Origin of the sequence: Psychrobacter immobilis (assembly GCF_904846175.1) — a bacterium.
In the GTDB taxonomy this organism is placed as follows: Bacteria; Pseudomonadota; Gammaproteobacteria; order Pseudomonadales; family Moraxellaceae; genus Psychrobacter; species Psychrobacter immobilis_E.
The window spans coordinates 1-57,671 of sequence record NZ_CAJGZM010000010.1 but is presented as its reverse complement, the minus strand read 5'-3'; the positions used below and the strand labels follow the sequence as shown (position 1 = coordinate 57,671).

47 protein-coding genes are annotated in these 57,671 nt (G+C 42.8%); 35 read left to right on the top strand and 12 right to left on the bottom strand.

Translation table 11 applies throughout. From position 1 onward, the window contains the following. Positions 1-11: 11 nt before the first annotated feature. From JMW39_RS11460 to JMW39_RS11445, 4 genes are all read right to left on the bottom strand, one after another. A complete protein-coding gene (locus JMW39_RS11460) occupies positions 12-1,754 on the bottom strand; it encodes a phosphomannomutase (RefSeq protein ID WP_201546592.1) in 1,743 nt (580 codons plus the stop codon). A gap of 109 nt (positions 1,755-1,863) precedes the next feature. Next, on the bottom strand, positions 1,864-2,328 hold the full coding sequence (gene dut / locus JMW39_RS11455; protein ID WP_201546591.1) for a dUTP diphosphatase: 465 nt from the start codon (positions 2,326-2,328) through the stop codon (positions 1,864-1,866). Positions 2,329-2,474: 146 nt separating this feature from the next. Next, positions 2,475-3,878 carry a magnesium transporter gene (mgtE, locus tag JMW39_RS11450; protein WP_201546590.1) on the bottom strand — a complete coding sequence of 468 codons (1,404 nt, stop codon included), beginning with the start codon at positions 3,876-3,878 and terminating at the stop codon, positions 2,475-2,477. Positions 3,879-3,992: 114 nt separating this feature from the next. After that, complete coding sequence (locus tag JMW39_RS11445; RefSeq protein WP_201546589.1) at positions 3,993-6,026, bottom strand: UvrD-helicase domain-containing protein; 2,034 nt, start codon at positions 6,024-6,026, stop codon at positions 3,993-3,995. 947 nt (positions 6,027-6,973) lie between these two features. On the opposite strand from JMW39_RS11445, the gene ndhC reads away from it, so the two are divergent. From ndhC to JMW39_RS11375, 14 genes are all read left to right on the top strand, one after another. Continuing rightward, positions 6,974-7,600, top strand: coding sequence for an NADH-quinone oxidoreductase subunit A (gene ndhC, locus JMW39_RS11440; protein ID WP_201546588.1), 627 nt, complete (start codon positions 6,974-6,976; stop codon positions 7,598-7,600). Between the two features lie 124 nt (positions 7,601-7,724). Next, complete coding sequence (locus JMW39_RS11435) at positions 7,725-8,393, top strand: NuoB/complex I 20 kDa subunit family protein (RefSeq protein WP_201546587.1); 669 nt, start codon at positions 7,725-7,727, stop codon at positions 8,391-8,393. A gap of 158 nt (positions 8,394-8,551) precedes the next feature. Then, on the top strand, positions 8,552-10,327 hold the full coding sequence (gene nuoC / locus JMW39_RS11430) for an NADH-quinone oxidoreductase subunit C/D (RefSeq protein WP_201546586.1): 1,776 nt from the start codon (positions 8,552-8,554) through the stop codon (positions 10,325-10,327). A 175-nt stretch (positions 10,328-10,502) separates the two neighbouring features. Next, positions 10,503-11,012, top strand: a complete 510-nt coding sequence (gene nuoE / locus JMW39_RS11425; RefSeq protein WP_201546585.1) for an NADH-quinone oxidoreductase subunit NuoE — start codon at positions 10,503-10,505, stop codon at positions 11,010-11,012. Then, the gene (nuoF, locus tag JMW39_RS11420) at positions 11,009-12,433 is read left to right on the top strand and encodes an NADH-quinone oxidoreductase subunit NuoF (protein WP_201546584.1); all 1,425 of its coding nucleotides are present in this window, start codon (positions 11,009-11,011) and stop codon (positions 12,431-12,433) included. Before nuoE ends, nuoF begins: the two co-directional genes overlap by 4 nt. 10 nt (positions 12,434-12,443) lie before the next feature. Then, positions 12,444-15,551 carry an NADH-quinone oxidoreductase subunit NuoG gene (gene nuoG / locus JMW39_RS11415; protein WP_201546583.1) on the top strand — a complete coding sequence of 1,036 codons (3,108 nt, stop codon included), beginning with the start codon at positions 12,444-12,446 and terminating at the stop codon, positions 15,549-15,551. Between the two features lie 49 nt (positions 15,552-15,600). Further along, complete coding sequence (gene nuoH / locus JMW39_RS11410; RefSeq protein ID WP_201546612.1) at positions 15,601-16,596, top strand: NADH-quinone oxidoreductase subunit NuoH; 996 nt, start codon at positions 15,601-15,603, stop codon at positions 16,594-16,596. A 54-nt stretch (positions 16,597-16,650) separates the two neighbouring features. Further along, positions 16,651-17,199, top strand: coding sequence for an NADH-quinone oxidoreductase subunit NuoI (gene nuoI / locus JMW39_RS11405; RefSeq protein WP_201546582.1), 549 nt, complete (start codon positions 16,651-16,653; stop codon positions 17,197-17,199). Next, positions 17,196-17,927, top strand: a complete 732-nt coding sequence (gene nuoJ / locus JMW39_RS11400) for an NADH-quinone oxidoreductase subunit J (protein WP_201546581.1) — start codon at positions 17,196-17,198, stop codon at positions 17,925-17,927. The genes nuoI and nuoJ overlap by 4 nt, the downstream gene beginning before the upstream one ends. A gap of 98 nt (positions 17,928-18,025) precedes the next feature. Continuing rightward, complete coding sequence (nuoK, locus tag JMW39_RS11395; RefSeq protein WP_045445153.1) at positions 18,026-18,334, top strand: NADH-quinone oxidoreductase subunit NuoK; 309 nt, start codon at positions 18,026-18,028, stop codon at positions 18,332-18,334. Positions 18,335-18,338: 4 nt separating this feature from the next. Further along, a complete protein-coding gene (gene nuoL, locus JMW39_RS11390) occupies positions 18,339-20,213 on the top strand; it encodes an NADH-quinone oxidoreductase subunit L (protein ID WP_201546580.1) in 1,875 nt (624 codons plus the stop codon). Between the two features lies 1 nt (position 20,214). Continuing rightward, positions 20,215-21,840, top strand: coding sequence for an NADH-quinone oxidoreductase subunit M (gene nuoM, locus JMW39_RS11385; protein WP_201546579.1), 1,626 nt, complete (start codon positions 20,215-20,217; stop codon positions 21,838-21,840). A 3-nt stretch (positions 21,841-21,843) separates the two neighbouring features. Next, positions 21,844-23,322, top strand: a complete 1,479-nt coding sequence (locus JMW39_RS11380) for an NADH-quinone oxidoreductase subunit N (protein WP_201546578.1) — start codon at positions 21,844-21,846, stop codon at positions 23,320-23,322. Positions 23,323-23,518: 196 nt separating this feature from the next. Then, the gene (locus tag JMW39_RS11375) at positions 23,519-24,385 is read left to right on the top strand and encodes a ferredoxin--NADP reductase (protein ID WP_201546577.1); all 867 of its coding nucleotides are present in this window, start codon (positions 23,519-23,521) and stop codon (positions 24,383-24,385) included. Between the two features lie 133 nt (positions 24,386-24,518). Here the strand turns inward: JMW39_RS11375 and JMW39_RS11370 are convergent, their stop codons facing one another. Beyond that, complete coding sequence (locus tag JMW39_RS11370; RefSeq protein ID WP_413786237.1) at positions 24,519-25,289, bottom strand: hypothetical protein; 771 nt, start codon at positions 25,287-25,289, stop codon at positions 24,519-24,521. 374 nt (positions 25,290-25,663) lie between these two features. Between JMW39_RS11370 and JMW39_RS11365 the strand changes: the two genes are divergently transcribed. After that, a complete protein-coding gene (locus JMW39_RS11365) occupies positions 25,664-26,551 on the top strand; it encodes an energy transducer TonB (protein ID WP_201546576.1) in 888 nt (295 codons plus the stop codon). A gap of 103 nt (positions 26,552-26,654) precedes the next feature. Then, positions 26,655-27,530 carry a mechanosensitive ion channel family protein gene (locus JMW39_RS11360; RefSeq protein ID WP_201546575.1) on the top strand — a complete coding sequence of 292 codons (876 nt, stop codon included), beginning with the start codon at positions 26,655-26,657 and terminating at the stop codon, positions 27,528-27,530. A gap of 7 nt (positions 27,531-27,537) precedes the next feature. On the opposite strand, the gene ybeY is transcribed toward JMW39_RS11360, so the two are convergent. After that, entirely contained in the window at positions 27,538-28,182 is a 645-nt protein-coding gene (gene ybeY / locus JMW39_RS11355; protein WP_201546574.1) for an rRNA maturation RNase YbeY, read from the bottom strand. 146 nt (positions 28,183-28,328) lie between these two features. Next, entirely contained in the window at positions 28,329-29,420 is a 1,092-nt protein-coding gene (locus JMW39_RS11350; protein ID WP_201546610.1) for a PhoH family protein, read from the bottom strand. A 727-nt stretch (positions 29,421-30,147) separates the two neighbouring features. Between JMW39_RS11350 and JMW39_RS11345 the strand changes: the two genes are divergently transcribed. The 5 genes from JMW39_RS11345 (at position 30,148) to JMW39_RS11325 (ending at position 34,962) form a co-directional block, all read left to right on the top strand. Next, a complete protein-coding gene (locus tag JMW39_RS11345; protein WP_201546609.1) occupies positions 30,148-31,395 on the top strand; it encodes an FAD-dependent monooxygenase in 1,248 nt (415 codons plus the stop codon). Between the two features lie 106 nt (positions 31,396-31,501). Beyond that, positions 31,502-32,785, top strand: a complete 1,284-nt coding sequence (locus JMW39_RS11340) for an FAD-dependent monooxygenase (RefSeq protein WP_201546573.1) — start codon at positions 31,502-31,504, stop codon at positions 32,783-32,785. Positions 32,786-32,823: 38 nt separating this feature from the next. After that, on the top strand, positions 32,824-33,522 hold the full coding sequence (locus JMW39_RS11335; protein WP_201546572.1) for an OmpA family protein: 699 nt from the start codon (positions 32,824-32,826) through the stop codon (positions 33,520-33,522). 128 nt (positions 33,523-33,650) lie between these two features. Further along, a complete protein-coding gene (locus tag JMW39_RS11330) occupies positions 33,651-34,196 on the top strand; it encodes an OmpA family protein (RefSeq protein WP_227679501.1) in 546 nt (181 codons plus the stop codon). 79 nt (positions 34,197-34,275) lie between these two features. After that, positions 34,276-34,962 carry an OmpA family protein gene (locus JMW39_RS11325; RefSeq protein ID WP_201546571.1) on the top strand — a complete coding sequence of 229 codons (687 nt, stop codon included), beginning with the start codon at positions 34,276-34,278 and terminating at the stop codon, positions 34,960-34,962. 36 nt (positions 34,963-34,998) lie between these two features. Here JMW39_RS11325 and JMW39_RS11320 read toward each other — a convergent pair whose 3' ends face one another. The 3 genes from JMW39_RS11320 to nadA all read right to left on the bottom strand — a co-directional run bounded on the left by JMW39_RS11320 (position 34,999) and on the right by nadA (position 39,100). After that, complete coding sequence (locus tag JMW39_RS11320) at positions 34,999-35,910, bottom strand: lysine exporter LysO family protein (protein ID WP_201546570.1); 912 nt, start codon at positions 35,908-35,910, stop codon at positions 34,999-35,001. A gap of 123 nt (positions 35,911-36,033) precedes the next feature. Next, positions 36,034-37,959: an L-aspartate oxidase gene (gene nadB, locus JMW39_RS11315; RefSeq protein WP_201546569.1), complete on the bottom strand. Its 1,926-nt coding sequence runs from the start codon at positions 37,957-37,959 to the stop codon at positions 36,034-36,036. 1 nt (position 37,960) lies between these two features. Further along, positions 37,961-39,100, bottom strand: coding sequence for a quinolinate synthase NadA (gene nadA / locus JMW39_RS11310; protein ID WP_201546568.1), 1,140 nt, complete (start codon positions 39,098-39,100; stop codon positions 37,961-37,963). A gap of 318 nt (positions 39,101-39,418) precedes the next feature. Between nadA and JMW39_RS11305 the strand changes: the two genes are divergently transcribed. From JMW39_RS11305 to JMW39_RS11290, 4 genes are all read left to right on the top strand, one after another. Then, on the top strand, positions 39,419-40,453 hold the full coding sequence (locus JMW39_RS11305) for an NUDIX hydrolase (protein WP_201546567.1): 1,035 nt from the start codon (positions 39,419-39,421) through the stop codon (positions 40,451-40,453). A 204-nt stretch (positions 40,454-40,657) separates the two neighbouring features. Further along, a complete protein-coding gene (gene nadC, locus JMW39_RS11300) occupies positions 40,658-41,518 on the top strand; it encodes a carboxylating nicotinate-nucleotide diphosphorylase (protein WP_201546566.1) in 861 nt (286 codons plus the stop codon). Positions 41,519-41,780: 262 nt separating this feature from the next. Further along, complete coding sequence (locus tag JMW39_RS11295) at positions 41,781-42,422, top strand: MarC family protein (protein ID WP_201546565.1); 642 nt, start codon at positions 41,781-41,783, stop codon at positions 42,420-42,422. Between the two features lie 334 nt (positions 42,423-42,756). Beyond that, positions 42,757-44,139 carry an NAD(P)-binding domain-containing protein gene (locus JMW39_RS11290; RefSeq protein WP_201546564.1) on the top strand — a complete coding sequence of 461 codons (1,383 nt, stop codon included), beginning with the start codon at positions 42,757-42,759 and terminating at the stop codon, positions 44,137-44,139. A 108-nt stretch (positions 44,140-44,247) separates the two neighbouring features. On the opposite strand, the gene JMW39_RS11285 is transcribed toward JMW39_RS11290, so the two are convergent. After that, the gene (locus tag JMW39_RS11285; RefSeq protein ID WP_201546563.1) at positions 44,248-44,850 is read right to left on the bottom strand and encodes a LysE/ArgO family amino acid transporter; all 603 of its coding nucleotides are present in this window, start codon (positions 44,848-44,850) and stop codon (positions 44,248-44,250) included. On the opposite strand from JMW39_RS11285, the gene JMW39_RS11280 reads away from it, so the two are divergent. From JMW39_RS11280 to JMW39_RS11265, 4 genes are all read left to right on the top strand, one after another. After that, positions 44,849-45,001, top strand: coding sequence for a hypothetical protein (locus JMW39_RS11280; RefSeq protein WP_188032906.1), 153 nt, complete (start codon positions 44,849-44,851; stop codon positions 44,999-45,001). The genes JMW39_RS11285 and JMW39_RS11280 overlap by 2 nt on opposite strands. A gap of 19 nt (positions 45,002-45,020) precedes the next feature. Further along, positions 45,021-45,821 carry a hypothetical protein gene (locus tag JMW39_RS11275; protein ID WP_227679500.1) on the top strand — a complete coding sequence of 267 codons (801 nt, stop codon included), beginning with the start codon at positions 45,021-45,023 and terminating at the stop codon, positions 45,819-45,821. Between the two features lie 190 nt (positions 45,822-46,011). Then, positions 46,012-46,689, top strand: a complete 678-nt coding sequence (locus JMW39_RS11270) for a hypothetical protein (protein ID WP_201546562.1) — start codon at positions 46,012-46,014, stop codon at positions 46,687-46,689. A gap of 40 nt (positions 46,690-46,729) precedes the next feature. Then, positions 46,730-47,287, top strand: a complete 558-nt coding sequence (locus JMW39_RS11265) for a hypothetical protein (protein WP_201546561.1) — start codon at positions 46,730-46,732, stop codon at positions 47,285-47,287. Positions 47,288-47,413: 126 nt separating this feature from the next. Here JMW39_RS11265 and rluB read toward each other — a convergent pair whose 3' ends face one another. Next, complete coding sequence (gene rluB, locus JMW39_RS11260) at positions 47,414-48,340, bottom strand: 23S rRNA pseudouridine(2605) synthase RluB (protein WP_201546560.1); 927 nt, start codon at positions 48,338-48,340, stop codon at positions 47,414-47,416. A 366-nt stretch (positions 48,341-48,706) separates the two neighbouring features. On the opposite strand from rluB, the gene JMW39_RS11255 reads away from it, so the two are divergent. From JMW39_RS11255 to JMW39_RS11230, 6 genes are all read left to right on the top strand, one after another. Continuing rightward, entirely contained in the window at positions 48,707-49,807 is a 1,101-nt protein-coding gene (locus JMW39_RS11255) for a polysaccharide biosynthesis/export family protein (RefSeq protein ID WP_201546559.1), read from the top strand. Between the two features lie 9 nt (positions 49,808-49,816). Next, complete coding sequence (locus JMW39_RS11250) at positions 49,817-50,248, top strand: low molecular weight protein-tyrosine-phosphatase (protein ID WP_201546558.1); 432 nt, start codon at positions 49,817-49,819, stop codon at positions 50,246-50,248. Between the two features lie 45 nt (positions 50,249-50,293). Then, positions 50,294-52,558, top strand: a complete 2,265-nt coding sequence (locus tag JMW39_RS11245; protein WP_201546557.1) for a polysaccharide biosynthesis tyrosine autokinase — start codon at positions 50,294-50,296, stop codon at positions 52,556-52,558. 62 nt (positions 52,559-52,620) lie between these two features. Further along, a complete protein-coding gene (locus JMW39_RS11240; protein WP_201546556.1) occupies positions 52,621-54,582 on the top strand; it encodes a nucleoside-diphosphate sugar epimerase/dehydratase in 1,962 nt (653 codons plus the stop codon). 158 nt (positions 54,583-54,740) lie between these two features. Beyond that, on the top strand, positions 54,741-56,453 hold the full coding sequence (locus tag JMW39_RS11235; protein WP_265088457.1) for an ABC transporter ATP-binding protein: 1,713 nt from the start codon (positions 54,741-54,743) through the stop codon (positions 56,451-56,453). Between the two features lie 38 nt (positions 56,454-56,491). Further along, the gene (locus JMW39_RS11230; protein ID WP_201546554.1) at positions 56,492-57,640 is read left to right on the top strand and encodes a glycosyltransferase; all 1,149 of its coding nucleotides are present in this window, start codon (positions 56,492-56,494) and stop codon (positions 57,638-57,640) included. Positions 57,641-57,671: the final 31 nt, after the last annotated feature.

The window sequence follows — 57,671 nt, the reverse complement described above, 5'->3', positions numbered from 1 at the left end:
TTAAACAATACTTATTCAGCAACAATAGCCAAAATTTGCGTCGCTAAGTGCTCGTTAAATGGGCGGCATAAAGCGGCGAACCTCGTTTGAATATCGGTAAGATCGTCGATACTATCACCGGCAAAGCGCACGGTCAGATTCTGACTGGTATTTGATTGGCGTAATACACCAAACCCGCGCGCAAAATCCAAGCGTACCCCATCAATACAGCTTAGTGTTGTGCCAATTGGCAAGAGGTTTTTTGCTGCTTCTAAAGTTATAGCGTGTTTTTGAGCAGAACACGTACAATGCGCTGGTGCACAGTTGATGACAGCCTGATCATTAGAATGAGTCGAGCAAAGTGCTGTGACTGTTATAAGTTGTTGTAAATAAAGACATAGACGGGTCAGCTGCTCGACGATTGAGCACTTTGTCAAAGCTGTTTCTGGCAGCGGTAAATAATGGTCAGCCGTACTGACGATAACGGGTAAACTCTCGATGATATCAGATAGGCTTGTTGTACGAGTCGTTAGATTGGGCTTAACCAGTTGTGGTTTAGCTAACCAATGTAGCAGTCTTAATGCCGCATACATGGCATCATCATAAAGAATAAAATAGCTATCATTAAAAATAAAATGCCCCGATAACTCACCGGCAAAGACAATTTGACCGCCAGACTGCTGCATTTGTTGCCGCATCAAACTGCTACCTGTTTTACTAATCACAGGCGTTGCGCCAAGTTCAGTAATGAGCTTTGGTAAATGATGACAGCATTTAATATCAAAAAGCACTTGAGCGTTTGATAATGACTCATTTAACGGCGGAGGGCACTGATTGACAGCTACTGTTGCCAACATATAAAGCAGATGGTCGGGCGTGACAACCTTGCCCTGATTATCAACCACCATTAACCGGTCGCCGTCACCATCAAAGGCAATACCTATATCTGCCTGATGCAGAAGCACGCTTTGCTGCAACTGCTTAAGCCGCTGCGGCTCAGTAGGATCCGGATTGCCGGCAGGAAAATCACCGTCTGGCGTATCATTCAGCATGATGACACTTTGGCAAAAATTGGTAAATAAAGGCTTGGCGATGTTGCTGGTCGCGCCATGCATACAATCAATCACCACCACTAAATCAAGTTTGGAGGAGGGTGTATGACTATCTTTTGCACTCTGGTCATTTGACTGGTTATCATATTGATAAATTTGCTCAAAAACTTGTGTAATGGTGTCGATATAAACGCTTGCGACTTGATTAACAGATAAATGTTGCTGTTTATGATAAATAGGCTTATCAATAGCGACTAAAGAATTATCTTGTGCGTCGCCGCTAGCTAGCTGCTGATAGAGAACTTGAATGTCTGCGCTGCTCGGAGAGGTATGGTTGACTAGCCACTTGACCCCTAAAATGTCTTTAGCGGAATGACTGGCAGTGACAATAATGCCATGCCCCTGATATTGCTCCGCCCAAAAAATCATCATGGGCGTGGTAACAAGACCTAATTGAATGACCTGTATACCTTGCTGGGATAACACATCAGTAAGTGTTTGGGCAATGGTATCGCTACCACAGCGTACATCATAACCAATGACGATGATGGTTTTTTTGTTAGTACTTTGGCTATGTTTTTCGTTATTAGTTTTTTGTTGAACTCGATAAAGATGAGCAAAAGCGTGCCCCAATGCGTGAATAAAGTCATTGGTAAAATGCTGACGCGAACCACGAATATCATAAGCACGAAATAAGGATTGCTGCGCAGCAAAAGACGGCATCGCTTACTCTCCTTATTATCGTGATAAATGGGGTAATAGTGATTATTAAATTATTATGATTTCTAGATTGTCATCATGATAAACAATTAAAATGATAAATCAGTACGGACTACTGACGACCTGAATGTCCGAAACCACCGGCACCGCGCGCACTGGTATCACTAAATTCTGCCACCAATTCAAACTCAGGACGGGCAACCGGTACAACCACATATTGCGCCATACGCTCGGCAGGATTTAACACAAAATCTTCATTGCTGCGATTCCAAATACTGACCATCAGCTCACCTTGATAGTCGGCATCAATCAAGCCAACCAGATTTCCCAAGACGATACCGTGCTTATGACCAAGACCTGAGCGCGGTAAAATCATACCCGCAAAATTAGGGTCTTGGATATAAACCGCCAAACCCGTGCCAATCAAATGCGTCGCACCGGCTTTAATCGTCAAAGGCTCGTCAATACAAGCGCGTAAGTCGATACCTGCGCTGCCATCGGTTGCGCGTGTTGGTAGCGAGAACGCTTTATCTTCAGTGATTTTAGGATTTAATACTTTAACTTGTACAGCTTGCATAACGCACTCACTTAACGATGTAATGGTTGTATAAACAGAATGAATCACATTTTTAACTTTTAGTTTTTAAATGCTTAACAACAACTATTTTTATAAATAGCTGCTGATTTCTAACTTTTCGTATTTAACTTTTAATAGGAGATTGACTAAAGAATCAGTAAACTTGCCAAGCCCAAAAACGACATAAAGCCAACAATATCCGTTACGGTGGTCAAGATAACCGAGGCGGATAATGCAGGATCGATATTCATACGTTTAAGCATCAGCGGAATACTGATGCCTGAAACGTTGGCGGCAGTCATGTTAATCGCGATAGCAAGGCCAATGACAGCACTGATTTTAATATCATGAAACCACAATTGAGCAATAAACGCCATGATTATCGCCCATATGATACCGTTTATCGCGCCAACCCACAGCTCTTTATTGAGCAGCCATAAGCGGTTGGAACCACCAATTTGACCCATCGCCATACCGCGAATGACCACCGTCAGCGTCTGCGAGCCTGCAATACCGCCCATACTGGCAACCACGGGCATCAGTATTGCCAGCGCCACAACCTTTGCTAGTACGGCTTCAAACTGTCCAATCACTGCAGCAGCTAAGAGCGCGGTGCATAAATTAATACCGAGCCAAATACTCCGACTCTTGGCACTGGTCAAAATAGGCGCAAACAGCTCTTCATCTTGGCTAACACCGGCAAGGTTTTTCATGGTGCTATCGACATCATCTTGGATAATCTCCATGATGTCTTCACCATTTAACTGACCGACCAGCTCGCCATGATTATTAATCACAGGGGCAAAGCGAATGTCTTCTGAACGAAAAATCGCTGCCGCATCTTGAATATCTAAGCGGTCATTAATCGTAATGGCTGCATCAATCAGCTCTTCAACTAAGGTACGTTGGTCGTGTTTAATCAAATCGACCAGACTGAGTAGCCCAAGTAATTGTTGGCTTTGGTCAACGACCAACAGTTCTTGGCTTTCGTCATCGAGCAAATCGGCATTTTCCCGCAGCCAGTTTTGTACTTCTGCAAGGGTGATATCGTCCCTGATCTGAATGAGATCGGGATCCATATAACTACCGACTTCCCAGTCGGCATAGGTATCAAGCTTATTGACCTGAATGCGGATATCTTCATCTAGAGTTGCCATCACCGAGGTACGCACACTTTCGGTAACGGTATCTAAAATTTCAGAGATATCTTGCGCATCAAGGTCTTGGGTAAAAAGCGATATCTCTTTTGAAGAGACGTTTTCTAACAGCGGCTGGCGGGTATCAAACTCTAACTCCGCAAGCACTTCACCTTTGATATCTTCTGGCACCTGCGCCCAAATCAATAAGCGGTTTTGACTAGGGAAAGATTCTAATAAGCTGGCAATCTCATATTCTGATTGCTTTTCTAAAAACTCAGTAATCGCCCCATATGCCTTTTCGGCAACCAAACCTTGCAAATACAACAGCTTATATTCGCCGCTAGATTCTGCCGGATTATAATCGCCCTGCCGTGTCGATGGTCGTTCAGGATTCGGCGTCGAGGTGGGCATAAAGGTTCCAAGTTTTTCAAAAAGTATAAATAAAAAATTAAGCTTACCGCTTATTTTAAGCGTGGTAAACATAAGGCTAAGCATAAGCATGAGCGGCTTTTCTAAGTGCTAGGCTTAGCGATTCCCTAATAATGCCCGAATATTAGCCAAGTATTCATCAGCGACTTTTTCAGGGTCTTTGCTGGCTTTTTTCTTTTTCGCTTTGGCTGGCCAGTCAATATGTTCTTCTGGCAACTCATCTAAAAATCTTGATTCAGACGTTACGCGCATCTGCCCGCCCGCGCGGCGCTGGGTCGCAAGCGTCAAGGTTAGCTCACGACGGGCGCGGGTAATGCCTACGTACATCAAGCGTCGTTCTTCGTCGACCGTCTCGCTCAGGATAGAGTTGCGGTGCGGTAGCATCTCTTCCTCAAGCCCCATGATATATACAAAGTCAAACTCCAAACCTTTTGCCGCATGCAAAGTCATGAGGTTCACTTTATTGGTATTCTCTTCTTCTTGCTGCTGCTCAAGCATATCGAGCAATACCAGCTTACGAATGATGGTATCAATGGTGCGGTCTTCATCTTCTTCAGCGCGATTAATCAGCGACTGAATACTGGTATAGAGCATGTCGATATTATCGATACGATTTTTTTCTTGCTGCGGGGTTTTTGAGTCGCTACGGACAAAGTCAATATAACCGGTTTCATCAATCATTTGACGGACGATTGGTACAGGATCAGGATGCTGATCGAGCTCGCGGGTATAGTGGCCAATAAAATCGCCAAACTCTTTTAAGGTGCCATAGGCTTTTGACGGCAATACGTGAGCAAGCCCGGCATGGGTACAAGACGCCAATAATGAGATGCTATGCTCTTGTGAAAATAAACCAAGCTTTTCAAGGGTTGCTGGTCCCATCCCGCGCTTAGGCGTATTAATAATGCGTAAAAATGCGCTGTCATCTTCAGGGTTAAGAATCAAACGCAAATAACCCATGATGTCTTTGATTTCACTACGGGCGAAGAACGACTGACCGCCCGATAATTTATAAGGCACTTGCAGCTGACGTAACTGTGCTTCTAACATTCGCGCCTGAAAGTTACTGCGATAAAGAACCGCATATTGCTCCCACTCATTACCGAAACGCAGTTTATGCGTAACAATTTCTTTTGCCACGCGCTCAGATTCATCATCGTCATTACGGCAATTAATGATGCGAATTTTTTCGCCTTGACCTTTATCCGACCAAAGTTTCTTTTCAAATAAATGCTCGTTATTGGTAATAACGGCGTTGGCAGAGGTCAAGATACGCGTGGTCGAGCGATAGTTTTGCTCAAGCATGACGATTTTAAGCTTAGGAAAATCTTCTTTCAGTAATCCCATGTTTTCAGGTTTTGCACCGCGCCAGGCATAGATAGATTGGTCGTCATCACCAACGACAGTAAAGCGTCCTTGCGGTCCGACCAGATATTTAATCATCTCATACTGGGCGGTATTGGTATCTTGATACTCATCGACGAGCAAATAACGAATACGGTTTTGCCATTTATCACGCAGCTCTCTATTTTCACGTAATATTTTGGTCGGCAAGACAATCAAATCGTCAAAATCCACGGCATTATAAGCACGCAGATTACGCTCATATAAAGCATAAAGGGTGGCAAAAATCATATCTTCTGGATCGTCTAAGGTTTCCATTGCCTTATCCGGTTCAATCAGATCATTTTTCCAATCAGAAATCATTTTTATCGCTTTACCAACCAACTCGCGGCTTTCCGCGCCGCTTAAATTGTCACGCATCATCAGCTCCATCAGCAAACGCTTGCTATCGTCGCTATCCATGATGGAAAAGTTGCCTTTGAGTGGGGTATGAATCAACTCATAACGTAAAAACTGTAGCCCAAATTGGTGAAAGGTCGATACCGTCAGACCGCGGGTTTTTTCACTCGGCAGCAATTTACTGACACGAGCTTTCATCTCACGCGCCGCTTTATTGGTAAACGTCACCGCCGTGATACGCTCAGCTGGCATGTTACATTCTTCGATTAGATAAGCGATTTTACGCGTAATCACCGATGTCTTACCGGAGCCGGCACCTGCTAGCACAAGCAATGGACCTGATACGTAGAGCATCGCTTCTTGTTGTTTGGGATTAAGTTGACTCATAAGGTGACCTGTAAGACAAAAGCAAAAAAAGAAAGCAAAAATAGGCTAGCGCTGATTAAGAGCGGCTAAATCAAATAAATACTGCGAGTATTAATTAAGAAAATGGATAGCGCAACATGACAACATAGCGTTATGGCTTATTGTGTCATCTCGATATCAAAACATGGCGTCGATAAGGTTATTTAAACCATCCGCTCATTAAGCGCATCGCAGTTAATATTTTGTGACAATTAATCATAACCGCTGTCATTAAAATAGCCGCTGATATAACCATAAAATTCGGTGGGTCATTATAAAGCAAAAACCCTATCTTTGGGTGAGGAGTTAGTAGATGAGTGCGCAGTAAAAAAGCGTTTGGATTGCGCGAATTACACTATATATACCAGTGCCTTTTTAGAAATATGGATTTGGGCTTAATATAAGGTAACGTCTATATCATAGTTTATGGTAAAAAAAACATATTTTTTTTGCAGAGAAAATGACCGCTCAATGCAGTTAAAAACTAGCTTTTGATTACCGATATGCGTATAGTACGTAAATAATTTATGCCAGTTGTCACGTCATTGTTGACCACGTGTAATGAGCTATTAAATCAATTAAGTAAGCGATTGAATACGATATTGATTTAATACGTTGATCTTACGTTGTTAAAAGATGCGTTAGGCGACCAGCCTTTTTATCCGCGAACAGAGCGGAACATCTACAGTTGGTCACGTCTGACATCGTCGTCAATAAGCTTGATAATTGGTTATTACCAGCACAGTAGCTATAATAGTCATTGATTGATCATAATCACTGAGTTATTTAAACAAATTTACTCAAATAAAGTGACTCAATGACAGTTACTTTGTGTTTTCGTCTGCGTTATGCCTGTCGCCATTACCACCATTATTTGTGAGTATTCGCGGTGCGCTTGACACTCGATTGGGTGAGGAGCACGTATTATCATGTCTGCTTTTAATTGGTCAGCAATTGCTTTTATTTTAGCCGCCATTGGGCTAGTTGTTTTTATGCTGGTCGTTCCGCGCTTACTGGGCGGTCGCTCTCATGGCTCACAAAAAGAAGAGATATTTGAAGCGGGTGTTGTCGGAGCTGGCAACGCCCGCATTCGTTTGTCTGCCAAATTCTATTTGGTGGCCATCTTCTTTGTCATCTTCGACTTAGAAGCGCTGTATTTGTATGCATATGCAGTGTCAGTGCGTGAAACGGGCTGGCTTGGCTTTGCGACAGCCGCGACTTTTATCGTCGACTTGTTGATTGGTCTGGTTTATGCATTGAGTTTAGGTGCATTGAACTGGGCACCAGCAGATAAGCGCCGTAAACAAGCACGTTTATATGCCGCTCCAGCAGGTTTCAATTTGGCAGATATCACCAAGTTTGATGGCGTTGATGAGCTGATGGTCGACCCGACGGGTAAAATACCGGCGCAGTCTTCAGGACAGATTAATGTCTCGAACAATATTGAGACCAATCGTCGCCACTTGCAAAATATCGATCATATTAATACCACAGGTAATATTACCTCCGTGGATTTTGCCACCTCTGCGCAACAAGACAATGCTAAAGGCGTTTAAAGCCAATTGCTTTTGGCTATCTTGCAGTTGCACACCAGAATGGTCACTTATTAATAATAGAAGTTATGGCGATAGTAATATCAATCTGATTGCTACAAGTCGCTTAAAATAAAGGTTGTATGTTATGAAATACACATTAACAAAAGCCAACCCTGATGCAGATATCTATCCTGCACAGACTAGTCAAACGGTCAATGATCCGCTCGAAGACGAAGTCAATAAAAACGTCTTTATGGGTCGTCTTGAAGACCTTGTCCATTCAACAGCAAACTGGGGGCGCAAGCACTCACTGTGGCCATTTAACTTTGGTACTTCATGCTGTTATGTCGAATATGCCACTACCTTAACCGCGGTTCACGATTTATCACGCTTTGGTGCCGAAGTTATTCGTGCCTCGCCGCGTCAGGCGGACGTGATGATTGTCGCTGGTACCTGTTTTGTGAAAATGGCACCGGTTATTCAGCGTTTATATGAGCAAATGCTTGAGCCAAAATGGGTCATCTCAATGGGTGCTTGTGCCAACTCGGGTGGCATGTATGACATCTACTCAGTGGTACAAGGCGTGGATAAAATCATTCCTGTTGATGTTTATGTACCCGGTTGTCCGCCGCGTCCAGAAGCCTTGATTCAAGGCTTGATGCTGCTGCAAGAGTCGATTACTAAAGAGCGTCGTCCGCTGGGTATTCATGTCAATGAGCAAGGTATCTATCAGCCACAAATGACGCCTGAGCGTGACCGTAAGCAAGCAGATCGTATCGCTGTGAAAAACTTGCGTAGCCCAGATAGTATCTAGCTATGAGTCATTTACTAGCTATAAGTCATTTAATAGTTAACGTTGTAGTTTGGCTCAATCATTCATAATCCGTAAAAGTGCTCAGTACGCATATATTCATCGTAGTTTGGTTATGTTTAACATAGCTCAATTATGATTAATGAAGGAATACATCATTCATGGTCACGGTAGTCGAAAACATAGATCCTAAGATTAAGACTGTCCCAGCGGTTATCACCGAGTTGGAGCAGAAGTATGCCGGTAAGTTTGTCGTGCAGCACACTGTGGATGAGATTCCAACGGTGTGGGTGGCGCGTGCTGATTTGCTGGATGTTCTCTTATACCTGCGTAAATTGCCAAAACCTTATGTCATGCTATTTGACTTATCAGCGATAGATGAGCGCCTGCGTCAACATCGCCAAGGCTTGCCTGACAGCGATTTTACGGTGTTTTATCATTTGATGTCGCTTGAGCGTAATAGCGATGTGCGTATCAAAGTCGCGCTAAGCGAAGATGATCTCAATGTACCAAGCGCCACCAAAATCTGGCCAAATGCCAACTGGTATGAGCGTGAAGTGTGGGATATGTTTGGCATTGTTTTTAGCGGCCATCCGCATTTGACCCGTATTTTATTGCCAAAATATTGGGAAGGTCATCCACTGCGTAAAGAATATCATGCGCGGGCGACTGAATTTACCCCGTATTTCTTGAATACCGCTAAACAACAATACGAGCAAGAAAACCTGCGCTTTGTCCCTGAAGAGTGGGGCATGAAACGCTCGGGTCGTGATGAAGACTTTATGTTCTTGAACATTGGTCCTAATCATCCGTCTGCTCACGGTGCGTTCCGTTTAGTGCTACAGCTTGACGGCGAAGAAGTCGTCGATTGTATCCCCGATATTGGCTATCACCATCGCGGCGCCGAAAAGATGGCTGAGCGTCAAACATGGCACTCCTTTATTCCTTATACCGACCGTATTGACTATCTCGGTGGCGTCATGAATGAGCTACCATATATCATGTCGGTTGAGAAGCTTGCGGGTATTACCATTCCACCGCGCGCTGAAACTATCCGCGTGATGATGAGTGAGTTTTTCCGTATTACCAATAACTTATTATTTGTCGGTACCTTTATTCAGGATGCGGGTGGTATGACGCCGGTATTCTATATGTTTACCGACCGCCAAAAAGCCTATGACGTCATCGAAGCCGTGACTGGTTACCGTATGCACCCAGCATGGTTCCGTATCGGCGGTACCGCGCACGATTTACCGCGCGGCTGGCAACGTTTGGTTCGCGAGTTCTTAGACTGGATGCCAAAACGCTTGGATGAGTATGTCAAAGCGGCACTACAAAACAGTGTGCTTAAAGGTCGTACTCAAGGCGTTGCTCAATATAATACCAAGCAAGCATTGGCGTGGGGCGTCACTGGCGCAGGTTTACGTGCGACCGGTTTAGATTTTGATTTGCGTAAAGCACGTCCGTATATGGGCTACGAGAACTACGATTTTGAAGTCCCAGTCGGCTATAACGGCGATGCTTATGATCGCTGTATGGTCAAAGTCGAAGAGATGCGCCAGTCGCTACGTATCATCCGTCAATGTATGGATAATATGCCGCAAGGTCCTTATAAGGCAGATCACCCATTGGCAGTACCACCGCCAAAAGATCGCACTCTAAACGATATTGAGACCTTGATTAACCACTTTATCTCCGTCTCTTGGGGTCCTGTGATGCCAGCGGGTGAATGCACAACTATCGTAGAAGCGACCAAAGGCTTAAATAGTTATTACATCACCTCAGATAAAGCGACAATGAGCTATCGTACCCGTATTCGTACCCCGACATTTGCACATTTACAGCAAATGCCATCAGTGATTAATGGCTCACTGGTATCAGATGCCATTATGTATTTGGCATCGATTGATATTGTGATGGCCGATTGTGACCGCTAAATGTTAGCCGTAATGCATTTATCATCATCTTTTATGAATGCTAAATGTTAGATGTTAAATATTAAAAGTAAGACACGTTCATTAATATGTTATCGCCAAACTGGCACACCAAAACGCTGTCATTGCGCCATAAGCGCAACCTTAACAGTGGGCTGAGTGAGGAAAGAAAAAGATTATGAAAATTGTTTCCGATAAAATGCCAAAAGTAGATGTGGCAAGTATTTTAACCGCTGAAGAAATTGCAGCTATCCACGAGTTTATGCATCATTATCCCCATCCACGGGCAGCGTCTTTAGATGCGCTAAAAATCGTGCAAAAGCGTAACGGCTGGGTCGATGATGCACAAGTCAATGCTATCGCTAATATTCTGAATGTTCCGATGACAGATATGGATGGGGTGGCAACCTTCTTTAACCGTATTTATCGTCAGCCAGTTGGTCGCAATGTCATCCTTATTTGTGATTCAGTGGCTTGTTACTTAACGGGTTACGAAGCACTTGCGGCTGAATTAAAAGCGCAGCTGGGTATCGACTATGGTCAGACTACCGCTGACAACCGCTTTACGCTATTGCCGATTTGCTGTTTGGGCAACTGTGACAAAGGTCCTTCTGTCTTGATTAATGAAGACACCTATGGTCCTGTCCAGCCCACTGAAGTCGCCCAATTGTTGGAGCTATACGCATGAGTTTAACGATTTCAGAGCAGATTGCTCGTCGCGGTCAAGGCAAAGCGCCTAGCCAATTAAATGACCAGCGCATTCCTGTTTATGGCGATAAAGCGACCGCTACCAGCGAAACCAAACCGCTTACATGGCGCCTCGCACATCACGATGCGGTATTGGATTTGGCCACTTATGAATCGCTACGTGGTTTTGAAGCGCTAAAAATGGCCTTAAACCAATCGCCAGACGATACTTTGAATACCATTAAAGAAGCTGTGGTAAAAGGTCGTGGCGGTGCAGGTTTCCCAGCAGGTATCAAATGGTCATTAATGGCACCACCCGATGGTGGTCCACGTTATCTCGTCTGTAATGCCGATGAGATGGAGCCAGGTACCTTTAAAGACCGTTTGCTGATGGAGCGTTTACCGCTACAGCTTATCGAAGGTATGCTTATTTCTGCCTATGCGATTGGTGCAACCGCTGGTTATATCTTTATTCGCGGTGAATATATTTTAGCAGCAGAGCGTTTAAATACAGCGCTTGAAGAATTGCGTGCCAATAACTTAGTCGGCGATAATATTTTAGGCACAGATTTTAGTTTTGATTTGCACGTCCATACCGGTGCTGGTCGTTACATTTGCGGCGAAGAAACCGCTTTGATTAACTGTCTAGAAGGTCGCCGTGCTAACCCACGTACTAAGCCGCCATTTCCACAAGTAGCGGGAGCATGGGGACGTCCAACCGTAGTCAATAACGTTGAAACCTTACATAACGTTTCAGCGATTATCTTACATGGCAGCAAATGGTATCAAGACTTACCAAAAGCCAAAGGCGTGGTCGAAACCCCAGGAACTAAGCTGTTTGGCTGTTCAGGTCTAGTTAATGATCCCGGTCTGTGGGAGCTGCCATTTGGTTATACGGCGCGTGAAATTATTGAAGATTTCGCTGGCGGTATGCAGGAAGGTAAAAAGCTTAAAGCATGGTTACCGGGCGGCGCATCAACCGACTTTTTAACCGCTGACCATTTAGATACCGTCGTCGATTTTGACACCATTCAAAAAGCCGGTAGCCGTATGGGTACTGGGCTAATTATGGTCGTCGATGAAGAACAAGACATGGTGCCATTACTGCGCAACCTTGAGATTTTCTTTCAACGTGAATCATGCGGTTGGTGTACGCCATGCCGTGATGGTCTACCGTGGGGCGTGAAAATATTGACTGCCATCAATGATGGTCAAGGTCAAATCGGTGACGTCGAGAAGTTAGAAGAGTTGACTCGAGACTTATGGATCGGCAAAACCTTTTGTGCCCATGCGCCGGGTGCGATGGAACCATTGATGAGTGCGATTAAATATTTCCGTCCTGAGTTTGATCAAAAAATTGCGCAGGCGGTTGGTGAAGATGTCATTGAGGCTGCAGCCAATCAACAGCCAGAAGTGAAATAAGGAGAGCGGCATGGCAGTCATACATATTGATGGAACCACTGTCGAAGTAGATAGCGCTGATAACTTGCTACAAGCATGCTTATCACTCGGCATTGATGTGCCGTATTTTTGTTATCACCCAGCCTTAGGTTCAGTCGGCTCTTGCCGTCAGTGCGCTGTTAAGCAATATCAGTCTAAGGAAGATATGGAATCGGGTCGTGGTCGTCTCGTGATGTCATGTATGGTCGCTCCAGGCGATGATATGTACATCTCAGTGACCGACGATGAAGCCAAAGCATTTCGTAAGTCGATGGTTGAGCTGTTGATGGTCAACCATCCGCATGACTGTCCAACTTGTGAAGAAGGTGGACATTGTCATTTGCAGGACATGACCTATATGTCAGGTCATAGCCGTCGTCGCTATCGTTTTACTAAGCGCACACATCACAACCAAGAGCTTGGTCCGTTTATTGCCCATGAAATGAACCGTTGTATAGCTTGCTACCGCTGCGTACGTTTTTATAAAGACTATGCGGGTGGCGAAGATTTGGGCGTGTATGGCTCAAATGAGCGCGTTTATTTTGGTCGTGATAAAGACGGTCAGTTCGAAAGTGAGTTCTCAGGTAACCTAACCGAAGTGTGCCCAACCGGTGTGTTTACTGATAAAACCCACTCTGAGCGTTATAACCGTAAATGGGATATGCAATATGCGCCAAGCATCTGTCATGGTTGCTCAGCCGGTTGTAATATCTCTCCGGGCGAGCGTTATGGTGAATTGCGCCGTATCGAAAACCGCTATAACGGTGAAGTAAACCGTTATTTCCTATGCGACCGTGGTCGCTTTGGTTACGGTTATGTCAATCGTGAAGACCGTCCAACGCAGGCGCTTGAACGTATCAATGACAAGCATGTCAAAATCAATATCGATTATGCGCTTGATGAAACAATCAAGCGTATCAAAGATAAAAAAGTCATCGGTATTGGCTCACCACGTGCAAGTTTAGAGACCAACTTTGCGCTTAAAAATCTTGTTGGTTTTGATAATTTCTCAACCGGTCTTAATCATCAGCAGCAAGCACTGGTTAATAAATGTATTGAAGTATTGAGCACAGAGGGTATTTATAACCCGGGTATGGCTGATATTGAAAGCCACGATGCGGTATTGGTGCTAGGTGAGGATATTACTCAAACCTCATCACGTGTGGCGCTATCGATTCGTCAAGCGGCAAAAAATGAAGCTATTAAAATGGCTGCAGCAACCAAAACCCAATCTTGGTTAGCCGAGCCAGTCAAACGTATTGGTCAGGGCGTACAAAGCCCAGTATATGTCATTGATGTTATCCAAACTAAGCTAGAAGATATCAGCAAAGTCAGTGTTGTTGCGACACCTGAGGATATTACCAAGCTTGGTTTTAAAGTCGCGGATGCGATTGCTAATTTTGCCGATGACTTATCGAAAATAGTTGATCCACAAACCGCTGAACAAGATGCTAGTGTCGATACCAATGCTGATGGTATGCAAGCGTTGGCACAGCAAATTGCTTATGACTTGATCCAAGCTGATAAGCCGTTAGTTGTTTCTGGTAGCAGCTTATCATCGACTACTTTGATAGAAGCAGCGGCACAGATTGCTCAAGCATTGAGCAAAAAGCGGGCAGCGATTAAAGCTACTGAGCAGCAGCAGGTTGAGGCGCACAACGCTATGGTTCGTGATGAGCAGGTTGCAGCCGCCGAAGCACAAGCAGCAACCGCTCAGCAGAGCGAAGACAAAGATTTATCTGCTAAACCCAACAAACCTGAAACAGGTGTAGATGCAGAAGCGCAAGACGATGTCGAGCGTAAGCCTGCAACCAAGCTTGAATTAAAAGAAGTCAATAAACAATACCATGCGCAAGCCGGTATTTATTTGGCGGTTCCTGATGCCAATAGTATTGGCGTCTGTATGCTTGGTGGTCAATCAGTTGAAGAGTTACTAGCAACTGACTTTGATGTGGTGATAGTCGCTGAAAACCAGTTGACTGATGCCATTGATGCGCATAAATTAACCCAGCTATTGACTGACAAAACCGTCATCGCCCTTGACCATCAGCTGCTTGATTGGCATAAAAATGTCGATATCGTCTTACCAGCTGCTAGTTTTGCGGAAGCGGACGGTACGCTTATCTCTGCAGAAGGTCGTGCGCAGCGCTTCTTCCAAGTTTATGATAACGAATATTATCATCCGATGAGCAGTATTAAAGAAGGCTGGCGCTGGTTACATGCAGTTCATAGCAGCTTAGAAGGTCGCGATGTCGACTGGACACAGCTTGATGATGTCATTAATGCATTGGTTGCCACCCATCCTAAACTTGCTGGGATTAAAGGCGCTGCTCCTGATGCTGATTACCGTATGACCGGTCTAAAAATTGCCCGTCAGCCGCGTCGCTACTCAGGTCGTACTTCTATGCGTGCGCCATTATCTGTTCATGAGCCAATGCAGCCAAAAGATTTGGATACCGGTTTAACTTTCTCAATGGAAGGCTATAGCGGCAAGCAAACGCCAAGCTCGATGATTCCTTTTGCCAGTGCGGCAGGTTGGAACTCACCGCAAGCGTGGAATAAATATCAAGATAAAGTCGGTGGTAGCCTCAAAAATGGTGATCCAGGCGTACGTCTGTTTGATCAATTAGAGCGCCTAGCCACGCGTCAATATATTGCCCCAGAAGTTACCTCGGTGACGACAACGGATATGCAGCAAGGACAAGCAAAACTGGTGCCTATTTATAACCTTTATGCCAGCTCTATGATGGCATCGCGTAGCCCAGTGGTTGCAGAGCAATTACCGCTAGCCACATGGCGCGTGGGTATTGATGATGCCAAAGACTGGAATATCGCTGATGGAGATTATCTGGCGATTGAGATTGATAAGCAGCAAATCACGTTGCCAGTACAACTTGTTGGCTATTTAGCCGAAGGTTGTATCGGTTATCCGGTTGGGCAGGTAGATATCATTCATCCGTCAATGCCAGCATCAGTACGAAAAGTTGATGCGCCGGTGACGATGATGGGCAGCATGGCGACTGATAGTGCTATAACAGCCAATACCAATAACCGCGCGACACAAGTAAGCAGCGCGCCGACCACCACACAGGAGCTGTAATATGCAAGTTACCCGCATTATCCCTGATGTGCCAAGCTTTTTGGCTGGTATGATGACCTTTGATACCTGGTCGATACTCTTTATGGTCGTGCAATCACTAATCATCTTTTTGGTGGTGGTTATAGTGGCGGCGTTGATGATTGTCTATGAGCGCCGCATGTTAGCGCTTTGGCAAGACCGTTACGGTCCGAACCGTGTTGGTCCATTTGGTTCGCTGCAACTGGTTGCCGATATGCTCAAAATTTTCTTTAAAGAAGATTGGACGCCAAACTTCACCGATAAGTTTATGTTTACCTTGGCGCCAGCGGTTGCTATGTTTACTGCTTTGGCCTCTTTTGCCATCATTCCTATCTCCCCAACCCTTGGTGTTGCTGATTGGGACATCGGTATTTTGTTCTTCTTTGCCATGGCAGGTATTGCGGTATATGCAGTGATGTTCGGTGGTTGGGCATCTGCCAATAAGTTCTCTTTACTTGGCGGCTTACGTTCAGCGGCGCAAACCATCAGTTATGAAGTGTTTTTAGGTTTGTCATTAATGGGTGTTGTTGCCTTAACAGGCTCGTTTAATCTACGCGAAATCGTTGAATCACAAATTGACGGCTGGTATATCATTCCGCAGTTTTTTGGCTTCTTAACCTTTGTGGTTGCTGGTGTTGCCGTTACCCATAGACATCCATTTGATCAGCCAGAAGCAGAGCAAGAGCTAGCCGAAGGTTATCATGTCGAATATTCAGGTATGAAGTTCGGTATGTTCTTTATCGGCGAGTATGTCAACGTCGTACTGATTTCTGCGTTGATGACTTGTCTGTTTTTTGGTGGTTGGCTTGCGCCGTTTAATTTAGATATTCCATTTATTCCACCAGCTTTTTGGTTCATGATTAAGACACTATTCTTTATGACCATGTTTATTTTGGCTCGAGGCTCACTCATGCGTCCGCGCTATGATCAGGTGATGAACTTTGGCTGGAAAGTCTGCCTGCCGGTAACCTTGATTAATCTGTTGGTTACTGCTGCAGTCATTTTGATTTTTTCCCCAACGTTGTAATCATTACTAGCCATCACTGATGAACTAGGGTAAAGCTGATAAGGATAATAATCCATGTTTACTACTATAAAAAAGACGGTCATTGGTATTTTTACCATTGTCCGCAGTATGTGGATGGTCAATAGTCACGCCATCAGACCGCGCGATACCATTCTTTATCCTGAAGTGCCGGTACCAGTACCGCCGCGCTTTCGCGGACGTATCATCTTGTCGCGTGACCCTGACGGTGATGAGCGCTGCGTCGCTTGTAACTTATGCGCTGTGGCCTGTCCAGTCGGCTGTATTTCGCTGCAAAAAGCAGAACGTGAAGATGGACGCTGGTATCCAGAGTTTTTCCGCATTAACTTTTCACGCTGTATCTTTTGTGGTTTGTGTGAAGAGGCGTGTCCAACGACCGCAATTCAGATGACCCCAGACTTTGAGATGGGCGAATATGTCCGTCAAGACTTGGTTTATGAAAAAGAGCATTTGCTGATTTCAGGACCGGGTAAATATCCCGATTATAACTATTATCGCGTGACGGGTATGGCGGTAGCAGATAAACCAAAAGGCGCGGCGCAAAACGAAGCGGCACCGATTGATCTAAGGAGCTTGCTACCATGATGAATATCTTAAATAGTCCTGAATTGGCAGGGTTCTATGCGCTGGCAGCGGTGGCAATATTTGCCAGCTTGCGCGTGGTGACCCTTGCCAATCCAGTGCATGCTATTTTATCGATGATTGTGTCGTTATTGGCGATCTCAGGTATTTTCTTCGTATTGGGTGCGCCGTTTGCTGGTGCGCTTGAAATTGTTGTTTATGCTGGTGCCATTATGGTGCTATTTGTTTTCGTTATTATGATGCTAAATCTCGGTATGAGTAATGATGAGCGCGAAGAGCGCTGGCTTGATGCTGGCACTTGGGCGGTACCGACGGGACTAACGATTATTATCGCGGTTGTGCTGTATGCGATGATTGGTCTTAACCATAATGATGCGGCGATGATTGGCGGTACGACGATTTCAGCGAAAGCAGTCGGTACAGTATTATTTACCAAGTATATTATGTTGATAGAAGTGGCGGCATTGCTATTATTAGCCGCTTTGGTTGCTGCTTATCACTTAGGTAAAGAAGCTATCGATGACGAAATTATCGGCAATGATAGCCTAGCGCGTAACCCTAATGTCGCCAGTATCAAACACTATGATGATAATGGTATGCCTATCGATACTGATACGGTAAACGGGGCTGAACCATACGAATATAAAGATGTTGACCCGCATGACTACGTTGGTATGAAAGTAGCTAAGCAAGTGGGTATACAACGAGTCACGCGCAAGGAGTCGGACTGATGGTACTAGCAGCGAGCGTGGCACAAGAGGTTGCAAATGTGCCGTTTGCCCACGAGGTAGCAGGCTTAGTGCAGCCGGTTGCTGAGGCGCAGAATGTATTGGGTATGATACCCATGAGCCATGGATTGATTTTGGCCGGTATCTTATTTGCGATTGGTCTGTGCGGTGTCATGGTAAGGCGTAATTTCTTATTTATGCTGATGAGCCTTGAGATTATGATGAATGCGACGGCTTTGGCATTTGTGGTCGCAGGTAGCCGTTGGGTCGATCCAGATGGACAGATCATGTTTATCTTTATTCTGACTTTAGCAGCAGCAGAGGCGGCCATTGGTTTGGCAATATTATTGCGGTTTTATCATCAGCGTGGGCATCTCGATGTCGACAGCGCCAATGAGATGAAAGGATGATGTCATGAATTTATTACCATTAACCTTTATATTCCCGCTCGTTGGCTTTTTGATTCTAGCCTTTATGCGCGACAAGTTAAGCGAGCAGGTAGCAGCGATTGTCGGTGTCGGTAGCATGCTACTATCAGCACTTTGTACGCTGATAGTCAGCTATACCTTTTTAACCAGTAATCCTGCCGGTACGGTCATCGAGATTCCACTATGGACGTGGTTCCAAGTCGGCGATTTCGCGCCGAGTTTTGGTCTAAGCTTTGATGGCTTAGCATTGACGATGATTGGGGTAATTACCGGTATCGGCTTTTTGATTCATCTTTTTGCCGCATGGTATATGAAAGGTGAAACAGGCTTTGCGCGCTTCTTTAGCTATATGAACTTATTCGTCGCCAGCATGTTATTGCTGGTATTGGCAGATAACTTGTTCTTGCTCTATCTTGGTTGGGAAGGCGTCGGTATCTGTTCTTACTTGCTGATTGGTTTTTATTATCAAGACCGCGCCAATGGTCGGGCAGCGATTAAAGCCTTTACCGTGACCCGCGTGGGTGATGTGTTCTTAGCCTTTGGTTTGTTTTTATTGTTCCGTGAATTTGGTACGCTTAATATTCAAGAGATTATCACCCGTGCGCCGGAAATCTTTGATATTAACAACCCAACGATGATTTTAACCACTATGATGTTGGTCGGTGGGGCGATGGGTAAATCGGCGCAGCTACCACTACATACCTGGCTTGCTGATGCGATGGCAGGTCCAACGCCAGTATCGGCTTTGATTCACGCAGCGACGATGGTTACTGCGGGTGTTTATCTAATTGCGCGTTTACATCCATTATTTCTCCTTACACCGGGCGTATTGTTGTACTGGGTTGGGGCAGTGGGTGCATTGACGTTAGTTGTCGCTGGATTTTGTGCGCTGGTACAAACCGATATTAAACGTATCCTTGCTTATTCGACCATGAGCCAAATCGGCTATATGTTCTTGGCACTTGGCGTTGGGGCATGGCAAGGCGCTATCTTCCACTTGATGACCCATGCTTTCTTTAAAGCCTTGTTGTTCTTATCATCAGGTGCGGTCATTCTTGCGGTTCATCATGAGCAAAACATCTTTAAGATGGGCGGTTTACGCAAAAAGATACCCTTGGTATTTTGGTGCTATATCGTCGGTGGCGGTGCGCTTGCAGCGATACCTTGGGTTACCGTTGGTTTTTATTCTAAAGAAGCGATTCTTTGGGAAAGCTACGCAACCGGTCACCAAGTCCTATTCTATATGGGCGTATTCGGTGCGTTCTTAACCGCACTTTACACTTTCCGTATGATTTGGATTATTTTCTTTGGCGAAGAGAAAACCCACGCACATAAATTATCTGGTGTGTCATATTGGCTGCCGCTTAGTGTGTTGCTGGTATTATCAACGGCAGTAGGTGCATTTATTACGCCGCCATTACAAGGCGTATTGCCAGAGAGCGTTGGGCATTTATTAGAAGTTGCTGGTCAGGCACACGACAAACATACAGCGGAGTATATCGCCATGGGCGCCATGCTTGCAGGCTTGCTACTCGCGGCATTCTTATATGTCGTCGATAAAGGTCGTATGTTGACCCGCTTTAAGCGCACGACTATTGGTGCAGCGTTATATCATTGGTGCTATCACGGTATGGGCTTTGACGCGCTATACGATATAGTTTTTGTAAAACCCTTTTTGTTCATCGGCCGCTTATTTAAAGCCGACCCTATCGATAAAACGTGGCTGTTATTACCTAAGCTGGCATCTGCTGGTAACAAGGTATTGTCTGCGACGCAAACAGGGTCACTTCGAGGTTACGCTACAAGCTTTGGCTTAGGTGTGGCTGTGCTGTTGGTGCTGGTAATGATGACGGTGGTATAAGATGATTGAGTTACAACAAACGTGGATGCTACCAGCATTAATCGCAATTCCTTTTATTGCAGGGTTGCTATGTTGGTTGGTCGAACGCTTTAATAAACGTCTACCGCGCTGGATTGCTTTGATCGGTATGACGTTGACCTTTGCCTTGTCACTAGTACTGTGGCATTACGGCGATTATAGCGGTATGAGTCAGCAAGTGATTGCGCCAGATGCAAATGTGCCATGGGTCGCCGAATTTATGGTGCCATGGATACCAAGCTTTGGTATCAGCTTTCATTTGGCGCTAGATGGCTTATCGCTGATGATGGTTGGCTTGACAGGTCTGCTTGGTATTGCCGCCGTTGCCTGTTCGTGGAATGAGATTCAACGCCGTGTTGGTTTCTTCCATCTAAACTTGCTTTGGAGTTTAGGCGGCGTCATTGGCGTTTTCTTAGCCATTGATATGTTCTTGTTCTTCTTCTTTTGGGAGATGATGCTGGTTCCTATCTACTTCTTGATTGCCATTTGGGGTCATGACGTCGTTGGCAAAACCAAAGAATACGCGGCAACTAAGTTCTTTATCTATACCCAAGCATCTGGTCTTATCATGCTAGTCGGTATTTTGATATTGGTCATTATCAGCTATGCCCAAAAAGGCATGGTCAGCTTTAATTATAATGACTTACTCGGCACCTCACTTGGCGGCTGGGAATATCCGATTATGCTGTGCTTCTTTATTGGCTTTGCCGTGAAGTTGCCGATTATTCCTTTCCATGGCTGGTTGCCTGACGCGCATGCGCAAGCACCAACTGCAGGTTCGGTGGATTTGGCAGGAGTTTTGATTAAGACTGCCGCTTATGGTTTGATTCGTTTTGTCTTGCCATTATTTCCAGCAGCATCACAAGATTTTGCCCCGATTGCCATGACCTTGGGAACCATTGGTATCTTCTATGGCGCTTGGTTGGCCTTTATGCAAACCGATATGAAGCGCTTGCTGGCTTATACCAGTATCTCGCACATGGGTTTTGTGGTCTTGGCAATTTATGCTGGTACCTTACTCAGCTTGCAAGGCTTGATGATTCAGATGCTCGCCCACGGTTTAAGCTCGGCAGCACTATTTATCATGGCAGGGCAGTTATATGAGCGTCTGCATACGCGCGATTTGACCTTGATGGGCGGTATGTGGGGGCAGTTCCGTTATTATGCACCGATATTGATGTTCTTCTGTGCCGCTTTATTAGGTATTCCGGGCACAGGTAACTTCATCGGCGAATTTATGATTTTATTTGGCGCCTTTGCCGACTATCCGGTGTTTGTGGTCTTAGCTACATTCAGCTTGGTATTGGCAGGTTTATACTCGCTTATCTTAATTCATAAAGCGCTGTTCGGTACTAATAACATTAAAGAAGTGGCGTTACAAGAAACTAAGTTACACGGTTTACCTGAGCGCCCGCTAAAAGATTTAGGCAGGCGCGAGCTGTCGTTGCTATTGATGCTAGCGGCAGGCTTGGTCTGGCTCGGACTGTATCCACAGCCGTTCCTTGATACCTCAAGTCACGCGATGCAGTGGATTAATAACGCCTATATATATAGTCAAGTGACACAAGTAGATGCCTCGCAGCTGCTTGATGCAATGGAGGCACGTTAAGTCATGAATGAATTTACGATGAATGATTTGATGGGGCTAATGCCTTATGCACCAATCATTGCGGTAGTTGTTACAGTTTTGGTGGTGATGATTGCCATCACGATTAAACGCTCACATATGGTGATCGGTACCATCTCGGTCGTCGGTTTGAACGTTGGTCTGTTTGCGCTGATCGCGCAAATGGCAGGCATCATCGATAGCGGCTCGCTTGTGCCAACGGCTGAGCAGTTATTTGTTATTGATAACTTTGCCCAGTTCAATATGGTGATTATTCTTATCTGTGCATTGGCCTGCTTTACGCTGTCTTATGCTTATTTAGCCGATTTAAATGATCATAAAGAAGAGCTGTATTTGCTGATGCTACTATCGACTGTTGGCGCATTGCTGATGGTCAGTGCTCAGCATTTGGCTTCATTCTTTATGAGCCTTGAGATGCTATCGATACCGCTATACGGCATGCTGTCTTATACCTATATGCGCAACCGCTCGCTTGAGTCGGGGCTGAAGTACTTGGTGCTATCAGCCACGGCATCGGCAACGCTGCTGATGGGTATGGCATTTATTTATGCAGAAGTAGGCTCGCTTGCTTTCAAGCCTATCAGTATGATGTTGGTCGATATTTTTGAATCGCCACTCTTAATCCTTGGCGCGGCAATGATGATGTTTGGTATTGCCTTTAAACTGTCTGCGGCACCGTTTCACATTTGGACACCAGATGTTTATGAGGGCGCACCAGCACCTGTTGCTACCTATTTAGCATCGGTCACAAAAGTGGCGATGATGGCGCTGGCGGTTCGTTTCTTAATTGATACGTCGTTATTGGCGCTGCCATCAGTACAGATGCTGCTTATGGTTATGGCTACTTTATCTATCTTGGTGGGTAACTTACTAGCGGTCCGTCAGACTAGCCTTAAACGTCTACTGGGTTATTCATCAATCGCCCATATGGGTTATGTGCTTATCGTGATCGTTAGCATTGGTTCTGCCGCTGATAGTATCTCAAGCATGTATATGGCGATTTATGCCTTTACCTCTATTGGAGCCTTTGGTGTCGTAACCTTGATGTCGAGCCCTTATCGCTTGGCTGGTGAAGCCGATGAGCTGACCCATTACCAAGGATTGTTCTGGCGTCGTCCAGTATTGACCGCTGTCATGACAATTATGATGTTGTCATTGGCGGGTATTCCTCTGACTGCAGGCTTTATCACCAAGCTATTTGCAATTCTTGCCGCCGTACAAGGTACCAACTGGTTCTTGGCTGCAATGATTATCTTGGGTAGTGCCATTGGTTTGTTCTATTACTTGCGCGTCATGCTCACGCTCTTTAAACGTCCAAAACAATTTATTGAATTTGACGTCTCTGGGCAGTGGGGTCTACGTACCGGTGGTATCATGGTCATCGCCGTCACCGCAATTATTGTATTCTTCGGTGTGTTACCGAATACTATGATTGAGTGGGCAAGCTTGGCTCGTATCTGGTAAGCACAGAAAAGTATGATAAATAGCGGTACCTTGCTGCGGCTACTTATCGATTACAACGGTTAGAAAACCAAGATGCGCCAGCTCTATGATAAGCTTGGCGCATCTTTTCGTTTGTAGCCTTTAAAAGTTCATAAAAAATACCATCTACAATAGAGTATCGATAATTATTAATAAAAAAAGAGGGTGAGTCATTATTATGAGTGACAATATTCAGAAAGTAACGGTGCTCAGTAAAACCACTTGGACGCCCAATCTATTTAGCTTTACCGTCAGTCGTCCGGATAGTTTTAAATTTACCGCTGGGCAATTTGTGCGTTTAGGCGTTAATCCCAGTCAACTAAACTACTATAAGCAGCTGAGTGCAGTAGCTGACTACGATGAAGATGATGATGATGATGAAGAGCTGAACGAAGCACTAAACGAGGCGCTGAATGAAGATATTTTCCGCGCGTATTCGATTGTATCTTCACCTTTCGATGAGATATTAGAGTTTTTCTCTATTGTCATTCCTGATGGCGCATTTACTTCGCAGCTACAACACTTAGAAGTCGGTGATGAGCTGCTGCTTAATACCATGCCCTTTGGCTTTTTAACTTTGGCACGTTATCAAAAGCCTTTGCCAAAAGACTTATGGTTACTAGCTACTGGTACGGGCTTAGCCCCTTTTTTATCGATGCTGCAAGACTTAAAAACTTGGGAAGATTACGAGCATATCGTCTTGGCCTATAGCGCGCGCTCGACAGAAGAGCTTGCTTATATTGATAAGATTGAAAGCTTACAAGAAGACTTTGGTTCCTTGGTTGATAATCCAGCCAAATTAATTTTTATACCTATTGTTACTCGTGAAGCTGTCGAGGGGGCATTGACAGAACGCTTGCCGAAGCTATTATTAGATGGAACGCTACAAGAGCGCGCCGATATTGCCTTAGACATCGATAGCACCCACATCATGCTATGCGGCAACCCAGAGATGGTAGAAGATACTAAAGAGACGTTGAAGAGCTTAGGGCTGGTGATGAATCGCCGCGGCGAAGGCAATATCGCAGTAGAAAATTATTGGTAATCGTATGACTGCTTTAGATTGATGTAGACAGCCTTAATTAAAAAAGCACTGACCCTTAAAGACAATTATCTTTAAGGGTCAGTGCTTTTTTATGGTAAGCGTTAAAAGAGTATTTAGGCGGCTTTTAGTATGTCTATGAAGAGGGTTCCAAACTTGGCTCAGTAGCATCCGCAATCGGGTTGATAGGGCCTTGCATCAGCTGCGGCTCATCCTTATCACTGATGATATCTTCATTGGCACTACTGGCTAGTAGGTCACGATAATTGATTTGGGTTTTAAGCACCAGTTGCTCTTCTTCAAGCTCGCCGTAATTGACCTGTACTTTGTGTAAGGTACTGATGATTTTCTTATTATTTTTTAGCCAGCGATTGATATCAAGGTAGATGATTTCCTCTTTGGCGCGGGCAATATTGATATAAGATAAAATGAAACCCAAAGGATCTTTTTTGAGCACGCTATGATAAAACCAGATAAAGAGCTTGATACCTTGGCGCTTGATAAAGGATTCGCAGCGTAGGTTAAGGACGTCAGTATAAGTCTGCTGACCAAACACAAGGCGCTGAACATTGCGATCAAGCTGTACATGAACCAAGCTAAAGTTACTTGCTACCTCCGCGTAGATACCGCCAGCATCGACGGTACAATACAAGCGAAACCAGTTGTCATGTATCTCAACGCGCAGCTCTAAAATAGCTTTCACATTGTCCGTGACAAACTTTTGCAGTGCATCATTGACGTAGGTTTGGGCAACTGGCAAGGATATTTCATCCTCAAGCTTGTCGGTGGTTTTGTTATAAATGTTTTTAATCGCTTGGGTAAGACGCTCCCAGCCATCGCTAAATGACTCGTCAAAACGGTAACCAATATCCTCAAAGAATTCCTCAAAACTGTCTGAATCATTCATATTGTCCATATTATCAAAGTTACTCAAACTTATTATCCTTATAATGATAGGGTCGTCATGTAAGCGTTGGGGTAATCATTGTGCCGGCGTTTATATTTTATATGGTGCAGGAGAAAATTCATATTTTCTAATAGCTGACTTATAAAACAGTATATATCAAAATGGGCGCATGCTGAATGAACGTCTAGGTTTTGTCTGATTGAGCAGGTTTACTATATATAGATGAACAAGTGGCAAGTTAAGAGCCGCAGTATACGGTTGTGCTAGCGACACAATTCTATGTCATGTTATGATAGCGCCGGCATTGGTCGACAGACGCTTATATTATCATGCTTCTTGCCAATAGCCCTTATATTCATTAGCTGAGATTAACTGTGGCCTCTATTAAAGACTCGCAAAGCTACCATTTTTCAGCGCAAGCGCCCAAGCGTGATATCAGCTTGCCGATGGCTGTGGTGATTGCCGTCAGCGTTCATGCGCTCATTATTTTTGGGATTAGCTTCTCGATGGGGCAAGATCCCGCTGGTATGATCCAAGACGTTGCTAAAGCACTGACCGATAATATGCAGCCGAATGAAGATGCACAATTTATTGCCAATGCCTCACAAGAAGGCGGCGGTACCGTGCAGGAGCAATTGCGCCAAGAGACTGATCAGAGCAGTCCGTTGTCTGCCGAACAAATGAGCGAGACGCAAGACGTGATCAACTTGCAGCGCCAAGTCCGTCAGCAGCGTTATCAAGAAAGCTATCTGCGTACGACGCTAAGCTGGCGTGAAGCAAGCGTCGAGTCTGACAACGATAGCAAGCAAGAGCAAGATGATATGAAGGCGCAAGAAGAGCGTCTGCGTAAGCAAATTGCTACTTTAGAGGCGCAGTTGTCTCAGCGGCAACAGCTGTATGCGACCAAATCAAAAGTTGTGACTGTCGATAGTAATTCGACAACGCGCGGTGCAGCAGCAGATTATATCAATACCTTTCGTGAGCACGTCGAGCGCGTCGGTAATCTGCAATATCCTACCCAAGCGCGCGCCCAAGGTATTACAGGAGAGGTGCGTTTGATGGTCGTCATCGGCAATGATGGTAATATTAAAGCGATTCGTTTGCTTGAGAGCTCGAACTCGACAATATTGGATGAGGCTGCCAAACAGTCGGTTAGACAAGCGGCGCCCTTTGGTAAATTTACCGAAGACATGAATGATATTGTTGAGCTGCGTCTGATACGTACGTATCGCTACAGTGATAAAGTAGATGTGACTTATTAGGTATGCTTAAACTAAGTGCATGTCTTATTGGATGATAAGTAATGATAAACATCTAAAAGACAAAAAGTATTTATAAAAAACAGTTTTTAAATAAAGAGTCAGTATGGAATTTTTAGGTTTTACCCTTGATATTGCTAGCCTAACAGAAAGTGCTATCAGCATTGCGCTTAAACTTGCTTTTGCCTTATTGATATTTATCGTCGGGCGCTGGTTGGCAAAGAAAGTTGTGGTTATCAGTAATCGCATTATGTTACGTAGCCATTTAGAAGCGACGGCGGCCAATTTTTTAAGCCGCTTATTATACGGCATACTATTAGTTGTCGTTATTTTAGCGGCGCTCAGTAAAGTCGGCGTCCAGACCACTTCAGTCGTCGCTATCTTGGGCGGTGCAGCGGTGGCAATTGGTTTATCACTGAAAGACCAGCTATCGAATTTTGCCGCTGGTATTATGATTGTCACTTTTCGCCCGTTTGTGCGCGGCGACTATGTACAGGTTAGCAGTTACACTGGTACGGTGACCGAAATTACCTTGGTCAATACCCATTTGACGACCATCAACAATCATGACGTCATCATTCCTAATAGCGATATCACTACCTCAGCGGTCATTAACTATACGGCGTTGCCCAATCGCCGCGTCGATATCACAGTGGGTATTGGTTATGATGCCGATATCAAAACTGCCAAAGATATTATGCTAAATTTGGCAAAAAACAATCCGATGGCGTTTACTGATCCTGCCCCTGTGATACGTGTGACCAACTTGGGTGACAACTCAGTCGATTTGACTTTGAATGTCTGGACCACCAACGGTGATTGGTGGGCAATGCAATGCGATTTATTAGAACAATTCAAAAACGCGCTTGATGATAAAAATATCGATATTCCATTCCCGCAGCGCAGCGTGCATGTCAAAGGTTTAGATCAAATGATTAACCAGATGGATCAAGCGCAAAAAACCATGTTAAAAAAGGGTTGAAGACAAGCTAAAGATAAGGATTTGGTAGCGCTAATTCTGCCAGAATATCAATCTCAAAGCGTTCCATCTCATCTTGCTCGGCTTGTCCGAGCTCGTGGTCAAAACCAAGCAAGTGCAGCACGCCGTGTATCAATAAATGGCTAATGTGCTGATTGACAGTCTTATCTTGCTCAGCCGCTTCACGAACTACCACGGCGTGGCAAATCACCAGCTCACCTAGCGGTAGCGTTGGCATCAGTCCAATAATTGCCGCTGGCAAGTCGCTTGGGTAAGATAGAATGTTGGTGGCATAATCTTTGCCGCGCGCCTCTAAATTCAGCTCCTGACCTTCCACTTCATCGGTAATATAGATATCAAGCGCTTTTGCTTTTTCTTGCCATACTTCAGTATCGATATCGGCATAATAAGGCAGCGTCAAACCAGTTTTAATACACCCATCTATATAATCCAAAGTCGCCATCATGACTTTTAATAAGTTTTCGCGATTATAAAAGCTCTCAAGTATATCGTCATCAATACTATCAGCGGCGCTTATATCAAGTACGGCTAAGCTGTCATCATTGTTAAACGTGTTATTCAAACTGTCATTAAAACTACTATTAACATTATCATCAATATTGTTGTCAGCATTATTCTGTTCAGCTTGGCTCATGCCATTATCCTTTTTTATGTCAATTTAAAATATTCAACCATAAATATCTAACAGTAAAAAACCGGATATCAAATCCGGTTTTCTTTCAATGTTCTCTCAAGTCATCTCATATATATTCAGATGGCTTATAGCTTATAGCTTATAGCTTATAGCTTAGCAGCTGCATCTGCTATCGCTGCTTTGCGCTCTTGCTCAGCGACAAAACGCTCTTGTTTGCGTTTTTCTTGTAGCATTTCTTGCTCAATATCAAAGACATCATACGCTTCGACGATTTTTTGTACCAACTGATGGCGTACCACGTCTTTTGAGTCAAACTTGGTGATATGAATCTCTTCGATACCGCTTAAGATTTCCATCGCTTGTGCCAGACCAGATTTACTGCCGCGCGGTAAGTCGACCTGCGTAATATCACCGGTGATAACCGCACGTGAGCCAAACCCTAAACGGGTCAAAAACATTTTCATCTGTTCAGGCGTGGTGTTTTGCGCTTCATCCAAAATGACAAACGAATTATTCAAGGTACGGCCACGCATATAAGCAAGCGGGGCAACTTCAATGATTTGCTTTTCAAGCATTTTACCGACTTTATCAAATCCTAGCATCTCATAGAGCGCGTCATATAAAGGACGTAAATACGGATCGATTTTTTGGGTCAAATCACCTGGTAAAAAGCCCAATTTTTCGCCAGCTTCTACCGCAGGGCGCACCAGTAAAATACGCTCAATCTCATTGCGCTCAATCATATCAACAGCACAAGCAACCGCAAGGTAAGTCTTACCAGTACCGGCAGGCCCAATACCAAAGGATACATCAGACGATAAAATATCTCTGACGTAACGCTGCTGATTGCCGCCGCGTGGAATGATTTTACCATTACGAGTACGCAAACTAATCGGCGTAAAATCACTTGCAGCATCCAAGTTATCGGCATCTTCCTCGTCAGCCACTTGTTCATCGGCTGCTATATCTTCATCGCGTGAGATACTCGATTGGATAATCAGGTGTAGCTCTTCTGCGCTGATATCTTTGCTGTTTTGTGCTTCATCGACCATCTTATAAATAATACGTTCGCCGCGCTCAACACCTAATATATCGCCGCTCAGGCAAAAGTCACCTTGGCGTTGGCTAATTTTAATATCGAGGCGTTCTTGGATATATTTCATGTGGTTATTATATTCGCCAAGCACGGTTTTAAGCTGTGCTGGAGTCAAGAATTCAAACTTTATACGGCGGCTCATGGAATCAGTCAAGCGATTATCCTTATATTAAGTTGCCCGCTGCTATGGCTATTGCTTCTATGCATCACTGCTTCTATACATCATAGTCAGGCGGGCTTTAGAGATAAAATCATTAATTGTATTTCATTATATTTAGATAGTTTTTATGACGGCTGTTATAAGGGTTATTGAGATAATAGAAATAAATGTGACGGTAAATGGTTGATAAAAATTGTTGTTGGTAAAATGGCGGATAATAAGTAATAGTCCTGCCTTCATTATGGTAGATAGATTTGAAAATTCAAGCTATATAAGGGAAGTAGCGCTTTGTTTTTGTATGACGATTGCAACTACTGCAGCTGTTATCACTATTAAAGCCTGTTATTAAGGTTTATCAGTCAAATCCTTATTGAAAACTGTCATTATAAAATACACGCAAAATATCAATCCAACCTTAGATAATAGGTGACCATTAAAAATTTTGCACACTCGCGATACAGACTGTCAAGAGCACGGAATATTGAGGAATTTGTGGTAATCTAGTGCATAGATAAGACAGCTATAAAAGCCAAGCTTACAAAGATAAAAGAACGAGATATTTTCTACAAAAATAACATTTTGAGTGCATATTCATCACGTCTAATAGCGTGTTAAAAGGGTCATCTTAGGAATAATAACCATGCAAAATACTGAAGCAAATTTATCAAAAAATAATCATATTAAATCTAGCCATGTTAATAAAGCTGCTATGACTGAACAGCAAGTACTCATTGCGGGCGGCGGGCATGTCGGTTTGTCGTTTGCATTGTTACTCGCGCATCATGGTATCGCTAGCACCTTGCTAGAGAAAAACAGCTATCCAACCATTAGCCCCAGTGATGATGCTAAGCGTAGCCATTATCTAGACAGTCGCAATACCGCGCTGTCACGTCGTACGGTGCAGATTTATCAAGAAATTGGCTTGTGGGCTGAGCTACAAAGCCATGCTTGCCGAATTGATGCGGTACAGATTAGCGAGCAAGGTAGCTTTGGGCGCGCGCAATTAAATAAAGCTGAGGAGCAGGTCGAGTCATTCGGGCAAGTGATGGAAAATGCCTGGCTGGGGCGCAAGTTGTTACTAGCTGCCCAGCAAGAGCCGCTGATTACGCTGATTGATAATGCCAATGTGATAGCTGTTGATCAAAAAAGCGACAGCGTGACGCTAAGCTTTAGTTATTACGGTGAAGAGGAGCATGAGCAGCAACTGCAAGCTAGCGTGTTAGTCGCTTGTGATGGTCGCGATTCTACCGTGCGTCAGCTATTAGGTATCGGCACTACGACTTATGATTATAAGCAAACGGCTATCGTTGGGGTGGTAGAGACCGATCAGCCACATGAGCATATTGCTATTGAGCGTTTTAGTCCAGCAGGCCCTCTTGCGGTGTTGCCATTGACCGATCCAGAGGGTGACGGCAATGATGAGTATCAAAAAGGTTATAGACGTTCAGTAGTTTGGGTTTGTCCAACGGGTGAGGAAACGCAGTATCTAGAAGATGATGCCCATTTCTTGGCAACCTTGCAGCAAGCTTTTGGTGAGCGCGCTGGCACGTTTAAAAAAGCTGGTTGCCGCGGTGCTTATCCATTAACGCGGGTACTAGCAGACAAGCAAGTCGATGGACGCTGCGTCATCATGGGCAATGCTGCACATACGTTGCATCCAGTTGCTGGACAAGGCTTCAACCTCTGTATGCGCGATGCCCATGTGCTGGCACAAATGATGAGTCGGCAGGTGCTAAAAGGCGAAGACATTGGCAATCCAACTTTGCTAAAGCGTTATGAAAAAGCGCGTCAAACCGACCAAAAACGCGTCATTCGCTTTTGTGATGCCGTCGTACATGGCTTTACGCATCCAAACCCAGCGGTGAAGCTGGCACGTAACGTGGCTTTGGTTGCCTTTGATAAATTGCCAAATATTAAGCCGTTAATTGCCAATTATGCGATGGGCTTAAAATCTTAGTTCAAAATACTGGTAAGTTTTTAAGCAAATAAAATCTATAATCTCAGCTGCTGCTAAATCTCATAAACATGGCGGATAGCATGAGTGACGCGACAAAGGATGTTTTATGAAAAATAACAATACGCTGATTATCGGTGGCGGTATCGTCGGTGCGACGCTTGCGCTAAAACTGGCGCAAGCTGAAATGCCAGTGACGCTCATTGATGCACGCCCGCAACGTGATGAATCAGATTGGCAACAGGTGCTTGGCAAGCGGGATGCGCGCGTTTATGCATTAAGCCTTGCCAGTATTAACTTACTAAAAGACGTAGGCGCTTGGCAAAAGATAGCGGCATCAGAGCGTAAAGCCGATTATTCGCAAATGCAGGTTTGGCAACTAAACGGTAGGGGCGAGCTACTGTTTGGTAATAGTGGTGATGCTCGTAATAGTAATAGCAGTAATCAAAACTCTGAGCCGAAAATGCTCGGTAGTATGGTTGAGCCCGCCGTTATCGAACATGCATTATGGCAGCGTTTATCTGCCTCTAATGTCAGTCAATACCTAACCGTTATCGATGGGCATAAGGTTGTCAATATGGACTGGCTTGGTAGCGCACAAGGTTACCGTGTGACGCTAGATGACGGCAGTGTGATTGACGCGCGTTTATTGGTTGGTGCTGACGGTCGCGGCTCGTTTGTGCGCAAGCAGGCGGCAATTGAACTAGATGTGCTTGATTATAAGCAAACTGCGATTTGCTGCGCCATTCAAACCGACAAGCCGCACCGAGCGACCGCCCGTCAAGCCATGCTGCCGACAGGTACATTGGCATTATTGCCATTAGCCGATATCACGGATGAAGATAAAACCAATCCACAGCATTGGCAATCGATTGTATGGACACTACCACGCAATCAAGCATTGGCATTGCTAGAAGAAACGCCGCGCTATATCGCTGATAAACTGGCTGCTGCCAGCAATTATGAGCTGGGTGCTATCCATGAGATTGAATCCATCGCTAGCTTTCCGTTAGCCGCGCAGCAAGCAAAAAGCTATGTTGCTGATAATTTAGTCCTAATCGGTGATGCGGCACATGGCGTGCATCCGCTGGCAGGTCAGGGATTGAATTTGGGCATGCTTGATGTGAAGGCATTAAGTGAGCAACTCACCCATGACTATGCGCGCAGTGGCAATAAACTCTGGGGCACGAACCAAACCTTGCGTAGTTATGAGCGTTTGCGTCGTCCGCATAATAGTCTGATGATGCACAGCTTTTCGGCGCTTAACTGGCTGTTTGCAGGCTCGCTGGCTCAGATGCGTCCGATTCAACAACTTCGTAATGAAGGTATGTATCGCGTGAGCAAAATCAAACCCTTGATGCGGTTGTTTGCTAAGCAAGCGAGTGGAGTTTAGGGTTTTAGATGAACTCTTAGATGAACTGAGGATGGCGTATGAAAAATAAGTCATGGATGATGATAGGCGTGGTAATAGCTAGTTTTATGTTAGCTTCCTGTCAACCCGTACCCACAAAAATTTTAATCCACAAAGAGTCATATAACACACCTAAAGTCCTGATAGAGCCACTTGCAGATACAGACAATGATGGCGTCCCTGACATTATAGATAACTGTCCGAACACTCCTGAAGGAGTAGTGGCGGATGAGTATGGCTGTCCAGTAGCGGTGAATTTAATAGGTAATTTTATGATGGAGCTAAGAGTGTTCTTTGAGCGCAATAGTAATGAGTTGCAAACGAAGTACTTGATAGAAGTGGAGAAAGTAGCGGAAAAAATGCATAGCGATCCTGATCTGGTGGTAGTGTTATCTGGTCACATCTCGGAGCCTGAAGCTGCGCAAAAATCAGTAGATATAGATGGGAAGATGAATCAAGTAAAAGCTGATAAACACCCATTAGGACGTGAGCGGGCACAGATAATAAAAACTGCTTTGGTTAAGAGAAATATAGCTGCTGATAAAATCTATACGTTTGATTGCGTTGATAGTATGCCGATTGCACCTAATGATACTGAGGAAGGCGCTTCAATGAACCAGCGTATTTATGGTAAAGCGTTAAAGGCAGATGATTTTTATACGGGCAGTGGTAATGAGCACTCACTCACGTACTATAAAGAATTTTGCCAGCAATTTTAAAGGTATAAGACATGCTAATGCTGTTAAGAAGTACGCTTGTAATTTCAATCAGCGTCTTAATGCTATCCGGATGTTAAACGGCTGACTTGTCTAAGCAAACAAGCCAAACTATTAAGATGCCAAATATAATGGTCAATTTAGATAGCGATGGCGATGGTGTCCCTGATCATATAGATCAATGTCCAAATACGACAGAGAACGTGGTAGTAGGCGAAAGAGGCTGTCCTGAGGTTACAAGTCTTATTGGTATGCCTCCAATGATGGAGTATCGTGCTTTTTTTACCAAAGACAGCAGTGAATTATTGCCACAGTATCATGATGAACTTGATAGAGTAGCAGAACAGATGAATAACTATAATACGGCTACTATAAAAATTGAAGCTCATGTCTCGGAGGATGAGGTCAGTGAAGCTTCTATCTCAATGTTGCAATCAAACTCGCTAGCTAAGAATAGAGCGCTCATTGTTAAAAACTACCTAATTTTAAAGCATAAAATTGAGTCTAGTCGTTTGACTACTTTCGATTGCGGTATTGGAGGTCCTATTGCACGTTCTGATACCGAAGAAGGGAGATCTATGAATCGTAGAGTTTATAGCTTAGTAACCGATTCAAAAAGCCAGAAAGCTAATTATTATCAAAACGATTCAAGCTCAAACAGGTGTATCGAATTTTGAATAGGATTATTGTCGATTGATAACTGTCCGCTTAATATAAATTAAGAATAGCTTCTAAACTTAGTTAAAGAGAATAGTAATGAGAAACAAACCTTACAGTGTTTTATTATTAATAGTCTTTAGCAGTTTAGCTGGCTGCCAAACTACCCCAACGGCGCCTTCTAAAGATGCAGCTCAACATGAAATCATCAGGACGATGCAAGCAGAGATTGATTCAGATGGTGACGGTGTACTTAATGCTATAGACGAATGCCCTGAAACGCCACCTAACGTAGTGGTAGATATTAAAGGCTGTCCAATAGAGGTTGATGTGGGCGGACTGGAAATGGAATTCAATGGATTTTTTCCGCTAATGAGCAGTCAATTACCTGCTATTTATGATACAGAATTTGTGAAGTTAGTAGAAAGTCTTAATGATTATCCAAAAGCCAATATTTTTATTTTTGGTCATATAGCAACAAATGAAATCAATAAAGGCTCTTTAGCGCGTAGTCGTGCGCTTATTGTCAAGAATACTTTAGCATTGCAGCATAATATCGATGCTAAGCGTATCCATACTTATGATTGCTCAAATAAGGACTTTGTTTTAGATACAGATAACATAGACCGCAACTTTCAAGCGCTTACACTGAAGGATGTTAAGTCAAAACAGAGCCGAGTAACGTTGCTAGCAAGTAGTGAAGTGACTGATTTAATGAATCTTGAGTATGTCTCTTATACCAGAAAATATGGTGAATATGCCAAGCACTGTGAGCTGTTTGAATAATAACGACTGATTTTCATCAACCTTTAAAAATTATACTTACCCCAACGCCGAAAACAACACCATTAGCACTGGCGAGACAATATTAATAATAAAACCAAAACTAATCGCCAGTGGCACGACTTTTAGACCACCAGATTGTTGAATAATCGGTAAGGTAAAGTCTAAACTGGTCGCGCCACCAAGCCCAACCGCTGCTGACGGATATTTACGCATAAAGACGGGAATAAACAATAGCGCAAAGAACTCACGTACCAAGTCATTAAATAGCGCCACACTGCCCCAAACCGCGCCATAAGCATCGGTCATAATAATCGCTGATAGTGAATACCAACCAAACCCTGATGCCAGTGCCAAACCTTTTGTCCATGACACATCGCTGAACATCAGCGCAAAGATAAGCCCGCCAACCAATACCGATAGCGTAAAAATAACGCTCATTTCAACGCCGCGTTTATTGAGTAACACTTCTTTTAAGGTAATGCCCGAGCCTTTTAACCCAATACCGACCAGTAAGATTAATATCATGAGCATTGCGGTCATGGTGTTTTCGGGTGGTATATAATCGGCGGGCAAGAAATAGCCAATCACAAAGCCAATCGCCACGCAAAACACTTGTGCTAGGCTACCGCGAATACTGACACGGTGCTCTTTAGATTTGACGCTAGGTTTTTTGGCATGCCATGGACGCAGACGGTCAAACAGCATGAGTGCAAATAAGCCGGTGCCAATCGTTAGTATCGATAATATGGTGACATAAAGCGCGATTTCGCCTATTTGGCTGCCAAGCCCTTCGACTTGTGCCAGCTCAATACCAATCAAACCTAGGATGATAAAGACCAAATAAGACAAGCCTTTATCGGCAAGCTTAGTCATGGTTGGGTTTGATGGTATGGCAAAGCCAATAAACATCGGCATTAAGACCAAAACAAGGGTAATCAGGCTTTGCATGTCAGCAGGCTCGTCAGTTTGTAACAAGGCGTTTTTAGGAAGCTGGAGATTGTATCATATCAGGCTATCAATACGGAAAATCCCCAAGCAAAATTCGACATGAATGTACCAGTTTAGGGTGGATTAGCAGATGCCTGCTAGTGCATCATCTTTGTTAGATAAAGATAACTGGCTTTGAATTTGTTTGACAGGCTTAGCACGGGAAAGGCTCTGTTTTTTCGGTCTCTCTAGTAGAGGCTCAATCACACTTGTTTTGGGTACAGTCGCTAACTGTGGATAATCCTGACGGTAATGACCGCCGCGGCTCTCAAGACGTTGATAAGCGGACTCGATAACTAAGGTCGCTAATTGTAATTGTCTGGATAATTGAAAATCTGCCAGCTCATTTACGCTAGTAGGTGTATTCTCATTATTTGTATTAGGATGCTTAGGCTCAGCTAAACCAATGCTCTGTTGCCATTGTTGAATTTGTATTAGTGCTTGTGTTAGCTGCTCAGCACTACGGGTGATGCCCATGTTGTTGGTCATCAATATTTTTAGCTGCGCAGTTATTTCGTTAATGTCAGTAACTTTAGTATCAAGATGTAAGCCACGTTTCAGATTGTTATATTGATAAGCATTAAATAAAGGTATGGTAATGGCAGGTAGGGTAATAACCTGAGTGTTTTTAAGGGTTGGCGGTAACCAAATATCAGAAGCTAACTGTTTTAAATTAGCATTACTTACCGTTGTATCCATTTTATCTATTGCTGCTAAATAACGTGGCAAGTCAGCGGCGATATTGCGCCCAACTACTACGCACTCTAGTAATGAATTACTCGCTAAGCGATTTGCCCCATGCAGGCCTGTATAAGCGACTTCGCCAGCAGCATAAAGCCCTGACACATCGGTTACGCCATTAGCATCTGTCACTACACCGCCACAGCTGTAATGAGCAGTCGGCGCAACGGGAATAGGTTGTTTTGTGATATCAATGCCAAGCTCTAATAGGGTTTTATAAATCTGCGGAAAATGCTCGCGCAAAAATTCCGCTGGCAAGTGACTGACATCAAGATTGACGTAACCTAGACCGTTATCGTTGATTTGCTCAGCTATGGCACGTGCGACGATATCTCGCGGTGCCAGTTCTGCGCGCTTATCAACATCAAGCATGAAACGCTTACCAGTTTGTGGGCAATATAACCGTCCACCTTCACCGCGTAGCGCTTCTGATATCAAAAAACTACTATCGTCTAAGGCTAAGCCAGTCGGATGAAACTGGATAAACTCTAGATTTGCCAAGCGGCAGCCTGCTTGCCACGCCATCATCACGCCATCGCCGACACAGACATTCGGCGCGCTGGCACGCTTAAATAATTGCCCTAAACCACCACTAGCTAATACGACAGCGCGACTATGAAAAGTTAATTGGCGCTGGATGCTATGGTCAAAAACGAGCGCACCTTGGCATTGCTTATTTGGATTAGCGCTATCTTTTAACAGGCTCAATGCTTCATGGTAGGGCAGAATAGTAATATTGCGCGCAGCTTTTACCTTTGTTGCTAAAGCCTCCATCACGTGGCGACCGGTTGCATCATCGGCATGGGCGACCCTTCGACAGCCATGACCACCTTCTTTGGTGAGATGCAAATCGCTGGTCTGTAATGCCGCTAAAGGATTTGCATTATCACGCTGCTGTCTTTCCTGCTTGGGAATCAGTGTAAAGGGCACACCTTGTTCACACAACCATTGCACCGCTTGCTGTCCGGCGCTTAGGATACTAGTGGTATTGTCAGCTTCGCATAATCCCGCTCCAGCGATGAGCGTATCCGCAATATGGTCAGCGACACGGTCATTCTTATCTAGACTGGCTGCAATTCCGCCTTGGGCATAATGGCTTGAGCAAACCTCCAATGCCGCTTTACTTAATACGGTAATATTTAGCGATTTCGGCAAGGCTAGCGCAGTACTTAAACCGGCAAGGCCAGCACCAATAATAAGTACATCTGTCTGTATAATATCCGTAGAATTATGAGTATTTACCTTATCAGCTGACCGTACCTCGCTCATATTAGGCCGCTCCGACATTGGCAAATAACTCGCGATCTTTGACAATATCACCGCTCGCGGCTACGCGTTGCTTTTGCGCTTCGGCAAAATCAAGCATACGTTGTAGTGGCTTTTTGGCTGCTGCTGCTAGCTCATGCGTCATCAATACTTCACCGCTATTATTCATCAAGCATTGCTCGATACCTTTTAAACCATTCATTGCCATCCACGGACAAAAAGCGCAGCTCTTACAGCTGGCGCTTTCACCCGCTGTTGGTGCGGCTAAGAAACGTTTATGTGGCGAGCGTTTTTGCATCTCGTGTAAGATGCCCAAATCGGTAGCAACGATAAAGGTGTCGGCATCCATCTCATAAGTCGATTGTAATAGCTTACTGGTCGAGCCAACCACGTCGGCAAGTGCTACCACGCTATCAGGTGATTCAGGGTGCACCAATACTTTGGCATTTGGATGCTCTTTTTTTAATTGCATGAGCTCAGTCGCTTTAAACTCATTATGCACTAAGCATGAACCTTGCCAAAGCAGCATATCTGCGCCTGTCTCTTGCGTGATGTATTTACCCAAATGGCGGTCAGGCCCCCAGATGATTGGTTCACCTTTAGCATGCAAATGACGGACGATATCGATACCAACCGACGAAGTTACCACCCAATCAGCGCGGGCTTTCACAGCAGCGCTGGTATTGGCATAAACCACCACAGTTCGTTCAGGGTGGGCATCACAAAAGGCAGAGAACTCATCAGCAGGGCAGCCCAAATCAAGCGAACATTCCGCTTCCAAATCTGGCATGAGTACTGTTTTTTCCATACTCAGTATTTTTGCTGACTCACCCATAAAGCGGACGCCAGCGACGACCAATGTCTGCGCACTATGCGCTTGCCCAAAGCGCGCCATTTCGAGCGAATCACCAACACAACCGCCCGTTGCCAATGCCAAATCCTGAATAAAAGGATCGACATAGTAATGGGCAACCAATACTGCATTATGCTCTTTCAACAGTTGCTTAATATTATCTTCAACAGCGAGACGTTCAGCACGTGGCAAATCTGCTGGTATTTTAGCTTTGGCGTATTCGATATTCATCTGAGTCGCAATGCGATTGTCAGTGCTCATGATAGGGGCGTCATAGGGATAATTTTTCATAAGTGCAACCTTTAGTACATTAACGACAAATGAAGTGTTGTTAGAAATAAGACAGTTAAATACGGTGAATAAATAAAGTGTTTTAATTATGCTCATTTTGAGCATAAATACAAGTATTTTTTATAGTCTGCTTCTAAAACGATACATAATCCGTCAAAAATTACCTTGCTGGCTATCTTTTTTATTGCCTTTAATAATGTCTATTTACAACCCAAAGCTATGATAGCTTTCGATTCACGCTATACTAAGCGAGGTTATAAACACCTCATTTTTGAAACTTCCATTTCATGTTTACATATAAAGGAAACCCTTAGAGCCATGACGTTGTCTTATTCGCATTCGCATCAACAAGGTAGCGGCACGACAGAAGTGGTCGCCGTGCTGGTAGCGATTACTGAGCACACCGCGCGCGTTTTAACGGTTGACCAAGGCAAGCTCTTGCCCAATGGGCCATTGATGCCATTACATCGCTCCTTGCAAGCGGGCGTACGTCAATGGGTTGAGGAGCAAACGCAGCAGCCGCTTGGTTATTTAGAGCAGCTGTATACTTTCGTAGATACCAATCGCCGCAACGTCGATGGTCATGCACTAGTGTATGTGAGCTATCTAGGGTTGGTACAAGAAGCGCAAATGCAGGAGCTGCCAAGCCAAGCATTATGGCGCGATTGGTACGATTATTTTCCGTGGGAAAATCACTTGGATGGTATGCCAAGTATGATTATGAATCATATTGTGCCCGCGTTATTAAGCTGGGCAGATAGCGCAACAGAATTGGTCATGCAGCAGCGCCGCCTTCAGCGTATTGGTTTATGTTGGGGAATCAGTGAAGAGACTTTAACCGTTGATAATTTCAAAGATACGGACAAAGCACTAAATGCTGATAAGGCTTATGAAAATAGAGAATGGGTAGCCGAGCACGTCTTGCTGCGTTATGAGATGCTTTATGAAGCAGGACTAATCCCTGAAGCGCCAACTTATCCGCCCAGTTATCAGCTGCAACTACCGACAAATTGGTCGCAGTTAATTGGTGTGCCGATGTATTACGACCATCGCCGCGTGATAGCGACTGCGATCTCAAGGCTACGGGCAAAAATTGAATATCGTCCGCTTATCTTTGGTTTGATGCCGGATGTATTTACCTTATCGCAGCTGCAACAAAGCGTCGAAGCGTTATCAGGAGTACCTTTACATAAGCAAAACTTCCGTCGTCTGCTTGATGCGCAAAACCTTGTTATGGAGACGGGGCAGAGTAGTAGCGCTCAGCGTGGTCGCCCTGCCAAGCTCTATCGCTTTCGTCATGATATCGAGCTACAAAGCTTACTGATGGATAGTAAATTACCTAAACGAAAATAGCATCAACTGCATAAGCCTTTCTTATACTAAAGATAAATACTCATATCAAAGCTAAATCATATTGGTTAATTTTATAAATTTGCACCCTTTTCTTGCGAGGCTTCCCACTTTGAGCTATATTTATGCTCATTTTGAGTTTAATTAAAGATGTTTTATTGAGTGCATCGAACGCATATAAATGTCAGGCAAAAATAAGGGTTAGACATGACAGTTAAACAAGAGCCAGCATTGGCTGAAGTATTGCTTAAACCTTTGGTCGAAGCGGCATTAACGGAAGATTTAGGCAGGCGCGGTGATGTGACCTCACAAGCGACTATCCCAGCGGATATGCAAGCGCAACTACAGATTAAAGCGCGGCAAGCAGGCGTGATATGTGGGATGGATTTGGCGCGTTTGTCTTTTGCTTTGATTGACGAGCAAATCGAATTTATAGCGCAAGCCCATGACGGTGCAATTGTCGAGGCGGGTACGGTACTGGCGACAGTTCGAGGTAACGCGCGGAATTTGCTAACCGCAGAGCGTACCGCGCTTAATTTTATGACTCATTTAAGTGGGATTGCGACAGATACCAAAAAAATCGTCGATAGCGTCGCCGCATATCCGGCGCAAATTACCTGTACGCGTAAAACTATTCCTGGTTTGCGCATTGTACAAAAATACGCGGTACGCTGTGGCGGCGGGCGCAATCATCGTCTAGGATTAGACGATGCGATTTTAATCAAAGACAATCACATTGCTATCGCCGGTGATATCAAAACCGCTATTCAGCAAGCGCAAGATTTTGCAGGGCATCTCATTCCGATAGAAGTCGAAGTCGATACCTTAGCGCAATTAGAGCAAGCCTTAGAAGCTGGCGTGAGCTTGGTGCTTTTGGATAATATGGCGCCTGAAGTTTTATCGCAGGCGGTCGCGATGTGTGAAGGTCGCGCCAAAACCGAAGCCTCCGGTGGTATCACTCCTGAAACGGTACAAGCAGTAGCAGAGACCGGTGTTGATTTTATTGCTATGGGTTATTTAACCCATAGCACCACGGCATTAGATATTGGTCTTGATTTTAGCGCCTAAGATTAATGTTTAGTCTAAATCGCGACCTAGGCTTAAGGTTTATTTTTTGGCATAAATCTCGCCCAAAAAAGCTATTAAAAGAGCAGATTTGTACGGATATGCTATTGAATTGGTAAGGATGGGAAATTAAGCGAAGTTAATGATTTAATAGGCTTAACTGCCTATGCTACAATGCCGCTGCTACCGATTATAAGGTCGTCCTTGCCTGTGCACGATGACCTTATCTTTTGCCCGATTTGACCAATAGATAAGCGAGCGCTCAGTGGATACTGAAATTATCAAGATAATCTTAGCCTTTATGGTACTGATTAATCCCTTCGGCGCCTTGACGTTATTTTTGGATTCAACTCGCGGCTATTCGCTCAATAACCGCCGTAAAGTGGCACGTGTGGCTTGCCTGACGATTTTTATCACTATCAGCTTTTTTACCTTAGCAGGTGAGACGCTACTAAAAGCGTTGGGTATCTCGATTGGTTCATTCCAGTTAGCTGGCGGTATCTTAGTATTTTTAATCGCCTTAAATATGATGAATGGTGAAGGCAATCCGGTTAAGCCTGATCAAGAAAACTTTGATGTTGATCATCTGCACGGTGCGCCGCCAACGATGGCAGCAGCGGTGGTGCCGATTGCTATTCCGATGATGATTGGACCCGGCGGTATTTCGACGGTGATTATTTATTCATCACAGGTGACTGGCATTTTGCAAGTCTCTGCTATTTTGATTGCTGGGTTATTTATCAGCTTATTTTGTTATTTAGCGTTGATGGCAGCCGGTCGTATCAGTCGTTTACTGGGTGATACAGGGCTAAATATTATGAGCCGAATCATGGGTATGTTACTCGCGGCAGTGGCTATTGAAATTATCGTTAATGGACTACGTACCTTATTTCCTGATTTGATATAAGTATTATTTTTCTCTACACTTATTTAACCTTACTTTAGCGTTTTAATGTCACCTCTCGTACAAACTATATTTTCATATATTCAAAACTTCCGGTTTTTAGGCTATGTAGAAAAGCATAGCCTATAAGTTATTAAGCCACTTCATCTATAATCAAGAAAGCTCGCCTCTTCACCAAAAAAACCGAGATTCTAACTTAAAAGGTTGTTTTATAACTGCTTTTTTAATTTTTATCGCACTTGCAAAAAATTCAATCAATTACCAAAAGTCTGCTATCAAAACGTCATCCATACAAATATGTTATAATAGGGGTACGATAATATTATAGGAGTTGGTTTTGAGTAAGAAAAGAATTGCGATTTTAGGTGCAGGTCCAAGCGGTTTGGCACAGTTACGTGCCTTTGAAGCGGCTCGTTTAGCCGGGGTAAAGGATTTACCTGAAATAATATGTTATGAGAAACAAAATGCCATCGGTGGCATGTGGAATTACAGCTGGCGTACGGGTCTAGATAGAAACGGTGAACCCGTTCACGGCAGTATGTACCGCTATTTATGGTCAAATGGTCCCAAAGAATGCTTAGAGTTTGCCGATTATTCATTTGATGAGCATTTTGGTGAAGCCATCCCATCGTATCCACCACGTGAAGTCCTAAAAGACTACATCATGGGCCGTATTGATAAACAAGACATCCAAAAATACATTCGTTTTGAATGCCCCGTACGTTGGGTGTCATTTGATGACGAAACGCAAAAATTCACTGTGACAGTGATGAACCATAAAACCGACGAGCAAGAAGTTGAAGAGTTTGATTATGTCGTGGTTGCGACCGGTCATTTCTCAACGCCAAATATGCCATATTTTGAAGGTTTAGAAGCCTTTCCAGGTCGTATCCTGCACGCACATGATTTCCGTGATGCCTTAGAATTTAAAGACGAAGATATCTTACTGGTCGGCAGTAGCTATTCTGCCGAAGATATTGGTACACAATGTTATAAATATGGCACCAAATCTGTCACCATAAGCTATCGTAGTCAACCACTGGGTTATGACTGGCCTGAAGGCATAAAAGAAGTGCCGTTAGTGACGCATTTTGAAGACGATGTAGCGCACTTTGCCGATGGCACGAGCCAAAAGTTTGACGCCATCATTATGTGTACGGGTTATTTATTCCATTTCCCGTTTATGCCAGATGAGCTACGTTTGCAGACGCACAACTGCTTATATCCTGCCAACTTGTACAAAGGTATCTTTTGGCAGCCAAATCCAAAGCTGATTTACTTAGGTATGCAAGACCAGTATTTTACCTTTAATATGTTTGATGCCCAAGCATGGTATGCACGTGATGTGATGCTCGGTGATATTGAATTACCCAATTTGGCAGTGCGTGAAGAAGATGAGCAAAAATGGCTCGCAACGTATGCTAAATGCGTGACGGTTAGTGATTCAATTGACTTTCAAGCCGCTTATATTCGTGACTTGACCAATGGCACAGATTATCCAGAATTTGCGGTTGAAAAGCAGGGCGAGATTTTAAAAGAATGGCAAAAAGACAAAGCCGAGAATATCATGACCTTTAGAGAAAAGGCCTATCGCTCGACTTTGACGGGGACGATGTCACCTGAGTTGCCAGAACCATGGTTAGACATTCTCGACGATTCGCTTGAGCACTTTTTAAACTTAACCTTTGTTAAACCTAAAAAGCGCAAAAAAGTGTCCTAATTCATAAGCATGACAAATAAAAACCAAATACGTTCCATAGCGTATTTGGTTTTTTTGTTTTTAACGCCTAATTTTTTTAACTACTGCCTATAGTTTTGATAGTGGGTTTTAACTTTTATACAAATGCCAAGCCAGATACAGCATTAATACGCCTACCAAAGCGTCCAATATATTCCAAGCTTTTGGTTTGGCAAATAGAGGTCGAAGTAAGCGCGCTCCATAGCCCAGTGCAAAAAAGAAAAAGAACGAGGCACTGACCGCGCCGACTGCAAATGCCAATTTACTACTAGCACCGGTTGAAACCATGCCAACCAGTACCAATGTATCTAGATAGACGTGTGGATTGAGCCAAGTAAATCCAAAGCATAGTAATAGCGCCTTTTTTAAACTGGTCACGACTTGGCCTTCGACGGTAAGCACATGCGATAGGCGTACACTGGCATATAAGCTTTGCAGTCCATAAGCTATTAAGAAGATAACGCCAGCAATTTTAGCGATAGTGACAACTTGTGGATATTGCGCTGTGACCGCACCAAAGCCCGTCACACCAGCAGAGATTAAAATCGCGTCACTGACTGCGCAAAATAAGCAGACGAAAAATATGTGTTCGCGTTTCAGCCCTTGTTTTAGCACAAAGGCGTTTTGTGAACCAATGGCAATAATCAAAGATAAACCAAGCAAAAAACCGGTGCTATAATCGGTGAAATTCATGATGGTTGGCTTATCCTTTAAGAATAAAAACGGTGACGTTTGCTTACTGGCAGCGCCGAAAAAAGCTGTTAAGATAAGTGATAAAATGGTCGAATGCAATATGTGTGTTGCAACAGGTGCTAAGAAGCCATCAGCGGTCAATAAAGAATAAGCGAGGAGCAGGGTAGGTCATGGTTATAAGTTTGACAAGAATGCTACAGTCGTTTGGGCAAGCCCAAGATGACCTGCCAACCATCGCTGCCAAAAATGCTCAGCAAGCTGCTGCTAGTCGCATTGCTAATGACACTGCTAATAATAACATTGGGCGTAATAGCAAGGGTAAGAAGCAGGAAGAGGTCAATTCTCCAGCACCTAAAGCTTCAACTTCTAGTGCATCGTCACTGACCGAGCCGCAGCGTACCGAACGTATTTGTGATGCCTTAGCGCAAGTGAGTGATATCCGAACGCCGACGCCTTTGACCGATCGCTATCTATCTAATCGCGCCCAAATGCGCCCGACTAATAGACCTCCTTTTGATCCAGATACGTTATGGTATCTCAAACATGGACGCTGTCCGATTATGACTGAGCTTGTTGATGTGGTCGACGAGGCCACCCTAAATGCCATGCCTATTGAAGCCGTCGCCATATTGGACCGAATTAATAGTAAGCTAAAGCGCTATCGCGAGTGGAGTAGCGAGCTCAATGATCAACAACAGCAGCAACATAATGAACGTCAATTCGTTATTGATAAGTTGGTGTCTGAAAGTATTCCAGAGGCACTGCATCACTATGAGCAGCTGCAACGTTTTAGTCCGCATCGCACAAAGAATACTGTAGTGCAAGGCAAAATGACCGCTGGTGATATGTTGACGGATTTATTTTTAGAAATTGACTATGAGCTTGACGAGTTGTTAGAGGAATTACATCAAACGGTGATGAATAAACTTGCTTCAACGCACCGTTATGTTAAAAGCCGTACGCAAAGCTAATTTTTATTTAAAAACTTTATCTAAAGCCAGTTAGTATTTTTAAACACAATCGGCTCAATACATAACAATTTAGGGCTTTAATAAAGCTCTATTTTTTTGTTTAATAATAACCATTAAGTATTATCTAACGTAATAATAAATCTTCCAAAGCATTTTGCTAAGCCATTTTCTTTACAATTAGGACAATATAATGACCCAAGTGACTGCGATGTTTGTCATGTTTATTCTATATGGAGTGCTACCAGCAGCTGGGTTGTACCTAGGATATCGTGGTATTAAAAAAGTCACTGCGCCCAAAATGCTTGAGTACAAAGCGATGCCACAATTGGGTTATATTCCTGAAAAAAGCTTGCCTGCTGAGGTGAAAACAGCGCTTGATCAAATCAATGAAAAAGGTGAGAAGCTGCGTGTCATTTATGGTGATACCAATAATGATGGCAAAATCGATGATAAAGATACCGTCAACGAAACATACATTATGATTCAGAATCTAATGGATAGGCATGTACCGCTTGCAGTGGCTGACTATCGCCGTTTGCATGACTTAGATGTGGGGGATGGCGCACTTGCTGACACTACTAAGATTAAGCATTCCAATGTCACTGGTAAAGAAGCCTTGCTAGATGTACTGCGTACGATTAATACTCAGTTTGATGACTTGTTGAATGCCTCATACCATCAAGATGGGCAAAAGCTGCTTGCGACCAATCGATATTTACAAGAACGTTTTAATAGTTCTGTGGGTAATCAAGAGGTTCAAAAGCTTACCAACAGCGAGAATACTGTTAATAGTAATGTAGATATCAAAGCGATTGATAGTCCAACTGATGGCAGAAGCGAGAGCAACACTGAACATATTAAACTGTAAATGCTCAGTCTCATGATTAAATGATAAAGAGTAAGTGTCTATGAGTGTTTTAATCGGTATTGGGATTGTGACGACGGTCACTACCATTTATTTAGGTAGAAAGGGCTGGCACGCATTGCATAAAATGGTTGGTATTACCCCAGGCGTGCTGACATATCAGGATAATAATGCACCATTATCGTTAACTTCTATCAATTGTCAGCAGCTAAATTTAAATAAAAAGCACTTAAAAGTTTTGCCAGATAACCAACTACGTCAATTACATCGTATCGATGACAAGGTCGGTAGCTATCAATCTTATCAAAAAGCCTTACAGGCTCAAAATAAAACGCCTGCGGTCACAGAGCAGCAGTTTGTGTTAAATAAGATGCTGCATACTCGTTTACCTGAAATGCTAGCCAGTCATTATCAGCTAGTGAATATAAATAGAAGTAATAATGAGTCGAATCAGCAAAAAAAAGCTGAAGCCAGTGAATTATTGCAAGAGGCATTAAATAATATAGAGCATCGTCTAGATGACCTATTAAAGCAAGTAGAGGTTCAGCAGCTACAAGAGTTAAGAGTGATGAACAGCTATATTAATAGTCATGATAGCTAAGCTTTGGGTTAGTAGCGTTATTGAGAAACGCATAAAAAAGCGATCAATGAATGAATCATTGACCGCTTTTTTTTATTAACTACTTCAAATTTATAAAAGATTCAAAGTAACGTTAAATTAATCCGGTTAACGCTTATTATTGCGGTCACGGGTATTACGCGTACCGCGACTGGCAGGACTAGCATTGCTCTTAGGTTTTGCGCTGCTAGGACGGCTATCGCTACGAGTGTCCGTACGACGCGCTTTGAGCGGCTTGTTTTTGATACGCTCTTGTTTCTCTTTAGCGGCGCCGTGTAGACCCGTACCGTGACGTGGGCGTAAGCTCACTAAATCCGTCAAAGTATTAATTTCTTTTTTATCTAGCTCTAAGAAACGACCGGTACGTAGCTCTTTTGGTAAGACAATCGTACCGTAACGTGTACGCAGCAAACGGCTCACTTTAAGACCTTGTGATTCAAACAAACGACGTACTTCGCGGTTACGACCTTCTTTTAGCCTGACGTGATACCACTTATTGACGCCTTCGCCGCCGCCTTCTTTGATATCTTCAAACTGTGCCATGCCATCTTCTAACATGACACCAGACGTTAGCGTACGAGCGATGTCTGGTGTCACTTCACCTAATACACGTACTGCATATTCACGCGTCACTTCGCTAGAAGGGTGCATCAGGCGATGCGCCATTTCACCATCGTTGGTAAATAATAATAGACCAGTAGAATTAATATCCAAGCGGCCAACCATTACCCAGCGATCATGAGTCAGCTTTGGTAAGCGTTCAAATACCGTTGGACGACCTTCTGGATCATTAGCAGAACAGACTTCGCCCTCAGGCTTGTAATAGGCTAAAACGCGACGACGCTTTTCATTTTCGGCAGTGTATTTGATCTGACGACCATCAACACGAATCTCATCGCCTTGTTCGACACGGTCGCCGATAGTCGCTGGGCCATTATTAACGGTTACGCGACCTGCTTTAATTACTTCTTCCATCTGACGACGTGAGCCAAGTCCCATACGGGCGAGGGCTTTTTGGAGTTTTTCATCTTTCATAACGATTTCCTTGAATCGGTGGGTTCACATTTCTCAATGTGTAAATTTGGACTGACTATTATACGCTATTTATCAAAGCTATGTTTAAGAGAAGTTTCTTTAAGACTAACTATGGTGTAATAAACTTCCGTTTATATAGTTAAGCGCTATGCATCATGAATCCATTTAGTATTCATAAAAGTTAAATCTAACTAAATGTTACTCTTAAGTAGATTTCACCAAAAAATTTACCTTATCTGTTCAATCTTTAACCACCTATGTTATTATGGCTTTGTTTTTTTGTGCATAGTATGTGCGTTTTAGTATGGCTGTCTTTTTTCTCATTGCTAGACATTACTTATATCTATGATTTATAAAGGTCTTTTTATGTTTTTCAATTCATCAAAGCTATTAAGTGTAACGTGTCTGCTAATGATTAGTTTGGTTTCAGGCTGTACTAGCATTAATGCTGGGCTACAAGCGGGTGAATTACCCCCTAATGGGGCATTCATTGCTGAAAACGGTTTGCATTTTAATATTCAACCTTTGAATCTAGCAACGTTACCGCCAAAACAGGCAGTGATGCCAAATGCCAATTTAGCACAGTTAATAAGAAATTCTGCTCGGGCAGAATATCGCATTTCTGAAGGTGATATTCTTAGTATTATACTCACAGGCTATCCAAACATAACACCTCTAGCAGCTAGTGATAGCAGCAACCCTTATGTTTCAGGCTTCCCTGTTGATCAACAAGGTTTCGTTCAGTTTCCACTGGTTGGACGTATTAAAGCCAGCGGTATAAGCGTCCCGCAATTTACTGCCAATTTACAGAAACAGCTTCAACGCTATCTTAAGTATTCAGATCCTCAGGTTAAGGTGGTCAATTACCGTGGTAACAAATTTTTTATAGATGGTGAAGTTAAACAGCCGGGCGAATTTTCGATTGCTGATGCTCCAGTCTCTTTATACAGCGCTATCTCTATGGCAGGTGGTGCGACATCTAAGGGTGATTCAAATAATATTGTGTTTAATCGTAGAGGGATAAACTACGATATAGGGTTGCAATCGTTACGTCAGTTAGGAACATCAGCCAATCAAATCTATCTTCAAGATGGTGATTCTATTCATGTTAATAGTCAAGACCGTAATAAGGTATATGTCCTAGGAGAGTTTGGTCGTGTAGAGCCTGTGCCTATTTTAGAGCAAGGTATTAGTTTAGCGCAGGTGCTTGGTGAATCAAAAGGTCTAGATTCTAATACTGCTAACGCCGCTAAGATATACGTTGTGCGTGATAATCTTAATACTAGGACTACGGATATCTATTATGTGGATATGCAGACCATTACCAGTTTCGCGCTTGCTAATCGGTTCGAGATGCAGGCCAATGATATTGTCTACGTTGATCCAACTGGCTTGACGCGTTGGAATCGTGTTATCAGTGCAATACTTCCTTCTACTTCTGCGGTTAGTATTCTTTCAGGTTTATAGGCAATAATTATGGCATTTAATAATATTTTAGTCGTATGTGTTGGTAATATTTGTCGTAGCCCCATGGCAGAAGCATTGTTAAAGCAGCGTTACCCTAATAAAAATATTGACTCTGCAGGTGTTGGCGCGTTAGTCGGGCATCCTGCGGATCCTGCGGCGTTAGAAATAATGAATGAGCAACAGATCGATATTACTAAACATGTCGCAAAACAAATCGATGAAATTTTGGCAAAAAAGGCTGACATTATTTTTACCATGTCAGATGGTCAAACAAAATGGATCGAAGAGCGCTGGCCGTTTTGTCGCGGTAAAACCTTTAAGCTGGGTCATTGGAAAGATAAAGATATTGCAGACCCTTATAAGCATGAGAAGAGTGCATTTCAGACAGCATATCAAGACATTGTAGATAGTCTAGAACAGTGGTCAGAAAAAATTAGCTAAAAAGCTGCTATTAAACGACTAACCTTAAGTGATGAACATACCGTTATGAATACAGATTCAAAAAACTTATCAAACTCTGCCTCTAAAGAAGATAATGAAGAAATTGATCTTATGGCGCTGCTATTTGCTATCTTGCGCGGCTGGAAGATCATTGTTTTTTTTGCGATATTGGGCTTGATAGTTGGTGTCTTATATAGCAGGTATGTCAATCCTACTTTTAGATCAGATGCGATTATTCAAATTGAAGAAAACTCTAAAGGTGCGGCTGCTTTAGGTGCTGATATTTCAGAGTTAATTGGTTCGCAAGCGAGTAAAGCTGAGGCAGAAGCAGAGCTGATAAAATCTCGTATGATATTAGAGCCTGTGGTTAATTTATTGCATTTACGCATCCGACTTTCCGACCCTAATATTAGCGCTATTGATAGAATTAAAAGTAATAGCACTGATACTCAAATCAATAAACCTGAAGGTGTTTCTCTTAAAACTGAGGACGGTAAAGTTGAGATCAGTCAGTTTAATGTCTCACAAGAGTATTTAAATCAGCCTTTTACCTTAACACGTTCTGCGACAGGATTTGTGTTAAGTAATGACTTTGACGACTTCAAAGGGCAGATTGGCAAGGCTCATCAATTTAGAGGAACGGATGGTCAGATTCAAATCACGGTTAATGATCTGCCAGCTGATGGATATCCAGTTAATATTACTAAGCAATCTCTCCAAACAACTACAGAGCAGATAAATACTGATTTATCTGTGGTTGAAAAGGGTAAACAAACTGGTATTATTCAGCTTTCTATGACGGGTGCTAACCAGCAGCAGACTAGCTTGATATTAAAACAAATCGTCTTATCTTATATTGATCAAAATCAGTCGCGTGGCTCTGAAGAAACGACTAAAACCATTAGTTTCATGGAAACTCAGATTCCAACCCTAAAGAAAAAGCTGGAAGATTCTGAAGCAATATTTAATGAGTTTCGCAAAAAATACGGTACTATTGATGTAAGTAAAGAAGCCGAATTACTATTAACAGAAAGTTCGCAAATTGATGTCCAACTTAATGAGCTTAGACTGAAGAAAGCGGATCTTACGACCTACTATACGGAAGAGCACCCACTAGTCATTCAAATCAATGATCAGTTAGAAGTGCTGAACACTAGAAAGCAGGATATAGATGATACTATTGTAGGTTTGCCTGAGATTCAAAGAGAATTTTTACAATTATCAGCTGATAGTGCTATTAACAGAGAGATTTATTTAACCTTACTAAAAAACTATGAGCAGCTAAAAATCGTTAAAGCCGGCCAAATCGGTTTTGCCCGTATTATTGATCTACCTATCAACAACTTTAAAGCGATTGCGCCTAAAAAGTCGTTGATAGTAATATTGGCTACGCTTTTAGGGTCGATGCTTGGAACGATGCTCGTGCTGCTTAAGAATATGCTAAGAAATGTGGTCAAAGACCCTGAGCGTTTAGAGGCCAAGACTGGTGTACCTGTGCTAGCTACAATTCCACGTTCTCCATTATTGACAAGATTACGCCAGAATAAGAAAGCCTCTAATAGACTATTGGCTTACGTGGATAATAATAGCTTAAGTTATGAGGCTATTAAAAGCTTAAGAACGAATCTGATGTTTGGCATGCCAGTTCAAGGTCGAGCAGGTCAACGAGCTAAAGTTATCCTCATCACGGGTGAAAGCCCTGGTGTTGGTAAATCCTTTATATCGTCTAACTTAACTGAGGTATTTGCCCAGTTGGATAAAAAAGTCCTTATTATAGATGCCGATATGCGCTTGGGTGAGCTGCATAAGATGTTTAGTATGAGTCAGGATAATGGTTTGTCAGATTACTTATCACAAGATAAGACACATTTGTCAAAAGATAGTGCCCAAGCATCAAAAGTTGTTGCCGGTCAAGAAGTGAATGATTTAACAGGCTTTATTCATGCGACTGGTATAGATAATATTGACTTTATGCCACGAGGTAAGCACCCACGTAATCCGGCATCATTATTGGCTAATGGCAGTTTCGATCATTTAATGGCAGAACTAAACTTGCATTATGACTATATTATTATCGACTCACCGCCGATTTTAGCTGCTTCTGATGCCATGATTCTATCCCAGTATGCAGATAAAGTGTTGATGGTGGCTCGCTACGATAAGTCGATAGAAGGTCAGGTGGTATATGCGATCAATCAGATGAATAAAGCCAATATCAAAGTGGACGGTATTATCTTAAATGATGTACAGCAGGGATTACTAAGTAAGTACAGCTATCATTATAGTTATGCCTATGGCAATAATAACTAAGGGTAAGTTGGTAAATATATAATGTTTCAAATATTAATGCTTGAATAAAACAGTTGTTTGTTATGTCAATAGACCCATTAGCCTCATCCAAATCGCATAATGCTAACGCTATAATATCTACTGGACTTGCTGAGCGTAGCGCTAAGTTTTTGCTTAGTCTACCTAGAAGCATTAAGCGTAGTATCTTAATGTTGGCTGACTTTATTATGTCAGCCGTTTGTCTATTCTTCGCCATTGCAGCAAGATATGGGTATATAGACCATCATGTAAGCTCGTTGGTAATAAGTTTGAGCGCATTGATTCCAGTCTTATGCTTATATGCTATTGGGTTTTATAATGGCGTAGCTAGAGGTTTTTTTGATGCGATGATGGGTAGCGTATTGCAGTTATTCTTTGTTCTTATCATCATCGCCCAGACCATTCTTTATTTTAAACTCCTTCCTGATGTGCCACGTGCCGTACCCATTTTATATTTGTTTCTATTCTTTATTTGGTTATGGAATAGTAGGCTTACCATCCGTGAGTTTTTAACTCGTTTACAAGGTAAAAGCCAACAAAGCGCTAAAAATGAAGATGGCTATGAGAATATCGTTATTTATGGTGCGGGAGAGGCTGGTCGAGACTTATTAGAAGGCCTAAGAAACTCACATAAATATAATGTCGTGGCTTACATCGATGATGACCAGCAGCTTACTGGTGCTTATTTACTCGGCAAAAAGATCTATCCTGCTGATGAGTTAGTAAGCTTAGTAGAAGAGTTGGATATTGCACAAGTATTTCTGGCTATACCTTCTATTAGCCGAGCGCAAAAAAGAAAGATTATAGATAAACTGTCAGGTATTGCCATAAAAATAAAAGAATTGCCGAGCTTAGAAGAGATCGCTGATGAAAAAGTAACCGTTAGTAGCATGCGCAAAGTAGACATCTTAGATGTGCTAGACAGACAGACTGTTGAACCTGATGCAAAATTGCTGCAGATGAATATCAAGGGTAAGTGCGTCTTGGTCACTGGTGCTGGTGGCTCTATCGGTAGTGAACTGTGCCGTCAAGTAATCAAGAACCAGCCCAAATGCCTTGTACTTTATGAGCTGTCCGAGTTTGCGCTTTATAGTATCCATCAAGAGCTAACCATCAAACAAGCAAATACGCCAGCGTATCAAGATATTAAAATTTTTGCGGTCATCGGTAATGTCACGAATGAATCGAACCTGCTTAGAATACTGAATCTCCATAATATTCAAACGGTTTATCATGCAGCCGCCTATAAACATGTACCTATGGTAGAGAATAATCCGTTTGAAGGGGTGATTAATAATACTAAAGGTACTTATCACTGCGCCCGAGCGGCTATCCAAGCCAATGTCGAAACTTTCGTACTTATTTCGACCGATAAAGCAGTAAGACCGACCAATGTGATGGGCGCCTCTAAACGCTTGGCAGAACTGGTCTGCCAAGCATTAAGCCAGACAGATAGCCAAACCTGTATCAGTATGGTGCGTTTTGGCAATGTGCTAGGCTCATCGGGCTCTGTCGTGCCTTTATTCACTAAACAGATAGAACAAGGTAAGCCGATTACAGTGACCCATCCTGATGTGACTCGTTATTTTATGACGATTCCAGAGGCGGCAAACTTAGTTATCCAAGCGGGTGCAATGGCATCAGGCGGTGAAGTATTTGTTCTCGATATGGGAGAGCCGGTTAAGATTGTCGATTTGGCACAGCGAATGGTTAATCTAAGTGGCTTTGATATTAAAGATGCTGCCCATCCTGAAGGTGATATCGAAGTAATCTTTACCGGGCTTAGAGCCGGAGAAAAGCTTTATGAAGAGCTTATTATTGGTGAAGATAATGTCGAATCAACTGATCATCCTCTTATCATGCAAGCAATGGAGCATAGTTTTTCACTAGATGAGCTTGAGTCGGTATTATTTGAGCTGACTGAAAAGCAAAAACAATTTGATGTCCCTTGGCTAAAACGACAGTTTGTTTATTATGTAGAAGGCTATAAAGAATCTCATAGTTAAACACGATATTATAATTGCCAGATCATTTATTTAAAAAAATTTATGCATTCTAAACTCATAGTTGAAAATTTATGTTAAGCGTAATAAAAGAACTGTTTTCCTTACTTTCAAAGAATCAGCTTAAGCATTTTTACATATTACAGTTTTTAGTCATCCTTATGGCATTTACAGAGCTACTAGGTATAGCTTCTATTGCTCCTTTTATGGCTGTAGTTGGTGATCCAAGCATGCTACAGAAAGAAGGAGCTTACTCTAAGCTTTACCAGCTTTCAGGGCTTGATAATCCTGTGGATTTTATATTTATTGCAGGCTGTCTCGTGTTATTAATGCTTACAATATCCACTATAGTTTCAATGTTCACGACTTGGCGACTAGCTATTTATGGCGCAGGTGTAGGTACAGAGATAGCTGACCGTTTATATTCCTACTATATGAAACAGCCCTGGATGTTTCATGCTAGTGGCAGTAGTGCTCAGCTTACCAAACAAGTTTCTACTGAAGCTACTAGAATTAGTAATGGTATTATTGAGCCTTTGATGAACCTTAATGCTAAGTTAGTGTTAGCTGTATTTATTTCAGTAAGTATCTTTATCTATAATCCTTTTATAGCATTAGCAGGGATATCTGCATTTGTTTTATCCTATATGCTTATGTATAAGCTAGTGCGTAAATCTCTGATACTGAATGGGCGTACGCTATCAACTGTCTCTACTCAGAGATTTAGATTGATGAATGAAGGATTTGGTGGCATTAAGGATGTATTGCTATTAGACCGTAAATATGACTTTATAGATAGGTTTACAGAACAGGGTTCTTTACAAGCTCACGCGCAAGGAACTAATAATACTGTTAGCCTAGTACCTAGATTTTTTGTTGAGCTACTTGCTTTTGGAGCCATGATTAGCTTAGTGTTGGTTTTAATAAAAAGTTATAATGGAGACTTGGGACAGGTGCTTCCAGTATTAGCTATTTATGCTTTAGCTTGTTTTAAGCTACTACCAGCTTTACAGCAAATCTATGCCAGTATTACACAAATTAAAGGGAACTCTGCAGCTTTTCAAGCTGTCAAAGAGGATTTGCAGCAATCAAAAATAACTCAGAATGAGCTCAATGAAAGAACGGTATCTCAAAAGCTAAAATTTGAGCAGCAAATCAAGCTTGAGGATATTAATTTTGCTTATCCCAACAAAGAAAATTATGCTCTCAATAATATCAGTATTTCTATACCTGTTAATAAAGTAATAGGTGTTGTGGGATCTTCTGGCTCTGGTAAGTCTACTTTAATCGATATTATTCTGGGCCTACTTCCTCCTCAGTCTGGTAACATGTATATTGATGAAGTGCTTATCACCAAAGATAATGTAAGATATTGGCAAAACAATCTAGGATTTGTACCTCAAAGTATTTTCTTAAGTGAAGGTAGTATTGCTGAAAATATCGCTTTTGGGATACCGGCTGACGAGATTGATTATGATCAGGTAATGAAAGCTATTAGCTTAGCCCATTTAAAGGAGTTAGTAGAAGATTTGCCTGAAGGAATTAAAACTAAGGTCGGTGAACGTGGTGTACAGCTTTCTGGAGGTCAACGCCAGCGTATCGGTATTGCGAGAGCATTATACAATGAAGCAGATGTTTTAATCTTTGACGAAGCTACTAGCGCGCTTGATGGGATTACCGAGAAAATAGTTATGGATGCTATTCATGATTTTAGTGGACAAAAAACTATCATAATGATAGCACATCGATTAAAAACGGTAAAAAACTGCGATATTATTTATTTCATGGATGATGGTGTCGTTGTTGATCAGGGTTCGTATGATGAGTTAGTAGAAAAAAATCTTAAATTTAAGAGAATGGCTTTATTTTCTTAAATTACTGTATATAAGTTTTCATTTAATGAGAAATCAATATGTATTCTGAATATGGAAATAGAAAGCAAGAGTTAAATTCATTTGACGGAATAATATATATATCAAGATCTCTTGATATTGATTATATGGAAAGAGATATAGTTGATACTTCAAGTAAAATATTTGAGGATGGTCTAGTAAAAGCTATGTCTAAAAAGAGAAGCGTTTCCGTTCTTTATTTAGGCTGTAAAAATATAGAAAAATATAGAAAAAATAATATTGATTTTTATAGTATAAACTATAGGTCTATTTTTGGAGGTTTTAGATTATTACACTTTTTAAATAATTCTAAATATAATAATTCTAAAATAATTACTTCTGGATATAATCTTAATTTAAATTTAGTGCTGATTTTTTCAAGAATACTTGGTTATAGTATATTTAGTTACGTATATGATACGCATAAGATAGCGACTAGAAAGAAAAATATTTTTAAGAAATTGATTTTAAATTTATATTTTTCTCTTGGGTTCTTATGTTTAAGGTTTTTTAATGGAATTTTAGTTATTAATGATATATTTTTAAAGAAAAATAGATTCATTGGTTCATTTATTTTAACAAAAATAGGTTATTCTAATATTGATAGTTTGGATAACAGGAAGTTAACTAGCAATAAAAAAACAAAAATAATTTTTGCAGGTACTATAAATAATGAGAATGGTATTTCTATTATCCTTAATTATTTGAAGGGTAATAGAAATGATAAAGTGGAGTTTGTATTCTATGGCACAGGTAATGAGATACCAAAACTGATAGAGTATATGAAAAATGATAATAGGGTTAAGTATAAGGGTAGTGTTCCAATTAACGAGTTATCGCAGGCTTTATCTAAAGCAGATTATTTGATAAATCTTAGAGACCCTAATAGTATAGCCTGTAGCTACTCTTTTCCTTCTAAGCTTATCCAATTTATGGGTTCAGGTGTTCCTGTTATATCTAATTCGTTTCCTGGATTAAGTAATAGTTATAAAAAATATCTAATTAATGTAAGAGGTTTTTCAGGGGAAGAGTTAAACGAAGTACTTAGTAACCTTCCTAGTCGTGATGAAAGTATAAAATTAGGAAGTAGCTCAAAAGAATTTATTTTAAAAAATAATAACTGGGATAATATTGTTATTGACTTAATTGAATATATTGAATCCTCATAATTATATATAAAATGATCCATGATTTTTATAT

Bases quoted from the DNA above. Each gene is read 5' to 3' on its own strand.
- JMW39_RS11460 (WP_201546592.1), bottom strand. From the start codon at position 1,754: ATGCCGTCTTTTGCTGCGCAGCAATCCTTATTTCGTGCTTATGATATT.
- dut (WP_201546591.1), bottom strand. From the start codon at position 2,328: ATGCAAGCTGTACAAGTTAAAGTATTAAATCCTAAAATCACTGAAGAT.
- mgtE (WP_201546590.1), bottom strand. From the start codon at position 3,878: ATGCCCACCTCGACGCCGAATCCTGAACGACCATCGACACGGCAGGGC.
- JMW39_RS11445 (WP_201546589.1), bottom strand. From the start codon at position 6,026: ATGAGTCAACTTAATCCCAAACAACAAGAAGCGATGCTCTACGTATCA.
- ndhC (WP_201546588.1), top strand. From the start codon at position 6,974: ATGTCTGCTTTTAATTGGTCAGCAATTGCTTTTATTTTAGCCGCCATT.
- JMW39_RS11435 (WP_201546587.1), top strand. From the start codon at position 7,725: ATGAAATACACATTAACAAAAGCCAACCCTGATGCAGATATCTATCCT.
- nuoC (WP_201546586.1), top strand. From the start codon at position 8,552: ATGGTCACGGTAGTCGAAAACATAGATCCTAAGATTAAGACTGTCCCA.
- nuoE (WP_201546585.1), top strand. From the start codon at position 10,503: ATGAAAATTGTTTCCGATAAAATGCCAAAAGTAGATGTGGCAAGTATT.
- nuoF (WP_201546584.1), top strand. From the start codon at position 11,009: ATGAGTTTAACGATTTCAGAGCAGATTGCTCGTCGCGGTCAAGGCAAA.
- nuoG (WP_201546583.1), top strand. From the start codon at position 12,444: ATGGCAGTCATACATATTGATGGAACCACTGTCGAAGTAGATAGCGCT.
- nuoH (WP_201546612.1), top strand. From the start codon at position 15,601: ATGATGACCTTTGATACCTGGTCGATACTCTTTATGGTCGTGCAATCA.
- nuoI (WP_201546582.1), top strand. From the start codon at position 16,651: ATGTTTACTACTATAAAAAAGACGGTCATTGGTATTTTTACCATTGTC.
- nuoJ (WP_201546581.1), top strand. From the start codon at position 17,196: ATGATGAATATCTTAAATAGTCCTGAATTGGCAGGGTTCTATGCGCTG.
- nuoL (WP_201546580.1), top strand. From the start codon at position 18,339: ATGAATTTATTACCATTAACCTTTATATTCCCGCTCGTTGGCTTTTTG.
- nuoM (WP_201546579.1), top strand. From the start codon at position 20,215: ATGATTGAGTTACAACAAACGTGGATGCTACCAGCATTAATCGCAATT.
- JMW39_RS11380 (WP_201546578.1), top strand. From the start codon at position 21,844: ATGAATGAATTTACGATGAATGATTTGATGGGGCTAATGCCTTATGCA.
- JMW39_RS11375 (WP_201546577.1), top strand. From the start codon at position 23,519: ATGAGTGACAATATTCAGAAAGTAACGGTGCTCAGTAAAACCACTTGG.
- JMW39_RS11370 (WP_413786237.1), bottom strand. From the start codon at position 25,289: ATGAATGATTCAGACAGTTTTGAGGAATTCTTTGAGGATATTGGTTAC.
- JMW39_RS11360 (WP_201546575.1), top strand. From the start codon at position 26,655: ATGGAATTTTTAGGTTTTACCCTTGATATTGCTAGCCTAACAGAAAGT.
- ybeY (WP_201546574.1), bottom strand. From the start codon at position 28,182: ATGAGCCAAGCTGAACAGAATAATGCTGACAACAATATTGATGATAAT.
- JMW39_RS11350 (WP_201546610.1), bottom strand. From the start codon at position 29,420: ATGAGCCGCCGTATAAAGTTTGAATTCTTGACTCCAGCACAGCTTAAA.
- JMW39_RS11345 (WP_201546609.1), top strand. From the start codon at position 30,148: ATGACTGAACAGCAAGTACTCATTGCGGGCGGCGGGCATGTCGGTTTG.
- JMW39_RS11340 (WP_201546573.1), top strand. From the start codon at position 31,502: ATGAAAAATAACAATACGCTGATTATCGGTGGCGGTATCGTCGGTGCG.
- JMW39_RS11335 (WP_201546572.1), top strand. From the start codon at position 32,824: ATGAAAAATAAGTCATGGATGATGATAGGCGTGGTAATAGCTAGTTTT.
- JMW39_RS11330 (WP_227679501.1), top strand. From the start codon at position 33,651: ATGGTCAATTTAGATAGCGATGGCGATGGTGTCCCTGATCATATAGAT.
- JMW39_RS11325 (WP_201546571.1), top strand. From the start codon at position 34,276: ATGAGAAACAAACCTTACAGTGTTTTATTATTAATAGTCTTTAGCAGT.
- JMW39_RS11320 (WP_201546570.1), bottom strand. From the start codon at position 35,910: ATGCAAAGCCTGATTACCCTTGTTTTGGTCTTAATGCCGATGTTTATT.
- nadB (WP_201546569.1), bottom strand. From the start codon at position 37,959: ATGAGCGAGGTACGGTCAGCTGATAAGGTAAATACTCATAATTCTACG.
- nadA (WP_201546568.1), bottom strand. From the start codon at position 39,100: ATGAAAAATTATCCCTATGACGCCCCTATCATGAGCACTGACAATCGC.
- JMW39_RS11305 (WP_201546567.1), top strand. From the start codon at position 39,419: ATGACGTTGTCTTATTCGCATTCGCATCAACAAGGTAGCGGCACGACA.
- nadC (WP_201546566.1), top strand. From the start codon at position 40,658: ATGACAGTTAAACAAGAGCCAGCATTGGCTGAAGTATTGCTTAAACCT.
- JMW39_RS11280 (WP_188032906.1), top strand. From the start codon at position 44,849: ATGATGGTTGGCTTATCCTTTAAGAATAAAAACGGTGACGTTTGCTTA.
- JMW39_RS11285 (WP_201546563.1), bottom strand. From the start codon at position 44,850: ATGAATTTCACCGATTATAGCACCGGTTTTTTGCTTGGTTTATCTTTG.
- JMW39_RS11275 (WP_227679500.1), top strand. From the start codon at position 45,021: ATGGTTATAAGTTTGACAAGAATGCTACAGTCGTTTGGGCAAGCCCAA.
- JMW39_RS11270 (WP_201546562.1), top strand. From the start codon at position 46,012: ATGACCCAAGTGACTGCGATGTTTGTCATGTTTATTCTATATGGAGTG.
- JMW39_RS11265 (WP_201546561.1), top strand. From the start codon at position 46,730: ATGAGTGTTTTAATCGGTATTGGGATTGTGACGACGGTCACTACCATT.
- rluB (WP_201546560.1), bottom strand. From the start codon at position 48,340: ATGAAAGATGAAAAACTCCAAAAAGCCCTCGCCCGTATGGGACTTGGC.
- JMW39_RS11255 (WP_201546559.1), top strand. From the start codon at position 48,707: ATGTTTTTCAATTCATCAAAGCTATTAAGTGTAACGTGTCTGCTAATG.
- JMW39_RS11250 (WP_201546558.1), top strand. From the start codon at position 49,817: ATGGCATTTAATAATATTTTAGTCGTATGTGTTGGTAATATTTGTCGT.
- JMW39_RS11245 (WP_201546557.1), top strand. From the start codon at position 50,294: ATGAATACAGATTCAAAAAACTTATCAAACTCTGCCTCTAAAGAAGAT.
- JMW39_RS11240 (WP_201546556.1), top strand. From the start codon at position 52,621: ATGTCAATAGACCCATTAGCCTCATCCAAATCGCATAATGCTAACGCT.
- JMW39_RS11235 (WP_265088457.1), top strand. From the start codon at position 54,741: ATGGCATTTACAGAGCTACTAGGTATAGCTTCTATTGCTCCTTTTATG.
- JMW39_RS11230 (WP_201546554.1), top strand. From the start codon at position 56,492: ATGTATTCTGAATATGGAAATAGAAAGCAAGAGTTAAATTCATTTGAC.